This window comes from Paenibacillus sp. A3, from assembly GCF_001399685.1.
GTDB lineage: Bacteria > Bacillota > Bacilli > Paenibacillales > NBRC-103111 > Paenibacillus_G.
This window is the reverse complement of sequence record NZ_JTHN01000006.1, coordinates 57,672-113,697: the sequence shown is the minus strand read 5'-3', so window position 1 is coordinate 113,697 and position 56,026 is coordinate 57,672. Positions and strand designations below refer to the sequence as shown.

The following is a 56,026-nucleotide window of genomic DNA, read 5'->3' as shown; positions in this document are numbered from 1 at the left end:
CGCCGAAAGCGTCGGGCCGCAGTTCGACAGAAAACTCCGGCCCGACGCTTTCGGCGACACGGTACGGTTCTTGGGGCTCAAGCGGCATGAGGAGCTGCGGGACTATATTCAGAGCTTCAGCGTCTGCATCATTCCTTTCCGCATAACGCCCGTGACGGTCGCAGCCAACCCGGTCAAAGCCTACGAATATCTGGGCGCCGGCAAACCGGTGGTATCTACGGCGCTTCCCGAGTGTCAGGGGATGGCTCCGTATGTGGATGCTGCCGCCTCCCGCGAAGCGTTTATTCGGAAGGTCGCGGAACGGCTTGACGAACCGGGGGACGGGGCTGCCCGCATCTCCTACGCCCTGGAGCATACTTGGGAGCGCCGCGCTCGAGAGATCAACGCCCTCCTTCGCTCGCTGCCGGAACGAAAAGAGAGAACCCGATCCCGTAGAGCGATCGAATTCTCTCCTGATTGATACCCGCTGCATCGTTTAGCAAGGGAAAATGCTTATCGTCTGCCTTCCTCCGTTTGATGCCGCTCCTCCGTCCCGATCTCCTCCACCAGCTCCCGGCTCCCCCGGCGAAACTCGCTCAGCGTGGTCCCGACCGCCCGACCGAGCTGCGGCAGCTTGGACGGTCCGAACAAAATGAGCGCCACCAAAAAAATGAGCAAAAATCCCGATAATCCGATACCCGAAAGCATTCGCTCCCCCCCTTTCAAATAACTGTAAATTTTACGCGATCCGCACCGGCGATCCTTCCTGGTCGGCGGATTGCTTTTCCGCTTCCGCAATTCGCAGCGATACGAGCGTATCCTCCGGAGCCGAGCGGTCCAACGGACGGTCGTGTATCACCGCTTCCGCGAAGTATTTAATCTCGCGGTAGTACCCGCTGTCTTGGGACAGCTCCGGCACGAAGCCTTTGCCGTCCTTGGGATTATCCTTCAGCACCCGTTTGTCGTAGACCAGATTGCCGCCCTCGAAGTTGACGCGAAACGCCATTTCGAAGCCGAAATCGCCTTGCAGCGACCGGTCGATTTGCGAATTGACCACTTTGCCGTCGGGATACGTATAGTTCGTCGAAATGATGTCGTACGCGCTTCCCGGCAGAACGCTGCGGGCAATCGTCGCTACGGAGCCTGGGATGCCGAACAGCCAATTCACCATATCGATGTCGTGAATATGAAGGTCGAGCATGCCGCCCCCGCTCGTATTCTCGAGCACCATCCAGTCGTTGTACGTCCATACCGGCGGATTGCCCCCGCGGAAGAAGTAAGCCGAAAGCACCTTGCCGTACCGCCCTCCGGCGACCGTCTCCTTCAAGTATTCGTATTCCGGCCAAAAGCGCAGCACCTGCGCGATCATCAGCTTCTTGCCGCATTCCCGGGCCGCTTCAACCATCGCCTCGCCTTCGCCCGTCGTGAGAGCCATCGGCTTCTCGCATAGGACATGGACGCCTTTGCGCAGCGCCTTAAGCGCCACTTCGGCATGCAGATACGTCGGCAGCGAGATGTCGACCATATCCAGCCGTTCCTCCTCCAGCATCCGATCGACCTCGTTATACAGCCGGTACGGGCTGAAATCAAACTGCGTCGACGGGTTTTGAATGTTGCCCTCGGTAAAAATGCCTTGGAATTTCTTCGCATCAACATCGCATATCGAAGTCAGCCGGAGCGGAAAGCCTTCGCGCTCCAGCCGGAGATATTGGGTCATGTGAGTCCGGCCCATAAAGCCAATTCCGATTAATCCTACGTTCAGCATCCGGTTTCTCTCTCCTCCACAGTGAAATAAGGGCACGTCCGTGCCGCCGGCGACATCCTCCCGTCAGACCGGGAAGCGGACGGCGTTCGGGCGGGTCCAGACCAATTGCTGGACGAACCCTTCGGCGTAAGCGCAGCCTGCTTGAATTCCTCTCGTCTTTCCGAGAGCATCCACAAAATCGACGATATCGACCCCGTCGTGCTCCTTAAGCCAGACAAGTTGGCTCTGGTGCTTCTTGAGCATTTCCAGCTTCGTGGCAAAATGGTCGGTCACATCGACGTAAAACGTCGGCTCGAACCCGAGACCGGACAAGTTGTCCATGTAGTACAGTCCGGGCACCTTGCCCGTTGCCGGGCGGTCCGTGACGAAATGCGGCAGCGTGGCAAAAAATGTCGCGTAAAACACCAAGTGGCTGACGGCGATATGATCCGGCATATAATCGTTCGGAGCGTGCGTGATAACGAGATCCGGGCGCACCTCGCGAATCAGATCGATGAACTTCATCCGGTTCTCCTGATTGTCGGCGATCACTTCGCCGTCGCCGAAGCCGAGCGTCAGTACCCGGCTGCCGATGACGCCTCCCGCTTCCTCCGCTTCTTTGCGACGGATGTCCGTCAGCTCGGACGGCGGGATGTGGTAATGCCCTTTATCCCCTTTGCAGACGTGGCACAGCACGACCTCGTGCCCTGCCTGCTTCAGCTTGGCAAGCGTACCCGCGCACGAAATTTCGATGTCGTCGGGGTGCGCGCCGATGGCAAGTACGATCATGAAGCGCCTCCTCCTTAGTTCAGCTCCGGCTCAAGCGGTCCGGCCAGTTCGCTTAGGAAAAACAGCTTGCCGGGCAGCGTCGGCATATACGTTGACGGAATCCAGGGGTCGGCGCCGTGCTGAAGCGTAACGGCCAGCGACATGGCCTGCCACATCATCCCGCGTCCGAGCGCGCCGTCCGCGCCGCCTATCGCATAATCGGCCTGCAGGAACAGCCCGGGCCCGATCGTATTCGCATAGCATGGCACGCGCGTCGTCCGGCTCTTGAAGCTCGTTATCGCATTTTGCTCGATCGTTAGCGGGTGCAGCTTCGCCCCGATCCGGTGCGTGGCGGCCCGCCATGCCGCTTCGTCCGCGTATTCCCCGGCATATTGCGGCTCCCAGAAGGCGATGTGGCAGACGCGTCCGATTCCATAAATAACCAGCAGCTTCGCGCCATCCTTCTTCAGCATGGCAATGCGTTCAGCATATCTCGGCAAGCTTTCCGCCGTTGCGTAATGCCGCTGCGCCTTCGGCACTGTCCGTTCGCCCAGCAGGTTGTAAAAGCTGTGCTCCATCGCGTATTGGAACGCTCCCGGATCGGACGGCGGCAGCGTGCGTCCTTCCGCGTCGCTCCATTCGTCCATATTGAAGCCGTAAACATGGGAAGCGCTCACATCCCAAGCCTTGAGAAAGTAGACGGCCCACTTGTACATTCCCATCGGTCCTACCGGGAAAATGATCGCAAGCTTCTCCCCGCGGTCCCGCGCCTGTTTGATCGCCAGGGCGATCTCATGGCCCATCAACGCGTTAAATTCCTGCAAATCTTCGCAGGCGACCGGCTCGAACCGGTCATGCCAGTTGCTTCGACGCGCCAGCAGCCGCTCGGGGCCCAGGCTGCAGCAGGCGTCCATTTTCTCCAAATCCCACCCTTGCGGAAAAAAGCTTTCCATCAAGGAGCCCTTCAGCGTCGTGAACAAGTTCATGCGAATTCCTCCCGTCTCCTCCACCGCTCCAGCCGCCCGATCGTCGCCCGTATATCCCGGGCCTGCTCGTCGCCGGATATTTCCCGTTCGATAATCAGCTCGCCGTCGTAGCCAAGCTCCCGCAGCCTGGCTAGCAGCACAGGGAAGTTCACTTTTCCTTCTCCGGCGGGCACTTCCTTGCCGAGACGATCGCCATCGGTCGGATACAATCCGTCCTTCACATGCACGTTGCGCACATAAGGACCGATGACGTCGAGCGCATCGACCGGATTGCCTTTGCCGTACAAAATCAGATTGGCCGGATCCAAATTAATGCCGAGATTGGACGTCCCGACCCGCTCGATCGTCCGAAGCAGAACGACCGGCGTTTCCTGGCCGGTCTCGAACCAGAAACCGAGCCCCTTCGATTCGCAGTACGCGGCGACTTCGCGAATCGCCTCCACCACCGCCGGATAAGCGGGGTCGGTCATATTTTCCGGAATGAAGCCGCAGTGGGTAATGAGCGCCGGGGCGCCGATCCGCTCGGCAAAGTCCGCCCAACGCTTGAGGGTCGCAACCCGCTCGCTGCGGTATTCCTCGGGGATCAGGCCGAGAGTAACCGGACCTTCGGTAAAATTCCACTTCCCTGGACCGGCGACCCAGCCCCAGACCGCGCAGATGCGGACGCCCGCCCGGGCCGCGCATTCTACGACGCGATCGGCCACTTCCGCAGTGGCCAGCTCCGGGTCCCAGCACATCAGCTGACATACCGACAAGCCGAAGTCGCTGACATGCCCGAAGCAATCTCCGCCGTTCCGCAAAATGTTAATGACACCGATTTCCAAAGGTTTCACCCGCTTTCTTGGTCTCTTCCCTGCTAATGATAACCGAAGCTTTTGGCAAAAGCTTTGCCCGTTTCGCCGCACTTTTTGTACTTCGGTTTGTAGGTTGGTACGAAAATTTTGCATTTTCGTCCGTGGCGGGATTATTACAGAGACAGCACGCCGTAATCGCGTAAAGCCTGCTTCAGCTTGTTCACCTCCGACTCAAGCTGCGCCAAGGTGGAGTCGCTCGTATCGCCGATGGCGGACATACGGCCAATCGCGCCGAACGGCTCGAACGAAGGCGCGACGAAGCTGACCGCGCCGGTGACCGGCTGGCCGGAGGCGACCGGTTCGTGGACGCGCAGGACCTTGCCGGAAATAGCGACAATCCTCAGCCGCTGGCTGCCGTTTCCGATGCGAATCCATTGACCTGCGGCAAGCGCAGAAGCGTCATTCACGTTCAGCACCGCCGATCCGGAGCTTCCCGAGGCCGTAACTCCGGTCAAAGCCCCTGCCGTTCCGCCCGAAGTCACCTTGTAGCCGGCCGGCGTCCGGCCCTGTTCCACGGCAGAATCGGTCATGTAGACGAATGCGCCGGCCTCGAACGTGCCCGAGATCGGCGGAAACGCTTGCACAAATCTGGAAACGGCGCCGTCCCGCTCGTCAAAAAGGACGCCCGGACCGAGGTCGAGCCACAGCCCGCCCTGCTTCGAGGCGATGCAGTTGTTTTTCAGGCGAATATTCGAGAACGTGCCGTCCGCCTCGTTAATTCGGATCGAATAGAGTCCCCGGGCCGTGTCGTACGTATCCCGGATGTAATTATCCGTAATGTACGCGTCACTGACCGCGGATTGGAGCAAAATGGCGGACTTGTACTTTTCGTTCGCCGCCGGGTAATGGCCGGCGTTAATGATCAGGTTGTCGCTGATCTGCACCCCGGTTACTTTGCCCAGCTTCTCCGGATTGCCAATGCGGATGCCGGTAAACGGGCAATTTTTGATCACGTTGCCGCTGATGACGATGTTGCTCGCTTCGACCGGCCGCACGAAACCGATCCCGAATGCCCGGTCTTCGAGGATGGAAACCCCGGCCTCGTTCGGGTCGTTCGGATTGCGTCTGACGAACTCTTCCTGAAACTGGATCGTATTGCCGCTGATCGTTATATTGTCGTAGCCGCCAGAGTCCGGCAGCACTCCCGGAAACGAGCCGATGCCCAGCATCATGGAGAAATTGTGGTGCTTGTTGTTGATGCTGATCGTATTGCCTGTGACCGACACGTTCTTAACCGGAAACTCCTTGCGTGGCCACAGCTGAACAGCGAGGCAAGCGTTGCTGAACGTATTCCCCGAAATCGTCATATCGCTGAAATCCAGTGTTTTTCGGAGCTCGGGGTCGTTTGCGATTTCACTGGACTGTATGTGAATGCCTGTAAAATAGCCGTCCGTAATGTTTCCCGACACGACGCTTTGGCCCGCATGCGTTTCCATGAATTCGAAGGAGCAGTTCAAGATCCGGACGTTTTTACAGGCCGGGTTATTGAGCGTGATCGTAGTGACACCGCAGATCGGAGCGAACTGGACATGCTCGATCGTAATATTGTCGAAGTCGAACAGCGCGATGCAAAACTGCCGCCAGTAAAAATCCTTCGTTCCGTTCGTATCCCGGCCGGGATCAATGCTGCATGTTGTATTGTTCAAGACGTTCTGGTCGATCCGCAGATGGCTGATGCGGACGTTCGACACTTTGGGCGAGCCTTGAAAGCCGCCGAAAATCGTCCAGTAATCGCCCGCATCGTTCTTCACCTTAATCACGGAGTTGCTTCCCTCGCCACGCAAATATACGTTGCTTTTCAGAATGATGCGTTTCGTCTGGAGAAGCGGCGATACGATGTACGTGCCGACCGGAAAATAGACGGTGCCGCCCCCCAGAGCCGAGACCGCGTCGATCGCCGCTTGAATGGCCGCCATTCGTCCGCTGCGCCGTCCCCTTTGGCCCCAAACCATTTCACGCTAACCTCATCCCGGTCCACAATCCGCTTAAACCGGTACCCGCTCACCGTCGAAACGAGCACGAGCCCCGTATTGTCCGCCGTCGTGCTGTCGCTCGGATCATAGTAAAAGAACCCTTCCTGCCCCTGATCCCTCACATAGTATAAAAATCCGTCGTTCGCATCTTTGGCCGCCCGTAACGCCGCTATACTGGAAGGTGTACAGAAATCCATGTTCATCAGATCTCTCGGATGGTTGACCCGGCTTCCGTATACAATGTCGGTCACGGTCTGCGATTCCCCGGCGTAAGCGGACCTCAGTCCGCCACCGGTCAGCAGTCCGCCTGCGGCGGCCACGCCGGCCATGCCGAGCGTGGCGATGACCGAACGGCGGCTGAACCGCTTCGGCTCGGGCGGAAAGGATGTCTCTTGCGGTACAGATACGGATACGGACTCGGACTCGGCGGGCTTGAATTCGGACATCGTTCATATCCTCCTCTAGTTACGGCCAGGCTCCTGTCGGCAGGCAGGCTGCGGGCCGTCTGCATGATTTTGGGTTGGGATTGAAAAAAAATAAATTAAACGAGGATCGGCGGGGTAAGAAAATACATTGTGGCTCACTAGACGGTTCTGACAGAAGACGGTGTTTCGTTCGCAGAAAGTGAAAGGGGTCGTTTCTCCTTCTTTTCCAACGAATTTCGGTAGCGGTGTAAGACTTCGTTACACAATCGTTTTTTCGCATAGGCCAGCCGCATATGTTCCCTTTGTCTCCCCTCCTTGACGATGCAGGTAAATGCAGGGTTTATCGATAATCATAGCGTGGAAGACGGAGCAAAATCTTTAGCAGATTAACCGATTTTTTTGCACAATCGTTTGGATTTGCAGTAGCATAGTAGGGCCACAAAAGGGAGCAAACAAAACTGTATCGAAATTTACATTAATTAGATTTTTTTATTTCCGAAATATAGTATTAAAAGGCTTATAGAAAGATTTAACTGTGAAAAGTCAGCGACAAGAGCATAATGGGAACGATTTTTCAACGGTAAAGTTGGGAATCTATTTTAGAAAATAGGGAGATGAGCAAGTTGGAAAAAGCACTGATCATACTACTTTTATTATTAATGCTTTCTTACGCTATTCTTGCAATTATTAAACCAGCAGCGACATGGAAAAGGGAATTTATTTCGAAAAAAGTAAGGAAGCCGAGCGATGCCGATTTACTGCTAATGAGGGTATCGGGTGTTTTCTTGATATTTGTTTGTATTGGACTGGCTTATGTATTTCTAATAAAGTAACAAACTTATAGACCCGATTTTTATCAGCACTACTAGCCACTTCTAAAGCAAAAAAGCGAGGTAATCGCCTCTTGACTAACTCCTTGCTCCTTTTATTTCACGTTGTACATTTTCCCCATTACTTGGCACGTGACATTTCCTGGACCCTTGTTCGAAAAACATATAACAGAACGCCTGCTTTTAATCAATTCATACAATGTGTAAAATTAGGGTTAATTGGCGATATCTACCGAAAGACGAGGAAGTGAACGTATGCGAAAAAAAGCCGGGATGTTACTAATCCTCGGACTGTTGGAAGGTGCGCTGGCAGTCCAACCGTCGGCACCATCCGCTCTAGCCGGCGACTCTCAGAATCTGCCGGAATCAGCCGAAACGTTAACGCTGTTCGAGCCGACGGAGCTCTATGACGACCGTTATCAACAAGTCGGAATGATCGCGCCCCAGAAAGTTCGTGTGCTGCAAACGTCAAGCATAAGAAGAGGACATGGGGAAGGATATCGGGTACCCAGATATTTGATTTCCACCTGGATGGGCAATGCATGGATCGTTCCCGACAACGCACTGAGAGGAAACGAAGAGCCGGTTGACACGTACATCGAGCTATCCTATGAAGAAACTTTGTACAACGATCCCGGGTTATTATCGCCTAAGGGGAAGATCGGCAAACAAACCGTCAAAGCGATTGCCAGTTGGGATAAACGTTACAAGATCGCAACTGCCGAAGGAGAAGGCTGGATCGCGCCAAGCTGGGCGGCGGTTGGCGTAAAGTTAGTTCAGACGGATGTTCAACTGACGGCGCCAACGAAATTGTTTCGTTTTCCGTACGAATATGTTACCGGAGCAAGCGTGAATCCTCAGCTGATGCAGGTTACTGCGGTTTGGCGCGATTGGTACCGGGCCGATTCGTGGCTGGGGCCGGTTTGGTTCCGGCTTCATGAACTGGATGCGGCGGATGCAGATCATCGCATGGAGGCTGGCCTGCGATTTTATTATTTCGACGGGAATCAGACGCGATTTCGGGCCTCGGTGCAGCTCGGGCCGAAGTGGCGGGATACAGGAGAGACGATCCCGGTCAGGTTCACCGTCTTGTTCTACAACGAAAAGGGCGAACGAATCGGTGCCTCCTCAGGAGCGGCAGTTCGACTTAAAGGCGGGGAAGCAACACCGGTCGAGCTGACGGTGGACCGGAACATCCAGACGTTTGCGTATGCCACCGTTCAAGTCGGGATGTTCAATGATCAACCCGTAAGCAAGATTCAACCGGACGACCCGATGGCCATCGCAGATGCTGCACATCCGGAGCTTCGCTTAGGCTCGATTCAAGTGAGGCGGGATGGCGAGTTCAGCATCTTGACCGGTCAATATACCTTCAAGCTTGCCGGGGAGCGTCGTGTGAAGGCGGAGCTGTCGTTCCTGAACGCGGACGGTAAAACGATAGCCAGAGCTCCGCTGGAATTGGCATTTGATGCATCCTATCCGGGGAACGGCTCCCTGCAACCGTTCGAAGCCGTTGTGCCGGAGGATGTATCGAACTATGCATCCGTGGCGCTAAAGGTGTTGGATGTGAGGTAAACGGCGAAACGAGAGCCTGCTTGAACCGTTGCCGGGTGACGGTCGTATTTCAAGCAGCCCTCGTCTGCCCCACTCTTACTCCGCCTGACGCAGACCGGTTCATAGAGAACGCCGCATCCGGGCCAGCGCTTCCGCCGAGGCGACCGCGTCCGGCACGCTGCGCAGCTCCAGCACCCAGGAGCCGGCGAAGCCGTGATCCTGCGCCAGCACCGTCACGGCATCGAGCGGAACCGAGCCCGCGCCGAACGCCCAGTGATCGTCGCGCACGCCTCCGTTGTCGCTCAAATGCAGCCCGACCACGTAAGGCATGACGCGCTTGAGCGACAGCAGGCAGAGTCCCGTGCCGATCAAATGGGCGTGTCCCGCATCGAAAACGATCCGCAGACGCGGCGAATCGACCGAACGGACGATCCGCTCAAGAAATGCCACGTCCGTGCCTAGCAGGTTCGGATACGGCGGCACGTTTTCCAGCCCGATCACGACGCCCGAACCGGCTGTTGCGCGCAGCGCTTCCCGGACAAATTCGGCTACCCGCTCCGCAAGCTCCACTTCCAGCCCGGAATCGGCCTCCAGCCCATCCGCTTCGTCCGCTTCTCCGGGATGCAGCACGACATAAGCGCATTCCAGGCGCTCCGCAATCCGAAGTGTCGTTAACAGGAGCTCCATCGAGACTTTTCTCGCTTCCGCCTCGTACGCAACCGGGTTCAAACCTGTGATCGGAGCATGGACCGTCCAGCGAACGCCATGCTCCTTCCCTAGCTGCCGAAGCCAGTCAAGCTTCTCCTCGGGCCATTCCAGCAGCTCGATGTGCGGTCCTTCGCCCATGATCTCGATTTCCTTCCACCCGTCCCGGATCAAACGAACGACCGCCGCCTCCAAAGACTCCTCCAGCAGCGCATAAGTCGAAACGGCGCATTGACGCAGCGCTTCCATAGCTTCCATCCCCCTCATCTTCGTGTGTCTACTTGATCCCCGACTGAATAAAGCTGTTCATAAACTGGCGTTGGAAAAGCAGAAACCCGGCCAGCAGCGGAGCGATGACCATCAGCGTTGCGGCGCTCACTTCCGTCCACTGCGCGCCGGTCTCGAACGATTGGGCGAAAATGGCGAGCCCTACCGTAAGCGGCCGGTTTTCGACGGAATTGGTAATGATGAGCGGCCACAAAAAGTTGTTCCAATGGTAGCTGACGGACACCAGCCCGAAAGCGATGTAGGACGGGCGGGCCAGCGGAAAATAAATTTTCCACAGCACCTGCCACTTGGAGCAGCCTTCCATGACAGCGGCTTCGTCCAGCTCCGGCGGGATCGTCTTGAACATCTGACGCAGCAGGAAAATGCCGAAGGCCGACGCGAAGTAAGGCAGCATAATGCCGAGCTTCGTATCGAGCAGCGACAATTCCTTCAGGACGTTATAGTTCGGAAAGATCAGCACGTCCGCTGGAATCATAATCTGCACCAAAAACAGCAGAAACACGAGATTTTGGCCGCGAAAACGGACCCGGGCAAAAGCAAACGCCGCCATCGTCGCCGTGACCATCTGCACGGCGAACACGCAGACGACGATCAGCAGCGTATTGACATAGTACTGCGCAAACGGCGCAGCCGCCCAAACGCGGGTGAAGTTGTCCAACGTGAACTCCAGGGACAAGCCCGGCTGCAGCGCAAGCTGCTTCGGACGAAAAGCCGTGCTGGTCACCCAGACGAGCGGAACGAGCCAAACCAATGCAAATATATATATGAACGCATGACTTATTTTCAATTTGTTACGCAGCATGTAACCGCCAACCTTCTTTCACAGGGCATTTCCACATCAATGGTAATGTATTTTTTTATCCAGCCCGAAAAACTGCAATGCCGCCACCAACAGAAGGACGGCGATCATGACGACCGTCAAGGTCGAGGCCATGCCTTGATCCCAGAAGCTGAAAGCCGTTTCGTAAATATAATAAAGCAGCAGATTGCTCGCGTTGTTCGGTCCGCCCTTCGTCATAATGAGCAGATGATCGACGAACTTGAACGCGTTGGTCAACGCCACAATGGCGACAAACAAAGTCGTCGGCATGAGCAGCGGGAACGTAATTTTGCGGAACACGGTCCAGCGCCCGACGCCGTCCACCTCCGCCGACTCGTACAGGTCGCGTGAAATATTTTGCAGCCCGGCAAGGTAAAAAATCATAAAATACCCGGCTTCCTTCCAAATCATCATGACGATCATCGCATACATGACCAACTCCGGCGTGCCAAGCCAGTTGATGTCGCCCTGCCCGATCCATTGGGTCAGCCTGCTCAGCAGCCCGTACTGCGGCGTATAGATGAACAGCCACACGTTGGCGATGGCGATCATCGGGCTCATGGTCGGGTAAAAGAACGCCGTCCGCACAAAGCCTTTGCCGCGAATCGCCTTGTTGGCGAACACCGCCATCAGCAGCGCCAGCGCCATCGATGTCGGCACCGTGCCGAGCGCGAACCACAGATTGTTGGACATGACCTGCCAGAAAATATCGTCCTTCATCAGATGAGCGTAATTGTCCAGGCCGATGAATATCGGCACCGGGCTCGCCAGATCCGCCTGATAAAAGCTGAGCCGGATCGTCTTGGCGATCGGATAAAACGTAAACAGGAACAAGAACACGAGCGAAGGCAAAAGCAAAAGCCATGCGAATGCGTCCGTTTTCCATTGTAAGTTGAAGTTTTTGCCGCCCAAAAGGAAGCCTCCCCGCGATCGTTAAAATAAAACCGTGCCCGCCGGAGCCCCGGGGCGGCTGCCTGGATTAGCGCAAGCCGCCGCCTTCGTATCCGGATTACTTATTGAAAGGAGCGAGCGCTTTGTCCGCTTCCTCCTGCGCTTTCTTCAAGGCGCCCGCCGGCGTCATCGCGCCTGTCAGCGCCGCCTGCACCTGGTCGCTGAGCGCCTTCATCACTTTGCCGTTGTTGTGCGTGGACAGCTCGGCGGCCGCATACTGCAATTGGTCGCGCGCCACGACGGCGGCCGGGAATTCGGCGGCGTATTTTTTCATCCGCTCGGTTTCGTAGGCGGATTTGCGAACGGCGACATAGCCGGTGTCGATGCTCCATTGGGCGGCACGTTCGGATTCGGTCATGAACTTCACGAACTTCCAAGCCGCTTCCTGCTTTTTCTTGTCGATGTCTTTAAAGATGTAGAAGTTGCCGCCGCCCGTCGGGCTGCCGAAGCTCTTTTGTTTCGGCAGGAAGCTGACGCCGAAGTCGAACTTGGCGTTCTTCTTCACGTTGGACAGGTTCCCCGTCGTATGGTACATCATGGCCGTCTTCCCTTCCAGGAAGTCCGAAGGCACGGTGCCCCACTCGGTCACGCCTTCCGGCATCGCCTTTTCCTTTTTCGCCAAATCCACCCAATATTGCAAGCCTTCCACGTTTTCCGGCGTATTGAACATGACCTTTTTGCCGTCCTCGGTCATGATATTTTTGCCGTTTTGCAGCGCGAACGTCTGGAACATCCAGTAGGCGAAGCCGGTGACCGGAATTTCGAGGCCCCACTTGCCGTCTTTGGTCAGCTTCTTGGCGTAGTCCTTCATCTCGTCCCAAGTTTGCGGCGGTTTGTTCGGATCGAGACCGGCCGCTTTGAACAGATCCTTATTGTAATACAGGACGATGGTGCTGCGCTGGAACGGAATGCTGTACGTCTTGCCGCCGGTTTGCGAGTTCGCCAGGAACGCGGGGTAAAAGTCCGACAAATACTTGTCGCCGCCTTCTTTGGCGATGAACTCGTCGAGCGGAACGATGGCGTTCATATCGAGCAGGCTGAACAGCTCGGTCGATTGCAGCACGGCCACATCCGGCGGATTTTTGCCCTGTACGCCCGCTTGCGTTTTGACGGCGGTATCCGCATAGCTGCCCGTATAGACCGGCTTGACGGTAATGTTCGGATTTTGCTTCGTAAATTCCTGAGCCATCCCTTCGATGGTGGCAGTCAGCGGTCCCCCCACTGCAATCGGGAAATAGAACGTGAGCTCGACTTTCTCGTCCTTCGTCTCCGCTTTCGTGTCCGCCTTATTCGAAGCGGAAGAAGCGGCAGGCGATTCGGTTTTGGCGCCGCACCCGGCGAGCATCGAAATACACAGACCCAGACTTACCATTTTTGCAGTTACGGAACGCATCGTTTTCTCTCCTTTGGTGGTTGTATGTAGTACTGTAGCAAACGTGTGTGATGCCCTCATTAGAGCAATGTAATGCAAATGTTAAAAATCGGGACGGAGTGCTTTCAGTAAATCCCCCAGAGAATTCCAGACGTAGTCGGGCCGGATCGGAGACATGTCCAGATCGGACCTCGCCGTCACACCCGTCAGCACCAACGCCGTGCGCATGCCGCTGCCAAGTCCCAGCAGGATGTCCGTATCCAGCCGGTCGCCCACCATCAGGCAGCGCTTCGCCGGAAGACCGCTCCATTCGAGCGCCTTGCGGGCGTAATAATCCGACGGTTTGCCGATGACAACCTGCGTTTCGGCGCAGCTCGCCGCTTCGATCGCTTTGACCATCGCCCACGTGTCGGGGATGACGTCGCCGTCGACCGGACAATACGGGTCGGGATTGGCTGCGATCAACGCCGCACCGCCGCGTACGGCCTTCATCGCTTGATGCAGACGACCGTAGTCGAAATGCATGTCCATCCCGACAAGCACGTGCGTCGCGCGAAGCGGGTCCTCCGTTCGCCGGATGCCCAGCTCGTCCAATTCATGGATCAGCGCCGGCTCCCCAACGGGGTATACCACCGGCTCGTGCAGTTCCGTGAAATATACCGCAGCGGCATAGGCGGCCGTCACCACCTCGTTCACGTGCGCTTCCAACCCGAACGCCTGCAGACGGGCCTGGCAGTCGCTCCTTGTCCGCGTCGTCGTGTTGCTCAGAAACAAAATGCTCTTTCCTTCTTCCCGCAGGACGGAGAACGTTTCGGCAGCCGCCGGAAGCAGCCTTTCCCCGAGCATGATCGTACCGTCCAAATCGAAAAAGAATCCGTCCACTTCCCTCAAATCCGGCAAAATCCTGCGCAGCTCCCTTCGTGATGAAAACACAAAAAAACCCTTTATCCAGCAGAAAGAAGCGGCGCATTTTGGTTAAGGCGCTTCCTGCGGCTGCATAAGGGTTTTCTCCTCGTCTCATACCCTTGAATATGCAATTTAAACTTTCGACTCTTACTCTAACAGCGTTTTGTCATCGGGATGTTAACGGTTTGTGTAGTTTTTGTAAAGGTGCGTTTTCCGGCACGTTGGCTGCCGCCGAACCCGGTCCCCACAGCTTCCGGCTGCCCATCGATACGGCGCTTGCCCCTGCCTGCAGCGCCATGTCGATCTCCGCGTGATCGTGAATCAGCCCGCCTGCGATGATCGGCATGGAGATGCTCCGGCGCAGCTGGGTAATGACCCGGGGAATCAGACCGGGCATAATCTCCACGGCGTCCGGCTCGCTCTGCCCGATATTGTGGATGCCGTGCTCCAGCGCCGACGTATCGATCAAAAACAGCCGCTGGATCGCGGCCAAGCCGTTCTTTTTCGCCTGTTTGACCAAATGGCTCTTCGTCGAAATAATGCCGGTCGGCCGCCAGCGCTCCGCCACGTACTTCATGACGATCGGGTCGCTGCCGAGCCCCGCGATAAAATCGACGTGCAGGAACACGTTTTTGCCTGCTTTGAGCGCCGTCTCGACATACTCCCCTGCCGTGACCAGATCGCCGATCAGCAAAAAGACGACGGGCCACTCGCTGGCGCACGCCGCCTGTAAATCCTCCGCTTTGCGCACCGCGGGAATGATGCGCTTGTCCCCCATGTACTCGTATAATGCCTGCTTCACGTTCTCTGCCCCTTTCCAAGCGTCCGTTCTGCGCCCCATACGCTGACATCTCTGCGCAGTTCGAGTTCATCTTAGCAGACATTTGTCAGGGCAGTGTTAACGGGGCGGGGCGACGGATGGGTAAAGGGGCGATGGATAAGCAGAGGGGATGTGATCGGCAAGACGTGGGGCATGTTTTCTTGCCCGTTGGCTGGATCGTTCAACGAGTAAGCCCTGCACTCGCACTTTCAGAATGTGTTTCAGGGACATGCGATAAAATTAGAGGAACTGACGTTCGCTACTGTGTTCGAATTAGTCCGCCTGAACATAATAGAGGAACTGCGATGACTTAATGCCCTCATCCCAGGGGAAGTGAACATTTTTCGACACGAATAAGTCACCTTGCTTCCTCTATTTTCGGAGGAACGTCTGAAATCTTAGCTTAGCGCATCCTCGTTCCTTTATTTTCAAGTCGAGTCGAGGCTGGCAAACCATCTGTGCTTCCGCCGCCGATTGTGCATTTCCGCCATGGTTCCGCTAGTGCAACTGCAAAAAAACGCGGGACGGTTATGCCCCACGTGAGCTTTTCGATTTTCTTGCCTTGCTTGGTACGCGTCGATCCCGCTTAACGCCCATCATCGGCAAGCAGACGTCTGTCGGTTACCTCAAGTGCTGCACCCTGTTCGTTAACCGTCATCAGCCGGACCGTGAACGTAAATTCGTGCGGCTCCAGCCGGTAAGTCGGGAGCTGTCCCTGCCCGTAGCTTGCGCTTCCGAGACCGTTGACGGGGAATCAGGCCGAACGGGCCGCCTGCTTGCTGTCCGGGTACGATTCCCCGATCGTACCCGACGACGCGATTATAATTACCAGCCAACTCCAACCGCTGCCTATGCGTGGCAACATCCCCGGCTGCTTGCCGAACGGCGCTCCCTTCATAGTGTTAACGGAGCAGGCCGATAAAGGAAACGACCCCGAACAAGACCACAATCGACCCCGAAATTCGGTTGATCCATTTCAGAGCCGGGACATTCAGACGTTCTCTGAACAAACCGACCGTAAAGCAAAGAGCGAACCACCAAAGCGCCGAGCCTAAAAAAACTCCCACGACCAGCGCAATCGCTGAATTGATGTTTTCTCCGGCGCTTCCGATGCCTATGCCTGCGAAGATCCCCAGAAAAGACAGAACGGTCATCGGATTGGCGATCGTCAGTAAAAAAGTGGAAAAATAGGATCCTAAGAGAGTATCCCCGGCCGCATTTGCCGGATCCGAAGCCGGATTGGAGAGAAACGTCCGCACGCCCAAGTAACATAGAAAAAGGCCGCCGATCGCTTGAAGCCAGAGCTTCTGCTCCAGAAGCATGTTCATGATCAGCGTCAAGCCGAAGCCTGCTGCAAAACCGTATAGCGCATCCGCCGTGGCCGCTCCGAGCCCCGACAAAAAGCCGTGCAGCCTGCTTAAGGCTACCGTTCTGCGAATGCACAGTATCCCAATGGGTCCCACCGGTGCGGCAATCGACAAGCCTAAGACGATTCCTTTCCATAAAGCAAAAAGCATCTTCTTTCAAAATCCCTTCACGATATAGTAGGCTGATTATATCACGAGTACGGCCTACGGGGACAATGCTTGTAAAAAACGCGGAACGTTTTCGTCCCGCGTGGGTTGGTTGCAATTATTTATTCACTTATCTTCTCCATATACGTTCCATCTCGAAAAACGCTGGGACTTCCTCCGCTGCTTAACGCACATCTCCGGCACGCAGACATCTGGCCGCTACCTCGAGCGCTGCCCCCTGCTCGTTGACCGTCATCAGCCGGACCGCGAACGTAAATTCATGCTGCTCCAGCCGGTAAGGCGGAAGCTGTCCCTGTCCGCAGCTTGCGCTTCCGAGCCCGTTGTGCCGGTAATCGAGGTGCAAGGTTATAAAATCCCGTTTGACCAAATCGGTCGTATGCTTCGCTTGCTCGATATCTTCCGGTGTATGCCAGTGCGCGCCGAAATCGAACTGCGGCATCCCGGCGGCAAGCAGCCCCGTGCCGCTGCCGCTCAGAAAAGCAGCCCACCGGACATCCGAGCGGTTGCCGTTCTCTTGAGGATACACGTATGGGAACGCCAGCCCGTCGACGGAGCAGTCATATCGGCCGAACCGGGCCGCCTGCTTGCTGTCCGGGTACGACTCCCCCGGCCCCCGGCCGTACCAGACGACACGGTCATAGTCGCCCGGCAGCTCCATCCGCAGCCCGATGCGCGGAAGCATTTCCGGTGGCTTGCCATACGGGGTCCCCTGCACTTGGAGCTCGACAAGACCGCTGCCGTAGACCGTATACGTCCACACGGACTCGTAGCCCCAGTCGTATACGGGCGGAGCCGTGCGTATGCGGCGGGTGCAGCGCACCGTGCCGGAATCAAGCCGCTCCCAGGCGAAAGAACGGGCGTCGTCGCGCGCCAAATGAAGGCACGCCTTGCGCCAATCGGCCACGACATACATGTCGTTGTCGATCGGCGGCCGCCATAGCGTAAGCGCGGGGCTTCGGCGGAGCAGCGGACGGCCCGCGCCGGTCCACGAGCGGATATCGCCGCGCGCGAGGCCGAAGCTGAGCGCGAAGTCCGCGCCGCGCAGGACGAGCTCGCCAGCGCGCTCTTCCGCGAGCAGCGGGTGCGGCGCCGTCGCAGCAGGCTGGGCGCTCAGCCCAGCCGCCGCCCAGCCCGGCAGCTCGAGCTGCGCCCAGGCCACTTCGTGGCCGTATGGTGCCCAGCTTGTGTCCGAGGCGAGCACGAAGCGCAGCTCGAGCCGGTACTCCGCGCCAGGCAGCAGGCGCGCCGGTCTGTGCAGCGGAAGCGTCAGCGGCGCTGTGCCGCCCGGCGGCACGTCCGGCAGCGGCGCGCTGCCGCTCGCAAGCGGTGCGCCGTCCGCCAGGACGGTCCATACGAGCCGCAGATGGCTCAGGTTGAGGAAATCGTACCGATTCCGGATCGTGACCGTCCCTTGCCCGGCATCGAACGCTTCCACCGTTACCGGCTCGATGATCTTTTTGTACTCCAACAGTCCGGGCGAAGGGGTACGGTCCGGCGTGACCAGCCCGTCGATAACAAAGTTGCCGTTGTTCGGCTCGTCGCCGTAATCGCCTCCGTAGGCGTAGTACGTCCGCCCGTCCTCCGTCCTGCGGCTGAGGCCGTGGTCGATCCACTCCCACACAAAGCCGCCGGCAAGCCGGGGATAGTTGCGGAACGCTTCCTCGTATTCGAGCAGTCCGCCGGGGCCGTTGCCCATCGCATGCGCGTATTCGCACAGCACATGAGGTTTTTCCTCGTTTTCGCGCTGCCCGAAGCCGATCATTTTCTCCACGGTCGAATACATCGTGCTGAATACGTCACACACCTTCGCTTCGCGGTCGCCTTCGTAATGAATGAGCCGCGTCGGATCGGCGCTGCGGCACCAAGCGGCCATCGCCTCGTGATTGCAGCCGAAGCCGGATTCGTTGCCGAGCGACCAGAACAGGATGCTCGGATGATTTTTGTCCCGCTCGACCATCCGGCGCAGCCGCTCGACATAAGCTTCCTCCCACGCGGGATCGTTGCTCAGTCGGTCGGCATCTCCTATAAGCTCAAAGCCGTGCGTTTCCAGGTCGGTCTCGTCCATGACGTACAGACCGTACCGGTCGCACAGGTCGTAGAACCGCGGATCGTTCGGGTAATGCGCCGTCCGCACCGCGTTGATGTTGTGCCGTTTCATCAGGACGACGTCCTGCTCCATCGTCTCTACCGTGACCGCCCGGCCGCGCTCCGGATGATGATCGTGACGGTTTACGCCGCGCAGCCGGATCGGCATCCCGTTGACGAGCAGCCTGCTGCCCCGCACTTCCACCCGGCGGAAGCCGACGCGCGTCGGCACGACTTCGAGCGTATCGCCATCCGCCATCTTGAGCGTGAGCAGCAGATCGTACAAAGCCGGCGTTTCCGCCGTCCACGGGCGGACGTCGATCAGCTGCGCCCGGAAGTGCGCCGTCGCTTCATCGCCATCCTCGCTCCAGCCGTCCACCGGACAAACGCCGGAAGCCGCCTCCGTCCCTTGCTCTCCGTCCGTCAGCCGCCACTCCAACACGACGTTTCCCGTCATCGCCCGATCTTTAGCAACCTGCGCCCTTACATGGAGCAATCCGGTGCGGCCGTCTGCGTCCAGATCGGCGACGACCGTGTAATCTTCGAGATACGTCTTCGGCTGAGCAACTAAAGCGACATCGCGAAAAATGCCGCTCAGCCACCACATATCCTGATCCTCCAAATAGCTGCCGTCTGACCATTGGTAGACCTGCACCGCCAGCACGTTCTCGCCCTCGCGCACAAACGGGGCAATGGCGAATTCCGAGGGCAAGCGGCTGCCTTGACTATAGCCGACATAGCTGCCGTTCAGCCAGACGTGAAAAGCGCTGTCCACGCCTTGAAACTGCAAGAAGACGTTCCAGGACAGCCAACTCTCCGGCAGCGTAAACGTCCGCCGGTACGTCCCGGTGGGATTATCCGCGGGCACTTCGGGCGGACAGACGGGGAACGGATAGTACAAATCCGTATAATGCGGCGCGCCGTATCCGTGAAGCTGCCAGTGGCTCGGCACGGCGAGGCGATCCCAGCCGCTGTCGTCGAATTCCGGCATGTAGAACGAGGCCGGAGCCTCCTCGGGACGTCCGGCGTAATGAAACGCCCACTCGCCGTTCAACAGCATGAACCGGTCCGAGCTGCCCCGGTCGTACGTCAGTGCCGCGTCCGCAGCGCCGTACGGAACGAACGAGGCGCGGGCGGGCAGCCGGTTCCGCTCCGGTACGTTCAAATTTTGCCAATCCCGTCTTGCCAGATGGTCGCTCATGATAAACCTCCTAGTATATGCATCCGATTACCCTGTTTTATTGATGTTGTACGGCAAAAAACGGGGTTATTTCCTTTCCTGCCGCATTACCCGCAGCCATCCCGCTATTTAATCCCCGTCTGCGCAATGCCTTCCACGATGTACCGCTGCGCGCCGAAAAATACAAGCAGCGGCGGCAGGCAGATGATCGATGTCACCGCCATAACGGACGTCATATCGACGCCGTGCACCCCTTTGAACTGGGCGAGCCCGAGCGTCAGCGTATATTTGCTGGAGTCGTTCAGGAAAATCAGCGGACCGAGGTAATCGTTCCACGTATCGAGCATGTTGAACACGCTCACGAGAATCAAGGCGGGCAGCATCAGCGGGACGATCACCCGGATGAAAATACCGAAATCGCTCGCTCCGTCGATCTTCGCCGCCTCCTCCAGCTCCGTCGGAATGGTCATAATAAACTGCCGCAGCAGAAAAATATAGAAGGCCGATCCAAACCAGGCCGGAACAATCAAAGGCTTGAGCGTATTGATCCAACCGAGAAAGTTGAATTCCATGTACAGCGGAATCATCGTCACGTCCCACGGGATCATCATCGTCGCCAGCACGATCAGAAACAGCGCGTCGCGTCCCGGAAACCGGTAGCGCGCAAAGCCGTACGCCACCAGCGAGGAAGAAATCAACTGCCCGATATTGCACAGAATCGTCACGGTCAAGGAATTTTGCAAAAAGGTATTAAACGGCTGAATCGTCCACGCTTTGACGAAGTTGCCCCACTGAATCTCCGACGGAATCCATTTGGGCGGGTACATGTAGATTTCGTCCGGCGCTTTCACCGCCGTCGTCACGAGCCAGAAGAACGGCATCAGAAACAGCAGCGAGAACAAAACGAGCAGCGCGTACGTGAGCGTTTTTTTCATCTTCGGTCCCTCTCCTTTCCCCAGTCTTTAAGCTGCCTTCCTCCGCCGCTTGCCCGCACGTTTTGCCTTCACTTCGCCCTCGTAGTACACCCACATACCGGTCGAGCGGAAGACGAGCATCGTCAGCGTCAAGATGATCAGGAACATGATCCACGCATTCGCTGCGGCGTAGCCCATATGAAAATACTTAAAGGCGTTTTCATAAACGTACATCGCGTAAAAATACGTCGAGTTCGACGGCCCCCCGCCGGTCAGCGTCAACGCCAGCGTCAGCTGCTGGAACGCGCCGATGATCGATGTGACGAGGTTGAACAGCAGCGTCGGGCTGAGCATGGGCAGCGTGATCCGGAAAAATCGGGTGAACACGCCGGCGCCGTCGATAGAGGCCGCTTCGTACAGATCGCCCGGGATATTCTTGAGCCCGGCCAAAAAGATCAGCATCATCGAGCCCTGCGCCCATAGGCTCGCGCCTACCATCGCCGCCAGTGCCCAGCCCGGCTCCCGCAGCCAATCCGGTCCGGCAATGCCAATGAGCGACAAAAAGTAATTCAGGATGCCGTACTCGCCGCTGTATACCCACGCCCAGATCATCGCGAGCGCGACCCCGGAGATGACGGACGGCAAATAAAAGATCGTGCGGAATATCCCGCTTCCCCGAACCTTTTGATTCAGCAGCACCGCAAGCAGCAGCGCTACCGATAAATTCAGCGGCACAAAAATCGCGGCGAATTTCAGCGTGACGCCGAGCGATTGCCAGAAAAGCGGGTCGTCCGTGAACATCCGGGTATAATTTTGCAACCCGACAAACGTACGCTCTCCCGCAATCGGCCAGTCGTATAAGCTGATTACCAGCGAGAACAGCAGCGGCCCCAGCGTGAAGGAAACGAAACCAATCATCCAAGGAAGGACGAAGAGGTAAGGCGTGAGCCAGCCTCTTCGTTTCAGTCGGATGCCCGGCCTGGCTGCCTGTCGAACGGCGGTCGTATCCATAGGTCCATCCTTCTTCCGTTTTTCGCCTGCCGGCTTTATTTGAAAAATTTCTCCGAGTCTTTGACGGCCTTATCAAGCGAATCCTTCGCATTCTGGCCGAGCATAATCGTATTGATCGCCGACGTGAGGTTGCGGTTCACTTCGTTCCATTTCGGATTCAGCAGGAACGCCGGCGTGTCGTCGCAAGCCTCCAGCATTTTGTAGAACGATTGGTAGAGCGGGTCTTGGTCGAGCTTTTTCTCGGCCACGACGCTTTTGCGCACCGGCAGGTCGGAGGTCCGCAGCTTGATCGCCTCGTCGGACGCGTAGTATTTGACGAATTCCCAAGCCATTTCTTTGTTCTTGGACGATTTGGAGATTGAGACCGCCGATTCGGCGATGACGCCCTTGAGCTTCTTGCCCGGGAAGGCCGGCATAATGACCGTGCCCACGTCGATTTTGGCTTCTTTGAAGCCGTCCAGCGGCCATACGCCGCTTTCCCACATGGCGATTTTGCCCGCCTTGAACACGTCGTCTCCGGACTGCTGGTTTTTGCCGCCGACAATGACGGCCGTTTTATCCTTGACGAGGCTGCCAAACATTTGCAGCACTTCGGCCGTTTCATTGCCGTTCATGAACCCTTCGATCGACTTGCCGTCCGGGCTGATGAAGCTGCCGCCGTTGCTCCAGATAAAGCCCTGCAGGTCGTACGGATCGTTTTCGGCTCGAACACCGAAGCCGTACTGCTTCTTGGCAGGGTTCGTCAGCTTTTTCGCCGTTTCCTTGAAATCGTCCCACGTCCAGCCCGCTTTCGGATACGGCACGTTCGCTTCGTCGAACAGCTTCTTGTTATAGTACATGACGCGGGTCGTAAACCCGGCCGGCATGCCGTACGTCTTGCCGCCAATCTTCACGTAGTTGAACAGTCCGGGATAAAAATCGTCCGGCTTGACGTCGGCATCGGCGGACATCATCGCATCCAGCGGTTCGAGGTTCTGGGAGTAGGTCGGAAAATCCCACATATACATCACGTCAGGCGCATTGTTCGCTCCGATCGAAGCGGCCAGCTTCTGGTCGAAGCCGTCCCCGTACGCCTCCACCTGCACCTTGACGCCGGGGTGCTTCGCTTCGAATTGGCGCGCGATCGTCTCCTGGATTTTGAGCAGATCGCCCGTATCCCACGTGGCAAAACGCAGCGTCACCTGCTTGCCCGGTGCGGACGATGGCGCCTCAGTTGCGCCGTTTTGCGGCTCGCTTGCCGGCTTGCCGCACCCGGCGGACAATAAAGAAGCGGACAATATCGCTGTCGTAACAAGAAGCATCCTTCGTTTCATCTCGAATTCCCCCTGAACGTCTTTTAGTTAACCGCTTACATGATTATTGTAACGGGAGTAAAGCGCATACAAAACGGAGGGATGTTCGGAAAATCGTGTATCATCGGCTGCACGAACGGCCTCTGCCAGGCAAAGGTGTCTTTTCGTTCGATGATCGCCGTGTTTTTAGATGGCGCTCCTTTCCTCGCGCCGCTCGCTCCGGTATTGGCTCGGCGTTTTGCCGGTGCATCGCTTGAACCATTTGCTGAAATATTTGGCGTCGGGCATGCCGATTTTATCCGCGATCTCTTGAACGGTAATCCCTTGGGCGCCCAGCAGCTCGCAGGCGATTTTCAGCTTCGCCCGGTACGTGAACGAGACGAAGCTTTCGCCGACCGTCTTCTTGAACAGCGTGCTGAAATGGCTGCGGCTCAGCCCCACCTCGTGCGCCACCTCGGATACGGATAGTTGGGTATCCGTATGCCGGACGATCAGTTGCACCGCTTCCGCAATCGGAGCGGGCCACTGCCCGACGCTGATGCGGTACCGCTTCTCCAGCTCCATCTGCCCGCGGGCTTTGCGCACGGCGCCGATCCATGCCTCGCGTCCGGCCAGTGGCGCCAGCCGGGACCAGTGCAGCTCCGGCCGATCGGCCTTGCGCTCGCTCAGGCGGCTGTCCCATTCGCGCTGCCCGGCTTCGGGCACAAACAGCAGCAGGTGCCCTTCCCCGAAGGGCAGCACCTCGCAGGGCTCGCCCGACGCGCAGCCGCGCAGCTCATGCTCCAGCGTCCCACCGCCGCATTTCCCGGGCGCGGAAATCAGATACAGCGCGGTCGGCGCATTCATCCAGCTCCACGCCCCTCGAAGCAGCCGGTCCAGCTCGGCCGGAAACCGGTCGCCGACGCCGTACAGCCATTCGAGCAGAAGTCCGGAGATCGCGGGAACGGCGTGATCGGCGGCGGCGTGCCCCGGAGCCTCGGCGGCGTCTGTGCCGAGCTCTTGACGGAAGGCGGCCAGAAACTCCTCCAGCTCCTCGTCGTTGAACGACGTCTTCAGCAAATAACCGGAAGCGCCCAGCTTAATCCCCTGCTGCGCATAGTCGAAGTCGCGGTGGCAGCTGAGCAGCAATATTTTGGTCCGGGGCTCGCATGCTTTCACTTTTCGGGCGAGCTCGATTCCGTCCATCTCGGGCATCACGATGTCGGTGATAACCACATCCGGGCGGTGCTCCAGAAACGCTTCCCAGCCCCGGCTGCCGTTGGGCACGTCCGCTACGACGGTCATCCCGTACTTGTCCCACGGCACCGTTGAAATCAGTCCCCGGCGGATAATGACCTCGTCGTCGGCAATCAGCACTTTAATCGGTTTGGCATTCATGCGATCCCCTCCTTGGCTTTGATCGGCAATCGGATAACGATGCGGGTCCCCGCTCCCGGCGCGGATTGAACGGTGAGCCCGTAAGCTTCGCCAAAATGCAGCTTGATGCGCTCCTCCACATTGCGCAGGCCGATGCTCCGGCGTTTTTGAACGCCGTCCGGGTGCGGTTGAAGCAGCTGCTGACGCGTGCGCTCGCTCATGCCTTTTCCGTCGTCGATCACGGAGACGAGCGCGTCCGCGCCGTCCGCTTCGATGCGCAGCAAGATCGTCCCCTCTCCGTCTTCGAACGCGTGAAAAAACACGTTCTCCACCAGCGGCTGCAGCGTCATCCGCGGAATGTCCACGGCGGACAGATCGACTCCGGCGGCTTCGATCCGGTAGGCGAACACGCTGCCGTACCGCAGCTCCTGCAAATTCAAATAATGATCGATCACCTCAAGCTCCCGTTCCAGCGTGACGACCTCCCGGTCGACATTCAGGTTGCCGTCCAGCACGTTGGTTAAATGATAAATCATTTTGTTGATGTCGGCGGCGCCTGCCAATCTGGCCTTCCATTGGATGGAAGCGAGCGTGTTGATAAGCAAATGCGGGTTGATCTGATGATGCAGCGCGCGGAGCTCGGCTTCTTTTTTCTGGCATTCGACCTGTTTCACTTCGTGAAATAGCGTCTGTAGCTGCCCGACCATCCGGTTGAAGCTGTGGCCGAGCAGCCCCAGCTCGTCTTCGGACTCCACGTCGATCCGCGTATCGAGCTTCCCAAGGCTGACGCGACGGATCGATTCTTTCATTTTTTTGACCCGCTTGAGCAGCGGAGCCGAGCACATATAGGCCAGCACGAACGCCAGCGCAATCGACAGGCTGACCGCGGAGAACGTAAAGGTGCGGATCAGCAGCGACGGCTTATAAAATTGCTCGTACGGCGTCCGCACCTCAATTGTCCAGTCGGTCTCGTCCGAATGTTTCGTCCAGACGACATCGTCGTCCCGCTTCGCAAACGAGCCCTGCGTCTGGTAAACCGTATTGCCGCCGCCGGTGATTGTCAGCTGCGAGCCGGTATCCTGCTCGAATTCGCGAAACAGCCGCAGCAGCTTATCGGCGTTCGTCTCGATCAAAATGCTGCTGTTCTCCAGCACCCCCACCTGATTGCGGATGCGGAACAGCAGGCCGATGACCTTCTCCCCGGGAATGCGGGCCGTATCGTTGTAATGGTTCGGCTCGTACAGGTCGAAACGGTAGCCATCGGCACCGTCCCGATACCACGGCTCCGCCTGAAGCAGATCGTAGCGGATGATCCGTTCGCCGTAATAATAGCCCGATTTCGTAATCAGGAAAATGCCTTTCATATCCAATGTTTTGTGGGCTTTCAAATACTGTTCAAGCTGTTGCTCCTCCTGAAAGCCCTTGTACGTCGTCGGCACCTCTTCGTGCAGCACCGTAAACTTCGGGTCGAGCAAGTACGACAAAATGTCGCTGACCGTGTACTTCATCTGCCCCAAGGTGGAATCGATCTGAAATTGCAGCTGCGAGGCGGAGTTTTCTCCGTAGCGGCCGAATTGCTCATTGATCGTCCCTGACGATTTGTGATACAGCACGTACCCGAGCGTCAGCAGCGGAATCGCCGCGGCAAGCGCAATAAGCAGCACCAGTTTGGTCTGTAGCGTGCTTCGGAAACCCCGAAGCAGCTTGAAACCGTTTCTAGACATCATGGCCATCCCCCGCAAAGCAGTTGTTTTTACGACCTCGTAAGCGCTTTCCATATTTATTATATCACGCCCCGAAGACCGCCAGCATCAAGCGCAGGACCTGCACCTCCCGGAAACTTTCCCCTTCGCGGGCACGGCTCATGAAGCAAAAAGCCGGACTCCAAGGCGGATTCCGGCTGCTGCTGACATTGTCGGGATCACCCCGGCTTTATTGGATCAAGACTCGACACCGGCCTCAAGCGGGGCGGTCTTTTTGAGATAAGCCCGCCAGGTGATGCACCATTTCGCCGGGTCGTCGAAGCTCGATTCGTCGATCCGGTGCACGGTGCTGTTGTGCGGGGCGCTGCGGACGATGTCCGGCTGCTCGTAGGCTTCTTTGGCGATCTGCTCCAGGGCGTTCACGTATTCATCCAAGTCTTCCTTGGAATACGACTCGGTCGGCTCCAGCGTGAACGGCTGCGGCACAATGTACGGATGGTGGCTGGTCCAGTAATGGAGCCCGAAGTCGCACATGCGGCGCTGCACATCTTCCGTCGTAATGCCGGTTTCCTTGGTCAACTGCTCCCAGCTGTAGCGCACCTGCTCCAGCCGTCCGCCCTCCACATACGGAGCGCTGGCACCCGGAATTTTCAGGATGCGGCTGTACAAATAGTTGTTGTTCAGCACCGCCACCTTCGCCGCGTCCAGCAGCCCTTCCGGCCCGAGCGCGCGAATCCATGCGTACGAGCGGAGCACCGTCTGGGCCACGCCTTGGAACATGCGGACTTTGCCGATGCTTTGGGCAGGCGAATGATTCAGCGTGTAGCGGGTTCCGTCCGTTTCGACGAGCGGGCCGGGCAGGAACGGCGCCAGCCGCTCCGTCACGCCGAGCGCTCCCGTCGCCGGGCCCCCGCACATATGAGGGGCGGCGAACGTTTTGTGCAGGTTGAAAAAGCACATGTCGAAGCCCGCTTCCTTCGCCCGGGTAATGCCGAGCAACCCGTTCGCGTTCGCTTGATCGTAATAGCATATCCCGCCTGCGGCGTTCACGAGGTCGGTAAACTCGCGAATCCGCGGGTTGAAGATGCCCGTGTCCTCCGGGTTGGCTACGACGAAGCCCGCCGTCCGCTCGGAGATTGCCCCCCGCAGCGCTTCCAAATCAGGGAATCCGTCTTTGTCAGGGTAAAGCGTAATGATTTTATACCCCTTCACGGCAGCAGTTGCCGCTTGTGACGGGTGGGAAAATATGGTGGTTATGATTTCGTCCCGCTTGTCGCCTTCACCGTTCGCTTCGTGGTAGGCCCGCACAATCGACGCCATAGCGAACAACGCCTGCGTCCCGCTCCCCGGTTGGAACGTGAACCGGTCCATGCCCGAAATCTCGCGCATCGCGAGGTCCAGGCGGTGGTACACCTCCAGCATCCCCTGCACGGTCGACTCGTCCTGCAGCGGGTGCAGTTCGGTCATTTTCGGATTGCGGATCAGCATTTCGTTGACCCGCGGAATGTATTTCATCGTGCAGGTGCCCTGCCCGATCTCGACGTTGAAATCCGAGCCCAGCGTCTCCTGTGACAGGCGCAGATAATGGCGCAGCACCCGGGCCTGCCCGATCTCCGGCAAAGCCGGAGCTTGGCTGCGCAGCATGCCTTGCGGCACGCAGGCTTCGGCGTCCCCAACGGCCGCTGCCACTTCCTCGCTGACGGACGGCGGGATGACACCCCGTTCGCCCGGCTGATGCAGCTCAAAAATGACGGGTTCATCCCATTTGGCCTGATGAAATTGACGCACGTTCCGGTTTCTAGGTATCCGTTTCATAGGTATTCGCATGGCTCCCTTCTGCCCTTGGGCTTACAGGACCGCCTTCAGAGCGGCCGCAAGCGCGTCGATATCTTCTTTCGTGTGGATTTCGGTGACGCAGTAGAGCGCGCATTGGCCCCAGGCCGGAAATTCGCCGGACAAATCCTTCCCTCCGAAGATGCCGCGCTCCAGCAGCCGCTTGTTGATGTCGCTCACCGTACGCCCCGTCCCATTGAAATCGACGACGAATTCTTTGAACGACGACCCCCGAAACCGGAGCCGCACTCCGTCCAGCTCCGCCAGCCTGCTCGCCGCATAGCGGGCCTGCCGGATAATCGTTTCACCTACCTCGCGCATGCCATGAGGTCCCATTAAGGCGAGGTAGACGCCTGCTGTGATTCCCCACAGCGCCGTTTGGGTCCCGACCGATTCCTTTCCCTTCTCCCGCTTGGCAAAAGAAGTCCGCTCATAAGCGACGTCCCCGAAGCCGTACTCGCCTTCGACCGCGGTCGGAGCAATGCCAAACAAGCGGGACGGATACTCCATGACGAATTGCTCCTCGTCGCGCGTGGCGATAAAGCCCGCTTGACCGCCGCCGTACTGCATGCGGATGCCGAGCGGCTGCAGGTCGCCGCAGACGATGTCCGCGCCGTACCGGGACGGCGGCTCAAGCAGGCCGAGCGAGATCGGATCGACACCGACGACGAAGAGCGCGCCCGCCGCATGCGCGAGCTCGGCGATTTCGCGGCCCTGCTTCTCGATGTGTCCGATGTAGGACGGATTCTCGATATACACGGCGGCCGTGTCGGCCGACAGCTTCGTCTTCAGATCGGCCAAGTCGAGGAGTCCGGTGTCCGGCTCGTAATCGACGAGCACGCAGTCCATCTGCGGCGACAAGTAATTGCGGATGACCATCAGCCGCTCAGGATGCATTGCCGCCGGAAGCAGCGCCGTACGGCGGCCGGTGATGCGGCCCGCCATCCGCAGCGCGGTGGAAGCGGCCTGCGCCCAGTCGAACGTCGGCACGTTCACGACGTCCATGTCGACCAGCTCCGCCAACAGGCTCTGGTACTCGAACAGCACCTGGAAGCGGCCATGGTCCTCGTAAGGCTCGCCCGCATACGCGGTGACGAACTCCGAGCGCTGGTTGATTTCGTCACAAACGGCGGGCACAAAGTGCTGCCAGCAGCCTGCTCCGAGGAAGCTGACCGTTTCCTTCGCGCTCCGGTTGCGCTCCAGCAGCTGGTCGACATGACGCTGCAGCTCATACTCGGACAGCGCGGGCTCCACCTTCAGAGGGCCCGTCAGCCGAAGCTCCTTCGGCACCATCCGGTACAGCTCGTCGATATCGGATATGCCGATTTCGTCAAGCATCGCCTGCTGGACCTCGGGCACGGTGTTCGGGATATACGGATGAGACGTTGTTTTTTTAAGCGTGGCCATGCGTCGCAATTCCTCCTTTTCGTTATGCCAGTCCTCCGCCGTCGACGACAAGCACCGAGCCGGTCACCCACGACGACATATCGCTCGCAAGAAACAGTACGGCGTTGGCAATGTCGTCCGGCGTGCCGATGCGCTTCAAGGGCCGTTCGAGCGCCGACGCCTGCACGAATGACTGCTCCTCCCGCTGGAGCTGCTTCGCTTCGTCCCGCAGCAGTGGCGTATCCGTATCTCCGGGACAGACGCAGTTGACCCGGATCTGCTGTCCGCCGTGGTCGATCGCCATCGCCTTCGTCAGGTTGACGATCCCTGCCTTGGCGGCGCAGTAGGCGGCCGCCCGGTCGCCTCCCTTCAATCCCCAGCCGGACCCGGTGTTGATGATGCTGCCTCCGCCGCTTTCTGCCATGAGCGGAACCGCGTATTTTGAGAGCAAAAAAGCGCCCTTGAGCGAAATATCGACTACGGCGTCCCACTCTTCCTCCGCCATTTCAACGACGGTACGCCTCCGGATAACCCCGGCGTTATTGAATAAAATATCCAACCGGCCGTATTCCCGGCGTATCGCCGCCACCGCCGCTTCGCAATCGGCCGCGGAGGTTACGTTGCAGCCGACGAAGCGGGCCGCAAGCCCTTCACTCCGAAGCTCTTCTGCAGCTTGGCTCCCGGCCTTTTCGTTCACGTCGAGGATGATTACGGACGCTCCGTGCCGGGCCAGCTTCCACACTGTAGCGAGTCCGATCCCCGAAGCGCCTCCGGTGATCGCAGCGACTTTTCCATCCAATGCAAGCAATTGTTCTGTCATTTGCATCTTCCTTGTTCCCCCTTATCCTCGGACAAGCCTAGATTAATCGGCTTACGCCCCGTATTCCCGGGCCAGCAGCAGAAAGACGCTGGACGTCCACGTGAACGCCCGGTCCCGCAGTCCGCGCCCTTCGAGCGCGTCGAAGTTTTCGGCCATGCCTGCGGAAGCCGCCATCCGGCAAAAACGCCTCGCAACGTCGGCAGCGAAGTGCTCCTCGCCCGCCTCCTTTAGCCCTTCCACGAGCAGCAGCATGACCGGGGCCCAGATCGGCCCCCGCCAGTAGCCGTCCGGCGCGTACAGCGGGCTTCGGACGCTTTCGGTGGCGAAGCCGTGCGCCGTCAGAAAGCGCCCTTCCTCTCGCAGCCCTTCGACCAGCTTGTGCAGAATCGGCTCCGGCAGCCGCTTGCCCAATACGACAGGCAAATACGCCATCAAGCTGTCGCCCTCGACGGCTCCGGCATGCGTGCCGGACTGTACGGCTTGGAAGCGGTCGCCGCGCCAAAAATGCTCGATCATCCGCGTCAACAGCTCCTGCGACCGGCGCTCCCACCGCTCCGCTTCCCCGGCGCATCCCAGTTTGGCCGCCACCGTGGCAAGCGCTTCCATCTGCAAAATAAGAAAGGCGCACAAATCGGGACTTTCCACGGGAATCGCGGCCAAAAAGACCGTACTGTTGTCCCACCCGGAGTCGTTGCCGTGATTGTACTGCGGCACGCCGTCGCGGTCGTCATCGCGGTAATCGAACCACCACTGCGTCCAGCGGGCCAGCGGCTCGTAAATTTCCGCAAGCCTCTCTGTCGTGACAGCCTCGGAACGGTTCATCAGCCACCTCAGCGTCCAGCCGTGGATCGGCGGCTTGCAGCAGTTCCACAGCGCATATTTGTCGTTCATGAAATCCGGCAGCATCCCGCTATCGTCCTGCCGGTCAAAGAAGATCGCAAACTGGTCCCAAGCCAAATCGGGATCGGTCGCGGCAAGTGCCATCGCATTGAAGCAGTGGTCCCAGCTCCAGATGTTCGTCATCCAGTTTTTGGACATGTACATCGCCGGCCGGGGCAAATACCCGTCGGCCTGCACGACGCAGGACCAAGTAATATAAGCGGCCAGTTCCTCCGCTTCGGACCAGACCGCGACAACGGCAGGCATCCGGCTGCGCCAAGCGGCGTACTCGCCTTCCACCTGCGCAAGCCCTTGATCGAACGATCCGGGGCGCGGCGGGCGCGGAACGGTGCGGTATTCCTCCAGCGTAAGCTCCAGCTTTCCGTCGCCGCCCGGCACTCCGTCGAACGCAAGCCGCTGCGCCTTCACCCCATCCCAGCAAACGTCCTCGCGAATTGACCCGGCTACAGGGGAAAGCAGAAAGCGGCGCTCCCGCACGAAGCTGTTGAATTCCCAGCCCCGCTCACCAAGCGGAAACGCATAATCGTATACGCCGGGCGCACAGGTTAACCGCACGCCGACACCCTGCGTGCGAACGCGTATTAAATCCGGCTCCGGTATGCACCACTCGGCTGTCCCTTCCTCCGCCTCAAGCCGCAATAACGTTGGAGAAGCGGAGCAAGTAAAAGGAACGGCTTGGCCGTCTGCGAGCAGCTCGATTCGGAACACGGCTCCGATATCGTTATCCCCGCCCCGCACAAGCCTCAAGTACAAACCTGCTTCTCTGTCGGGACGCTCCGGAAGATTCGAAAAGGCAAAATACGAACCGAAACGGCTGAACGGCACGGTATGAAGATCGAACAACATGCGGATTCCGATAGCCCCCTCGTCGTCTGGATAACGGCTCTCTCAAACGAAAAGAGAAAGAGAGCGTTTACATGAATTATAAGTAAAATGCGCTTCCCGCAAAACGGCTTTCTGTTCGCTGCTTCGTGTCTGTTTGCGCGTTTTTCCGCAAGACTGTTCCTGAAGCTCGTCGGGGTGTCATTTTGTTCGCAGCGGATCGTAAGTTTATCCGGTAACGGTCTATTGTCCGATGATCGGCGGCTTCCTCTGATGCTCGGCCTTCGGTCCGCTTTGCCGTTTTGAGCCTTATTTTATAGTGGATGCAATAGATGAGCACGTAAACTTCGTGGAGGCCCTTTGGGGCCCCTTTCATGGGAGAGGAGAAACCGGACAGGGGGCTTAGGGGAAGCATGAAGTGCTGAACAACGCAGCAAAAAAAGCCTGAGCATGGCGATGACCAAGCTCAGGCAATTTATTTTTCCAAGCGTTATTTCCCAAATTCCAGCATCGTCTCCGCAATGATTTCCGCCGCCAACACCACCTGCTCCAGCTCCACCCATTCGTCCTTCGTGTGCGCTTGCTCGATGGAGCCCGGTCCGAACACGACCGCAGGGATGCCTGCCCGGGCCAGCTTGCTTGCATCCGTGCCGTAAGGCACGCCGAGCGTGCGCACTTCGCCGATTTTCCCCGCAGCAGCCGAAGCCACAAGCCTCACAATCTCGCTATCGGGACTCGTATCCATCGCGTAATCCAGCACAAAAGGAGGATGAACGATGACGTTCAGCCCGCTCTCCTCTGCCGCCAGCTGCTCCATCTCCGCCCGGATATCGCGCCATACTTGCTCGCTATCCTCGCCGGGGATCGTTCGGCGGTCGATGCGGATGAGGCATCGCTCGGGAATCGTGTTCGGCGCCACGCCGCCTTGAATTTGCGTCACGGCAAGCGTCGGCGGACCGACAAGCGGGTGCGCGGCAGAACGCAGCAGCCGGGCTTGCATCGCCCCCTCGATATGTGTGATGACCTTCATCATGCCGCTGATCGCGTTGACGCCTTCCTCCGGCTTCGAGGAATGAGCGGAGACGCCGACCGTCTCGATCTCGCAGCGGACGACGCCTTTATGCGCGACAACCGCCTGAAGCCCGGTCGGTTCCCCGACAATGGCGGCGGCATAAGCATGGCCCGCCTCCAGCACGTCCAGCACGCCGAGATAGTTGACCTCCTCGTCGACGGTCGCCGCCAGATGGACCGGCACGGGCGGCTTGACGCCGTTCTCGGCGAACCATTCCATTGCGGCCAGCATCGCCGCTAGCGACGCCTTCGTGTCACAGGCGCCGCGGCCGAAGAGCTTGCCCCCGCGTATTTTCGCGCCGAACGGATCGATGGTCATGTTCGCGGTCTGCACCGTATCCATATGCGCCTCCAGCAGAAGAGCGGGCGCATCGTCGGCAGCCCCGGGCAGGATGCCGATCACATTCGGCCGGTCCGGACGCACTTCCCTGCGTTCGGCCTTCAGCCCGAGACGCGTGAAGAAAGCTTCGACGTAATCGGCCATCTCCCGTTCCGGCACGCCGCCTTCGAAGCCCGGATTAACGCTTGGAATCCGCACCAAATCCTGCAGCAAACGGGCAACGCGCTGCTCGTCTATTTCCACTCTCATCTTGCGGCTTCCCCCGATCCCTCGCGTTAATAATTGCAGCCCCGCGCATCGACCTTAATTTGTTCCGTCACGGCGCCGCTGCGTACGCCGTAAATCGCATCGTTCAAATTCGGAATGACGCACGAATGGTTCGGAATAATGTCGATCCGCTCGCCGATGGACAGGGACACCTTGCCTGGATCGAACCGCAGCATGCCGTGCTCTTCGTTGAGCGCAGCAATCGCAACGCCCGGCTTCCCGACGACGATGCCAAAGCCGTCGCCATGGTGCGCCCGGTCGCTCGTCAGCGCCTTGGTTCCCGCGTCGATCGTCGCCATGCCCGGCAGCGGCAGGCTGACGACGGTAGCCGAGACCCGCAGCGCGCAATCCTCTTCCTCGGCCAAGCCCATCTGTACGGCCGATACGTCGTTGAAAATATAGTTGCCTGCCCGCACCTCCGTCACGCCCACGGCGTGCTCGCACATTTTGGCGGTGGGCGTGGAGCCTGAGCTGATCGTGTTGACTGCGAAGCCCGCTTGGCGCAAATCCGCAACGACCCGGCCAAGTGTCTCCGATTCGGCCTGCACCGCAGCGGCGACCGCCCCCGGGTCCCCGCTCCGGTAGATCAGCCCGAAATAAGCCATCACGCCTTCGATGTCGATGCCCGGCAGCTCACGGAGCCGCAAAGCGAAATCGACAATATCCTTGCCCGGCTGCCGGCCGCCGCGATGCAGTCCGCCGTCCAGCTCGATCAAGACGGGCACCGGCTTGCCAGAGCGGACCCCGACGGTCGAGATACCTACCGCCCCTTCCCAGCTGTCGACGGTAACGGCAACGGCAATCCGGCGGTGCAGCCGTTCCAGCCGTTCGAGGTTGCGCTCTCCGATGACCGGAAAGGCAATCAAAATATCGTCGATGCCCAGGTCCGCGAACGTTTCCGCTTCCGAAAGCTTGGCTACGGTTATGCCGACCGCCCCGGCTGCGAGCTGCATGCCCGCGAAGCGCAACGATTTGTGCGTTTTGATATGAGGCCGGTGCTTGATCCTGTATAGAGCCAGCTTGTCGGACATTCGCCGGATATTCCGCTCGACCGTGTCGAGGTCGACGAACGCATACGGCGTAGCCGGATAAAGCGCTTCAGGTTGTTGTGTCATGACGTTTCACCTCGTAATCCGATTGTGGGGAAGCATACTTGTCCCGGTATTCCTGGGGCGTAAGTCCCGTATGCTTTTTAAATACGTTGATAAACGAATGCGCCCGCTGATAGCCGACGTCCGCTGCAATTTCGTAAATTTTGCCCGGGGTATGGAGCAGCAGACGGGCGGCCTTCTCCATGCGGAGCCGATGGACGTAATCGCTTACGTTTTCGCCGGTTTCCCGTTTGTAAATCTTGGAAATATAGACCGGATGCATATACACATGCTCGGCTATCGCCGTCAAGGAAACGTCCTCCGCCAGCCGCCGCTCGACGAATTGCCGGACATCGGCGATCAGCTTCGCCCGCGACCGCTTCGTTTCGCTTTCGGTTTCGCAGCGCAAGCTGTTCATAAGCGCCACCGACCAGTCCTGAAGATGCCGGACGGAACGGTACGGAACGCCCTGCAGCAATTGGTCGTAGCCCGGCCCGATCAGCTCGGAGAGCGGCCGGCCGTTCTTGTGCGCATAGGAGGACGCCGCCGAGGCGATGGCGAAATATGCTTCGAGCAGCAGCTCCTGAATGCAGCCGCTCATCGTTTGCAGCTCGCCGAAAATACGCTCGATCCGCTGATCCGCCACATCCCATTGGCCGGCCTCAAGCAGCTGCGCGAGCGATGGAAGCTCGTACAGCGATGCGAGGGACCGCAGCTCCGTCCGTTCGGGCAGCCCGTCGGCCGCACTCAGAATCAGGTCCTGCTCGGAGCCGACCCTTCTCCGCAAAGCCGAAAGTGTGCCGTCGTACAGCGCGGACACATCTCCGGGGAACGTTCCTTCCCGGCTGATGACAATCGTCGCTTCGCCTTTCAAATAGGCGTGAATGGCCTCCTGCAATTGCTCGGCCGCACGTTCGAGCGCCTGCTGCCGCTCCTCCTCCCCTTCGCCAGCTTCCGACGATACGGCGAATACCAGATAATCGTACGTGTCTTTGCCGGCCCAAAGCTGAAAGCCCGGCGCAAACAGCTCCCCGGCGATATTGCCCACCGCGTATTCCACGAGCGCAAGGCCGCGCGGATCGTAGCCGTAAAACGGCTTTTCGAGGCGGACGAGCAGCAGCGAAACCGGCTTCCCGAATAAGTCGGGCACGCCGAGCATCTCCATTTTGTCGCGGAGGTCGGCCTCGGAGTAGCGTTTGCCGAGAAGCAGCTCGCCAAGCAGCGTGCTCCGCAGCTGCGGCAAGTTTTCGCGCAGCGTCCGGGCGATCCGCTCCTGCGAGATCACCGCGTTCCATTCCTCCCGAACCGTCTCCAGCACGCCTGAAACCGTGTCCAGCAGCTCTTCGTCGGTTACCGGCTTGAGCAAATAGCTTGCGGTACCGTTGGCAATCGCTTCCTTGGCATATTCGAACTCGGCGTAGCCCGACAGCAGGATGCATTTCGTTTTGGACCATTTGTCCCGGATGTGGCGGGAAAGCTCAAGACCCGACATTCCCGGCATCCGGATATCTGAAATGACGATGTCGATCGCATGCGCATTCAGCAGTTCGAGCGCTTCGTATGCCGAATAGGCCTTATGCACGGCGGCGATGCCGATTCGCTCCCATGGGACGAGCTCGGCGAGACGTTCCACCACGTGGGCCTCGTCATCCACGATCAATAGCTGCGCCATCCTCCGAATCCCTCCCCCATATCAACGTGACGCGCAAACCGCCGAGCGGACTGTGCGAGAGCTTGAGCCCTGCGCCTTCACCGAAGACGTAGCGCAAGCGCTGGTGCACGTTCCACATCCCGAAGCCCGAAGCAGCCTCCTGCGGCAGCGCAAGCTGCTGCTCCATGGCGGCGATCGCCTCGTCCGTCATACCGAGGCCGTTGTCATCCACGACGATTTGACACAAGCCTTCGCACACGCTTCCGGATACCCGGATGACGGCCTTCCCCGGCTTGTTCTCGATGCCGTGGACGATGGCATTCTCCACAATGGGCTGCAGCAGCAAGCGAGGGATGGGCAGCTCCAGCATCGGCTCCGGGATATCGAGCTCGCAGTGAAGCCGTCCGAGCCGCAGGTTATGAATGGTCAAGTAATTGTCCACGAGCTTCATTTCTTCGCCAAGCGCCGCCGTCCGGTTTTCCATACGCGTGGTGTAGCGGTAATATTCGGCGAGATTGTGCGCCATCGCGACGACCGACTTCGTATCCTCCAGCATCGCGGTATTGATGATAAAGAAAAGACTGTTATACAAAAAATGCGGATTGATCTGCGCTTGAAGCTGCTTGAGCGTCGCTTCGTGAAGCCGGATTTTCTCGGCATATACCCGCTGCACCAAGTCTTGAATCTGCTCGGCCATCTCGTTGAACCGGTCGATCAGGAAGTCGAACTCGTTATTCGGCCGGTAACGGATACGTGCGGACAAGTCTCCCTTCTTGAGCAGCCGCACGCCGTTCAACAGCTTGCCGATCGGCTTCTGGACGTTGCGGTAAAGCAAATAGGCGGCCAGAAAGCTCATACCCAGTAGCAGGCCGAGCGCTGAGTAAAACAGCAAATTCGTCTTGCGGATCGGCGCCAAAATGCTGTCGACGGGCACGTAATCGACCAGATACCAGTCCAGCTGTCTGGACTTGACATAGTACACGGCAACCTGCCGTCCGGCGACCGTCGCCACGAAATGACCGCTTTCCTGCAGCGATTGCCCGTCCAGCATACGAACGATGGCCTGCACGGAGCCGTCGTTCATCGTGGCGCCGCCAATCGGGGAAAAACCGCTCCGGTACAGAAACGGATCGCCTTTGCCGCCCGTTTTCACCTGATCGAGCATGGCGGAAATGTTGGCAACCGGAAAGCTTACCTGAATCATCGCTTGAATCGCGGATGGATCGGTTGCCCCTAACGGATCGACGATCTGGCGGGTGAAACGGGCCCCCGGCGTCCGGGCGTCGCCCCGTACGGTCCCGTCGTAAGTCCAACTTTTAAGCGGTGCGAATTTGTCGATGTCCCCGGGGTCATAGGACTTAAATATATTGGAAGATATGACGAGCTGGTCTTTGGGCAAATAGACCGTCAAATCATTCGTCCAGGCGGCGGAGACGCTCTGCAGACTGATTTTCTGCATCAGGCGGGTCTGCTCCTTCAGCTTGTCGTATGGCTTGTCCGATCTGCGGTCGACAAACTCGCGCAAGTACGGATCCGAATTCAAAATAACGGGAAACATCGCAAGCTGTTCGACCGTCGAATCAAACTGCTGCAGGAAAAAGGACAGCCGGTTGAGACTCGAAGACTGAATTTCTTCCCGCACGACGTTCACGCTGACTTGATTTGTGTAAATGTACAAAAAGAGCACAGGCGTAAGCAGCAATGCAATGAGCACTAATACCTTGGTGAAGATCGTTGGCTTTCCCGTCATGATGTCACCGCTCCTTGCGGAATTGTTGTGTGCGCCAGCCATCCGATTCCGAACCATACACGATAAAAGCGCCGGTCGTCCGCTGCAGCCGTTTCCCGCAGGTACTATCCTTTCACCGCCCCCGCCGACAAGCCGCTGACGATATAACGCTGCGCAAGCAGCGCAATAATCAGCACGGGCAGCGTAATGATGCAGGCTGCGGCCATGAGAGCCCCCCAATTGATTTCGGAGTACGACATAAAATTGTAGACGGCGACAGGAAGCGTTTTCGTACGATCGCCGGCCAAAATAATCGAGAACATAAAATTGTTCCATGAGAAAATAAAGGATAGCAGCGAAGAGGTAATAATGCCAGGCCCCGAGATCGGAAGCACGACGCGCCGGAACACTTGGGAACGGGTGCAGCCGTCGATCAGCCCGGCCTCCTCGATTTCGGTCGGAAGCCCCTCAAAGAATGATATCATGATCCAGATGATAAAGGGGAGACCTACCAGCATATGGCTTAAAATGAGCGACGTAAAGCTGTCGACGAGACCCAGCTTCGAAAAAATGATAAACCACGGAATCAAGAACGTAATGCCGGGAATGATCCGTGCGACAAGAATGACCAGACCGAGTCCCTGCAAACGGTAGCGGGCGATCGCATAAGCCGCAGGCAGGCCCAGAAGAAGCGAGCCGATCGTCGAGCCCGCCGCGACGAAAAAGCTGTTCCAGATGAAGATCAGGAAATCGTATTGACCGAATACGCTTGCATAATTTTTGCCGGTAGGCTCGAATACGAAAAATTGGCCCGTCGACATGATCTGCGACTGCGTCTTGAAGGAAGCCAGCAGCATCCAGATGAACGGGAACGAGAACACGAGCACGACGAGCAGCGTCAGCCCCGACAATACGGCGTTGGTGATCTTTTGTTTCTTTTTCTTCATGTCGCTCCCTCCAGACGTTTGCGGAACCAGATCATCAGCAGCGTGAATCCCATCACGAGCGCGAAAAATACGACCAGCAGTGACGAGGCCAGTCCGAGCTTGAAGTACTGAAAGCCGAGCGTATAGCCGTAAATGTTGAGCGTCTCGGATTTCATGTTCGGGCCGCCCTGCGTCGTGGAATAAATGATGTCGAACGTTTTGAGCACATCGATCAGACGCAGCATAAAGGCGACCATAATCGTCGGACGCAGCATCGGCAGCGTGAGATGAACGAATTTTTGCCAGGCCGTCGCCCCGTCCACATCGGCGGCTTCATAAGGCTCGGACGGAAGCGTCGACAGCCCGGCCATCACGATGAGCGCGATCATCGGCGTCCATTCCCAGACGTCGATCACGATAAGCGAAGGAATCGCCTGCGTCGGCGATGCGATCCAGAGCTGCGGCTCCAGGCCGAACGCCTTAAGCACATGGTTGGCGAGGCCGATGGAAGGCTCGTAAATCAGCACCCAGACGAGCCCCATGGCGACGGGCGTTGCCACCATCGGCAGCAGAAACAACGTTTTGACGAAATTTTTGCCGCGAAAATCGCGGTACAGCAGCATGGCGATCGCGACGCCGAGCACCGTTTCCAGAATCAGCGCACCGGCTGAGAACACGAACGTATTTTGCACCGCCTGCCAGAACCGGGAGTCGGAAAGCAGCGTCGTATAATTATCAAGCCCCACCCATTTCGGCGGCGTCGCCGACGACATGCTCCATTCGTAGAAGCTGATTCGGAACGTGTATAAGATTGGAAAAACCATCATCAGCAGGACGAACAAAACGGCGGGCATCGTATAAATCCATTTCAGGTTCCGGTCGAACCAGTTCGTCGGCATGTGCATCATCCTTTCCGCTTCGACTTGTCAAGCAAAAGGATGCGCCCGCCAAATGGGCGCATCCTCCATTCCGCACGCTTATTTTCCTCTCTCCTTGTCGATCAGGGCTTGAAACTCCTTGTTCGCCTGCTCGGCGGCGGCTTTGATGTCTTCGCCGGTAATCGCCTTCTGAACGATGGCCCCGATGATGTCCCGCGCCTCGCTGACCTTGTCGACGGACGGTACGGAATGGTCGACGCCGCCTTTTTGCGTTTCCTTGGTCACTTCGGCAAGCTCTTTCGGGAAAGCGGTGATGCCTTCCGGATTATCCCATACCGACATACGAGCACCCGGATTTCCTTTTTTCTGGGTGGCGGTCACGGTCTCCTTGCTGGTCGCCCATTGGATGAAGGCCCATGCAGCGTCTTTTTTCTTGGATTTGGCATTCATCGCGAGGCTCCAGGAAGTAATGTTGAACGGCTTCGAGCCCTCCTTGCCCGCCGGGAAGCTGGCGAAGCCGACCTTGTCGGCGACCTTCGATTTTTCCGGATCGGTCGTGTTCTTGAAGAGCGAATTCGCGTCCGCGAAGAAAGCGGCCTTGCCCTGCGCGAACACGCCAATGGCTTGAGGCCAAGACATGTTGAGCACTCCGGGAGGACCGAAGTCTTTCAGCAGCGTGGCATAGGTGGTCATGCCTTTGATCGCTTCCGGCGTATTGACGGTCGCCTTGTCGCCGTTCATAAAGTCGCCGCCTTCGGAGTACATGAACGACGAGATTTGCGAGACGAGCGGAGAACGCTGCCCGCGGGCGGCGAAGCCGTACAACTCATTCTTCGGATCGTGAAGCTTTTGGGCGGCGGCAAGCAGCTCGTCCATCGTTTTCGGAACGGGGATGCCCGCTTTTTCTAGCAGATCCTTGCGGTAGTACAATATGTGCTGCTCCGTAATAATCGGTATGCCGTACAGCTTTTCGTTCACCGTATTGGAGCTGACGGACGCTTTGGAGAAGTCGGTGAAGTCGTAGGCGGCGTCCTTCTTCAGGTAATCGTCAAGCGGGGCAATCCAATCGTTCTTGACGAACATCCGCGCTTGCTGGAGCGGGCTCATCATGAATACGTCCGGCGTTTCCGACGCGGCCGTCAGCTGCACGGTCAGCTTCTGCGCCAGTTGGTCTTCGAAAAAGCTCTGCACGTCCACCTTCATCCCGGTGCTCGCTTCGAATTGCGGAAGCAGCTCTTTAATCGCGTCTCCCCAAGGGTGGTTGGCGGTGACGATCGACAGCTTCTGCCCTGCGAAAGGCTTGTCCGCGCTTTGTCCCGGCTTGCTTTCGCCCGGTTTCGGTTCGCCGCCGCAGGCGGCAAGCAGACCCGCCGACAGGACGGAAACGAGTCCGGTTTTCAGCGCGCGATTCATGGTTTGGTTCATGATATTTCGACCTCCCTTATAATGTACATGACGGCGGGATTCGTTCGAAAGCGCTATCATAATAAGTTGTTCCCGCTATAGTTCAAGCCTAAACGATTTCGGACGATGTTGAAATAACGCAGATTAAGCATTCATAACGCAGGTTCAACAAGTTGCCGCAACAAAAATAGAGCAAGCCGGACGCTCGCTCTATTTTCCGCACGATCTTACTTTTAGTCTTCCGCAATAAGAATCTCGATGCCCTTCTCTCTCAGCTGATGAATCCAGTCGGCCGGACATTCCCGGTCGGTAATGATCATCGAAATGTCCTGCAGCGCCGCAATGTTGGCGAATGTCGTTTTTCCGAATTTCGAATGATCGGCCAATACGACCGATTCTTCGGCCCGCTCGATCATTTTGCGCGAGACGCTCGCTTCGTTCAAGTCATAATCCGTAATCCCTTCGACGAGCGAAATGCCGCCGACGGAAATGAACGCTTTGTGCACTTTGAACTGCTGAAGCATCGCTTCGGTCAGCGTCCCCCCCACGGATTGCTGATTCACGTTAACCGCGCCGCCGGCAAAAATAATCCGACCCTTGAACAGCTCCATCGCCAGAAGCAGCACCGGCACGGAATGGGTCACAACGGTCACGTCGGGCCGGTTCTGCAAGTAACGGACGATCTCCATCGTCGTCGTTCCGTTGTCGATCATGATCGTTTCGCCTTCTTTGATCAGCGAAGCCGCCAGCTTGCCGATGGACGTCTTGGCGCCGTTGTTCATTTGCTCCCGCTGGATGAACGGCGGCTCCCAGCTGTCCATGCGCGTTTTGACCGCACCGCCGTACACTTTTTTGAGCAGGCCTTCCTTCTCCAGCCTGTCCAAATCCCGCCGGATCGTTTCCGGCGACACGTTCAACTGCTCGGCCAGCGCATGCACCTGCACTTTTTCGTCCTGCAGCAGCTGCCCCATAATCGTTTTTTTGCGTTCCTCAAACGTTAATGACACCGCCGCCCCGCCCTTCTTTGATTCATGCTTATTGTTGAATGTTTATGTTGTTTATTGTTTTATGGTAACGTGCCGCTGGAGGGATGTCAAACGGTAGGAACGGCCTAACATAACGAACTGCCGCGCAATGGAGCCCGGCGGCCGCTTACTTCTTTGGATTATACATGCGAAGCGTTCTGCGGTAAGCCCGTTTCATCCGATCCAGCTGCCCGGCGAAAAAGGGTTCGGGCTTTGCGAGTGCCTGCCAAATCGGTACAATGCGGCACTTTTTTTCCCTGCCGTTCTTCGCAATACATACCCATGTCGGGACGTACTCGATCCCTGCGAGCCGGACGGAATCGCGGGATGCTTTTCGAATCTTGATGCGGACGATCAACCCCGTCAAGGCGGCATCTTTGCCGTGCAGCCGGGTGGAAATAAAGTTGCCCAGCGAGTAGATCGCGAACCGGTCCCGCGTCCGGCCGTCAATATCTTTCACCGTGCGGCACACGGCCGGTTGAAGAACATGCGGATGCGATCCAAGCACCACATCGGCCCCCTGACGAAACAAAAACTGGACCAGCTCTTTCTGGGGAGCGGCCGGACTTTGGTGATATTCGTAGCCGCAATGCACGTACACAATGATGAAATCCGAGACGGCCCGCAGCCGTTTCAGATCCTTCTTCATACTTGTGCGGACAATCTTCTTGACGCCGGCCGGCTGGCTCTTCGGAACCGGTATCCCGTTCGTATCTCGCGTATAGGATAGAATGCCGATACGAACCCCCTCGACCTCTTGAACGAAGAGCGATCGGGATTCTTGCCGGTTCCGGTACGTTCCGACGTGGGCGATCCCGTTCTTGTCGAGCACTTCGAGCGTCCGTCTGAGCCCGCGGATGCCATAGTCCATACAATGGTTATTTGCCGTAGCAAGCACATTGAAGCCGGCCGCCTTCAGCGCGGAGGCGAAAGCATCCGGACAATTGAACGACGGACAGCCGTTCTTCGGATTGCGCTTCGCCTTCGTGTAGCCGTCGTCCGGTCCCCCGGCGAAGGTGGTCTCGAGATTGCCGATCGTCAGATGCGCATCCTGCAGAAAGTGGGCAACCGGTTCAAACGCCTGCTCGAAATGGTAACGTCCGACTTTATTGCCGGCGGAGTCCTTCGGTTTGTTACCGGTGCGCATCAGCCGAATCAGCAGCGGCTTCATCAAAAGATCGCCGACAGCGGCAATGATAATCTCACGCGACACGTGCAATCGTCCTCACTATAGCTGGGCTGAAAATTCTCCATTCACTATATGCGATGCCGCCAGATTGGTTCAGCCGGGATAGCACGCGATCATTCGCTTTCCGGTTTTTTCGAAGCCAGAAACTCCTCATTCACGATATTGCGCGGCGTTCCGTTTATATATCCGCGAATGTTATCCAGCAATTCCTTCATATTGGCTTCCCGTGCGGTGTCCGTATACCACGCCGTGCCTGGCGTAAACACAACGTTATCGAGCTTATACAAGGGATTGCCGGCAACCTGCACCAGGTCGTCAAGGCCCGCGCCGGCGATTTTTCCGTCCCGAAGCAGGGCGAACAATGCTTCTTCGTCTACCAGACCGCCCCGGCTCGTGTTGATGAACAGGGCCGTCCTTTTCATCGAAGACAGCAGCTCCGAGGTAATCATCCCTTTCGTCCTGGCATGGAACGGAACATGCAGCGAGACAACGTCGCTTCGCCGCATCACCTCATGGATATCCGCCGTTTCTATCCCAGGGACTGCCCTGCCGGACCGGTTCGCGCCGATCACATGCATCCTGAAGCCCCGGGCGATCCGCGCTACCGCCTGCCCGATGCAGCCCGTGCCAATCAGCCCTAACGTTCGGCCTGCGAGCTCGCCCGCAAGGAAAGGGCCGTACACATGGCTCTCCCCCTGCCGGACAAGGCGGTCCGCCCGGATGATGCGCCGGTTGACCGCAAGCAGGAGCGCAAACACATGCTCCGCTACCGCTTGCGCCGAATAGGTCGGGCAGTTCGACACGGAGATTCCTGCGGCTCCTGCAGCCTCGATATCGACCAGATCGTATCCGGTCATAACGAGGGCGATATGTTTCAGCCTCTGCAGCTTCCCGAACGCCATTTCCCGAAGCCGCGTCCACTCCACAATCGCAATGTCTGCCTTTGACAATCGTAGAATGGCAGTCGTTACGTCCGGCCGGTCGTAATAAACTTCAAACTCTCCGAGCTTCTCCATCTCTTGCACAAAATTGTCCGGCAGGTAAGTAGGCTGATCCAGATAAACGATTCTCATGCCGAATCCATCCTGTTCGTCATGAGTGCCGATTGCAAAATTTTGCAGGCCTCGGCGAACATATCCGGGCATCGGGCAAGCGCAATCCGGATATATCGCTCCCCCTGTCCGTGGTCGTGCCAGTAGAAATGGTCCCCCGGCAAAATCCCGAGCCCCAGCCGCTGCAAACGATCCACCATGTCCAAGCTGCGGACGTTGGGGTCGGTTATGCGAAGCCATTCGACGCTGATCGTCGAACCCGGATTGTTCAAGAGAAGCCCGGAGGAGCGAATGGCTTCCCGCAGTGTCCGGCGGTTCCGGTCAATCGTTTCCCATACGACGGACTGCAATCCGTGCCGCGCGGTGTCCTTCAAATATTCGATCAGCAGCTGCAGGATAAACGGCGAAACGTTCAGCAAAATATCGTTGTGAAGCTCAAGCACGTCATCGGCCAAATCTTCGCTCATCGCCAGAATGCTGCATTTCAAATCTTGGGTCGGCCATGTCTTTCCCGTATCCTCCACCATCAAATAGCTGATGTTTGACCTCTCCAGCAGCTCGTACTGATCCCATAAAGGCTTTCTCGAAAAAAATCGGAACGTGCAGTCAACGATAAGCAGCTTGCCGTAATCAGCGCAAAGCGCAACAAGCCTCTCCCATTCTTCCCGCGACAGCTCGAAGCCCGTCGGGTTGTTGGGAAGCGTAACGAACACTGCATCCGCCGCAAGCCCTGCGAACGTCTCTTCCATCCGGTCGAGCCTGAGCTCCTCCTCATGCAGCGGCGTCAAGGCTACGTTTCTTCGCTGCAGCAGCGTCGCCAGATTGTCGAAGCAGGGATGCAGCAGCGCGGTCGTCAACCCCCGCGAAGCCAAAAAAGTAGCGATCAAATCGGTCGATAGCGAAGCCGAGTAACAGAACAGCGTCCGGGTAAGACCGGCGGCGGTCGGCTGTCCGGCCAAGGTGTAGAACAGACGGCGGAACTCGTCTTCCAACTCCGCTTGCCTCGCCGCTTCCGCCTGATCGAACAAGTCGGGCAGTCGCCCGATAATTTGCCGCTGCGCATCGGTTTGCGGCTGATGGGCATGGCCGTCGGCTACGTTAAACAGCTGATTGATGCCGATTGATTCATACCTCGTCAGATTCGACATCCGCATTAATGATTTCACTTGTCTCACTCTCCACTTGCAGATTCGAGGGTTAGTCATCTTACACCATATGGGTGATCCTTGCCGCCGGACTCGTACAAACGCCCATTTTTCCCCATATCCCACTCCATCCGCTAACTCCCGACGTAGTCTAAAGCGTACATTCGCTGTGAAAAGGTGGGATTGACATGCCGGCTCGAAACGTTCCCGTCATCGCCGTCACAGGCAGCGCGGGAAAAACGACCACGAAAGAAATGATCGCTTCCATCCTGCGGAGACGATGGACCATTTTCAAATCGGCGTCGAACTGGAATTTACCCTATAACACCCGCAAGCACGCCAAGCTGCTTCGCGCCTGGCACCGCGCTGCCGTGCTCGAATTCGGGATGCTCCGCAAAGGGCATATTCGCGAGCATTGCCGCTTGCTCAAACCAAGCTACGGCGTGATTACCAATGTTGGAACGGCGCATATCGGCAATGTCGGACACCGGGTCCAAGGCATCGCATCCGCGAAATCGGAGCTGATCCGGCATATGCGGAAGAATGGAACGCTCGTCCTGAATGCGGATAACGCGAATTCCAGGCTGCTGTCCGTCAAAGGATTTCAAGGAAGGCTGCTGAAGGTCGGCATCCGCAACAAAGCCCATTACAAGGCGCGCGGCATCCGGTTCTTGGGCCGGGGAGTTGCCTTCCGGGTTCGGCTGAACGGGAAAGAGGAACGATTTTTCATTCCGTGTCTCGGGGTCCATAATGTGTACAATGCGCTGAATGCGATCGCGATTACGCACAGCTTGGGATTCACGGCGGGCGAAATCCGGAAGGGGTTGGCGAAGTATCCGATTCCGTACCGCCGATTGGTCCGAACGGAGCTGCCGAGGCGAATCACCTTGATCGACGATACGTTCAGCTCCAATCCCGATGCGACCCAGGCCGCCCTCGACACCCTCGCCTCGGTAAACCGAAAGCACAAAATCGCTATCATCGGCTATATGAAGGACATGGGCAAATACGCTGTCCGCGCTCACGATGGGGTTGGAAAATATGCCGCCCGAAAACGACTCACCCGGCTCTACACGGTCGGAAAGCTCGCACGGCACATCGCAGCGGGCGCCAAAAAAGCGGGCTTCCCCGCAACCCGCATCCGCAGCTTCGCATCCCGACCGCAGCTTCATCGAGCGCTTGCCGGAACGATCAAGCCGGATACCGCAATCCTGGTCAAGGGCACCCACTTATTAAAGCTGGAGAAAACCGTTTCCTTCCTGAAACGCAGCTTATCCGGCAAGCGGTCATAAAGACAGCTCCGGCAAGTCCCGGTGCCCGGGACCTTTTTTTTGTAAAATAATCTAATATTTTTTAGAGAGGCGCCGATATTATAATAGATTAAAAACTGAAAACATTTGGAAAGTTTTCTCGACATCAAGGAAAGGTAAAGGACTCTGAAATGAACATTTGGGAATTACTAGGAATTTCTCCGACGCTTGAAGTCAGCGCCATTAAACGCGCCTATGCCAGGAAACTAAAGGTCTACCATCCCGAAGACGATCCGGACGGTTTCCAACGTTTGCGGGAAGCGTACGAACAAGCGCTGAATGAAGCGAAATATCTCAAGGAGGCGCAGCAGCCGTTGCGGTCCGACTCCACGGAACCGGCAAGCGATCCGCAGGACGAACCGGTTCAACCAGATGCACCGAATCGCGAACCCGCTTCATGGGTTGATTGCGATCCGGCAGCTCCCTCTCCCTCCGACTCGTTTGTCGAAGAGACGATGAAGCGGATCGAAGCTTTATACGCCAAGCTGCCGACGCGGATCGACGTAGGCTTATGGAGAGAGCTGATTGCTCAAGAAGAGCTCTGGAATATGAATGTAAAGGCCGCTTTGCACGAACAGCTGTTAGCTTTTCTGGCCGAGCATAACCACCTGCCCAAGCCGGTTTGGGCACTGCTGGACGAGCATTTCTGTTGGACAAGCCAGGAAAGGGAATTAACGAAACGCTACCCGGAAGATTTCGTCGATTATTTGTTGATGGAAGTCACCAAGCCTTGGGAGCTGCGCTACGAGTTTATTCCGGAAACGATTGATTATGACGCGTTTATCGGATACCGGAACGCGGCTCAGCATGCGCTGATGCACAACAATCTGGCGGATGCCGAGCCGTATCTGGCCGCGGCCCGGGATTTGTTCGCGGATGACCCGGACCTGCTCCGGTTGATAGGCAATTTTTATGTTCGCACAGGCGACTTGGAGCATGCGCTCCAGACTTACAGCCGCTTGATCGAACTCCATCCCGCAGATCTGGACGGATTTATCCATCGCGCCGCCCTGTCGCTGGAAGCAGGGAATCTCAGACAGGCGTTCTCCGATTACCAGCATCTTTTGTCGCATATGCCTGACGATCTGCAAGCCCTCAGCGGACTGGCACGCTGTTACGCAGCCTATGACCGGTTGCCCGAAGCCAAAGCGGTTCTGGAGCTCACCGTCGCACAGCATCCGTTCGACCTCGATTCCCGCATCCGGCTGATGGATGTGAACAAGCAGCTTGCAGGCAAAATACACACGGAATTGATCCTTACGCCCGAACAGCCCGAGCTGCAATTTGCGCTGGCCCAAATTTATTTTGATTTGGAACAGTTTGACCCCTGCTGCAAGGTGTTTGACACCATTCAGACTTTGACCGCATTGAACTCCGACATGTATTTGCTGTGGGCTCGTGCATCGTTTAAACGGCGATTGAAGAACAAGGCCTTCGAATTATTCGAAAAAGCATGGACCGCAGCGCAGAGCGAAGGCGTCAACGGCTACGAAATCCTCGTTCATCGAGGTATAGCTTACCTGAAAGCGAAGAACACGAAGCTTGCGGTCCGCGACCTATCTGCGGCGCTGCGGATGAACGAGTATGACGCTGCCGTTCTCGGTCATTTGGCGAGCATCTTCCTGAAGGAGAAGCAGTGGCATGAAGGGATCGGGTTTGCCGATCGCGCCATCGCCATCGATCCGTCCAACTGGCATTATTATTCCGTCAGAGGCCTCTGCCACTATCATTTGAATAACAACAGGGAAGCACTTAACGACCATGCCGTGGTGGTGGAGCATGAATATGATTTTGACGAAGCGTGGTTCCGGAAAGGGATGCTGCATTTGCGTCTGGGCCAATATCCCGAAGCGATTACATGCTTTGAAACCGAGATGGCTTGGAATCATGAGGAGGATTCCTACTATTATGTGGCCGGCGCGTGTTTTCTGAATCGCGATTACAAGGCCGCTCTTGAGGCGATCCGTAAATATAAACGGGCTAATCCCGACGATGCAATCGGCTATATGATCGAGGGCGATATTTACCGCGCCATGGGAGATGAGGCCAAGGCGAAGGAAATCTATTTCGAAGCGGCGGAATTGTTTAAGGACGATTATTATCCGACCCAATTGGCGCTGTACTACCTTCTGAAGGAATGGAAATTGACGACAGGCAAGCAAATGACTGCCTTTATCCGCCGTCTTGCCGCTGGCTGGCCGAACGATACATGGGCGCAGCTTGAACGCCTCAAGTTTATGATCAACACGGATTTATGGGAACATGTCCCCGAACTGGTGAAAACTTATTTTGCGAATTGCAGCGACGACCCTTCTTATGATTCCTTGATTTGGCTATACTCCGGGGTGGCTTATTACCACGAGGGAAAGTATGCGGAAAGCATCGAGAGCTTGAAACGCGCGCATGAGCTTGGAGAAAGAAAAACCGTCAGCATTTACTTAAGCATGGCGCACGTCAAGCTGGAACGGATGGCGGAAGCGTTGTCCTACGCCCTGCAGGCTTGTCAGGAAGATCCGGATAACGAGGAGTACCGGTTGTTTTATAACCGGCTGCAAGAATCGGCGGATAAAAAGTCGCTTTGGGGCCTCTTCGGCATCAAAAAGAAGTTCCGCATTCCTAAGACGCTTTTCCTGAAGCATCAGGATGTGGGCGACGTGCACGCCTTGCATTTTATGCTGGATGAAGATGAGGATGGGGATGAAGAAGATGAATAGGGATAGTCAAAGCGGATCCAACCTGACCGAACTATGGAGTATCTCGTTATGCGCCGTGTTATACAAAATGAACGGGCTCGATCCCGGAGACGACGACGAATGGGAGTCCGCAAAAAATATCGAAATGCATAAGCAGTCTTTTAAACGGGATTGGGGGATCGAGAGCGCGGAAGATTTAATGAGAAATCTTGAGTGGCTGGCCGAAGAGGGGCATCGCGAGTCGTTCAATCAGATCCGGTCCTTTCTGTCCGCATTGTCTGAAGCCGAACAAACGAAATATATCGAATCGATCCCGAAAACGACGGAAGGGTACCGAAAGCATCAAATTGTAAAAGCTTATATGAACCGGCTCCCGGCTGCGGGGATCGCGGCTTGGGACTTGGGCAGATATGCGTATTTGAGCCGAAAAGGCGCTGTCATGGGCTACATCTCGCAGGAGCAATCGCTGGAGCTTGTGAAACCGATCATTGCCGCTGCTCAGCAATCGTATTCCGGCTGGCGCGAATACGGAACCGCCTATTTGGCCGGAAGGCAATTTTGGTGGGCGCAGCCTACGGCGGCAAGCGCGCAGAAAATGACGGGCTATGTCCGCAGCCTGCTCCTGAATGCCGACAGCCTGTGGAACCGGCTGGAGTGGGATGTGCCGCTTGAAGAGACGGCCGGGCAGCCGGCAAGCCCATTGGCCTAATTTTCTACCCGCGAGCCAAGGCCGGGCGCCCTCGTCCGGCTTCTTCGCCACGCATGCAAAAAAACCGCCTTGCCGCAGCAAGCCGGTATCATAAGCGGTAGGTCGAAGGGTAGTCGCGGTCTTCCGTATGCCAGCCGCCATTCATGACAAAATAGAACGTGCCGTGAACGATCAGAATAACCGCGCCGAACAGCAAGCAGAACAGCACGGATTGCCCGTTCAAGCTTTCCCCGAGGAGACTCAAGAGCGCCTTCGCGTCGGTCAGCGCATCCCAGCTGTTCAGCCGGTATTCGCGTCCGAGCAAGATCCCGTAGCCCCCCAGCATGGACAGTGCAACCACGAACAGCCACGAAGCAGCGCTCCCGAACCTTCTCATGACCTGATACTGAACCAAATAGGTTGAGCCGAAGCCAAGCAAAAACCCGTTCCATGAGATCAGCAGCATCGTCAGCAAATCATACCAGTAGCGGAACGTCCACCGGCCGGCCTCGACATACCAAGCTTTCTGAAGCGTGAGATGAATAAGATCCGTAACGATATAGGGCGCATTCGGAAAAAACAGAAGCCAAGCCGCTCCCAGCACAGCCGCGACGGCGGAACGGACCCATCCGGGAGCAAGCCGCTTTCCAAGCTCCGCCACGGCGACGGCAAGCAGCAGCGGAATCCAGGCCAGGAACAAATTCCACAAGAGGAAATCGAAATACGTCTTATTGCGGAACACATAGTAAAGCGCAGTGCAGATCAGAGACAACTGTCCCATGGAGAGAACAAACTTTCCAGAATGCAGTTTTTTCATCCGGCCCTCCTTCACCTTCCATTTTCCTCTTCGGGCAGCATGCCGCGCATGAACAGCTCGATCACTTGAGCGGCCAACTGCTCCGGTCTTCCCGAGCCTTCCGACAAATATGCAAAGGTCAAGCGCTCAATCGTACCTACGAAGCATTGCGCTACGACGTCCATATCGAGGGTCGAACGAAAGTAGCCGGACCGCTGCTCTTCGAGCAGGTTGTCGCGAATCAGAGCGGCCAGCTCCGCTTTAATGCTTCCGGCCTGCGGGGCCTGAAACAATCCGATGCGCGTCAAGTGCGGGTCTTCCGTAAAAAAACGAAAAAGCGTCTCCAGCACGCCGCGTACCCGAGCGTTCACTTCGCCCGGCAGCAGCCCCGATTCCAGGCGGCTCGACGTGACCAGCTCCTGCAACCGGGACCGGAAATGTCCGACCAGCTCCTCGAACACCGCTTCTTTGCTTTCAAAATAAAGGTAAAACGACGGCTGGGTCAGCCCGGCCTGAGCGACAATCGAGCTGATCTTCGTCTCGTAAAAGCCGAGTCCGGCAAACTGCTCCGCCGCCGCAGCCAGCAATCTCGCCCGGCTTTCTTGCCCTTTGGCTCTTTTGTTTCGCGCCATTCCGCCCGAACTCCTTATAGTGTATAAAGTAATGTATTGCATTTTTCAAAATCCTTATTTCGTATTATGTCCCAGTCATGCTTCACCGTCAAATCGCTGCGTTTCTATACCCGGTGCCGAAGCTCTGCGTAGGCTTCCTTCAGCCACGGATGCACGACCTTCAAGGTATGCTTTCGCTCCCACAGGTAATTGATGTAAGCGAACGCCCCATGAATAAGCGAGCGGTTCAACTGCTCCTGCAGCTCGCGGATATACGGCGGTGTACCGGGCTGATCCCATGCGACTTTATCCGCTACGAACAGCACTTGATCGAGCAAGGTGGAGCCCGCCCGCAATGTCGTGTGGCAGCCGACCGCATCCAGAATCGCCGCATCGGTTACGCCAAATAGCTGCTCCGCCATGACCACCGACAGCTTCTGATGAATGATCATCGGGAACGCTTCTTCTTCCGGCAGCACCTCAATGCCAAGCTCCCGCGACACCGCAATTCGATCCCCGTTCGGGATGACCGCGCTGATGTCGTGCAGCCAACCGGCCGTTTCCGCCGCCTCGGGATCGGCTCCGAACCGCAGCGCGATACGCCGCGCCTCCGTCCCGACGTCCATACAGTGCTCCGCCGTCTTCTCGCATCCGTTCGAGCTTAGAAAGCCCCGGATATCGTCCCGAAGCCGATTCGTCCAGGGAAACGGTTTCGTACGTTCAGCCAAAACAGGATGCATGCTTCTTTCCTCCGTTCACTGTTGCTTCATACCGGGCAGCCGCCGACCGTCCGCTACGGTGCAGAGAACGAGGGCTTGTGCTCCGGACATTGTTTGAGCGTAGCTTCGTGGGTCAAATATTTACGGATCAAATTGCAGTAGTGCGGCGTCTCGTCCCGCCCCGTGTTCGGTCTGAAATGAACACAGCCCAGGCAGGGCTCCGCCACGACAAGGTGGCCGCCGCGTTGAAGCGCGGATAGAACCGCTCCGAGTCCCGTTTCCAATGAAGCCAGCGCTTCCTCCGGCAAGCTTTGGACGGTTTCCTCCAAGGCCTCCCCCCATCGGTCAAGCTTGGATACGGCTTCTTGTCCTTGCGAAGTCAATTGAAGCAGCGTGATCCGGCGATCCTCGGGCTTCGCGTACTTGGCGATCAACCCCTTGGTCACCAGGCCGTTGACGATTTTGACTGCCGTCACGTGGGTGGTTCCGAGATGATCGGCAAGGCTTCCGATCGATGCCACATCGCCGCGCGTATGCGCCGTAAACAATAACGACTGGATTTGCACGGGAGACAGTCCGGTATCATCGCTCTCCATCTGGCCGATTTTCTTGACCGCCTGGGCCATTCGAAAAAGCGCCATGCTGACTCGGGCAGCCCGATTCTCCTTCCGATGTTGAGGATCGTAGCGCATTGGATTCTTCCTTCCATTCCTTTCTAGCCTTATCCTCCATTGTAACCGCTCGTCCCGCGAATATAAAGCTTACGCAAAAAGTGCGGGACGCCTATTCCGCACCCCGCACTTTTAATTCATCCTTTTTTCACGTCTTCAAGACTCGCGCCGAAGTTAATGTGGAACACGTTCCCGTCAATCACCAGCGCCGGTACCGACTGGATGCCCGCTCCTTCCGCTTCCGCAATGCGGTCCCTCTTCTCGCCCAGATGTACGATCTCGACAGCCGCCTTGGATGGGTCGAGATAGTCCAGCACCATCTGCTCCGCATTTACACAAACCTTGCAACCTGCATGATAAAATACCGCTTTTGCCATTTCAATCAGCTCCTCTTTTTTTATGTAGCATTGCTACATATTTAGTATAGAAACTGCCGCTGGCAGTATCAATTGCGATTTTTCTATCGTTTGCATAGGAAGAAACTATCGTCAGCGCGCATGATGCGATAAAACTTTTTCCAGGTGCACTTCCTCTTCGTCTCTTTGAACTTCCACGTAGCCGTTGGCTTTATAAAATTGAACGGCGTCGAGCCAAGCCGCCGTCGTTTCCAGCACGAGCTTCGCATAGCCCTTCTGCCTCGCCCTCCGCTCCAGCTCCTGCAGCATGCAGCGCGCGATGCCTCTTCTCCGGTACGGCTTCCACACGGACATTCTGGCGATTCTTCCGACGTCGCGCCCCTCCCGGATAAGCGCTCCCGTACAGACCATTTGCCCTTCCAGTGCACCCGTCAAGAAGAGATGTCCCTGACCGGCATACCAACTCACGATATCGTCCAGGTCCTTGTTGTAGGACGGGTCCAATTCCCCGAACCTTTCCTCCAGCCCCGCGCAAACGATCCGTCTTGCCTGCTCCTGCGTCTCTTCGGTCACTTCCGTCAAGGTCAGCCTAATATTCATCCGTATATCCAATTCCGAACCTCCGAAATATGCTCGATTCTCGCGATCGGCCTAACCCCTTTATCCATCATCGCTTCCATGCTCGTCCTGTAGCTGATAAACGGAATGCCGGCCCCGGCGGACGCTTTGCCGTCGATCCAGGAATCACCCACCGATATCCATTCGTCTGCCGCAATGTTGCGGAATTGATTCAAAACATAGGTAAATCCGGAAGGGGACGGCTTCAACGCCTCCATCTGCTCTCTTCCTATAATCGCGTCGAAATAGGACTTGATTCTCGTCACTTCGAGCGCCTTCAAGGCGGCGGAAAGCGAGTTGTTCGTGACCACGACCAATACGAACTGGCCGTGCAACGATTCGATCAGCTCCGGCACGCCTTTTTCCAGCCCCGCGCCTTCCATCCCGCGCACTTCATGCTTTTCCGCAAGGTTCATACAGGAGAGGTATAAGGTGTCGTCCATACCCGCTTGCTTGGCCTGTTCGAGCATGGTGGATGTCGTGTGCTCATGGAGCGGGAACCGCTCCGTCAACATGCCGTGCCCGATCAAGTGCTGGAAAATGTCTTCCTTCATCGCCGCAAAATCGATGCGGGATTGCAGCAGCGTATTGTCCATATCGAAAATAATGCCTTTACATTTGCGGCCGTCGCGCATGGAAGTTCCCCGCTTCCCGTTTTAGTTTAAGTTATTTTAGGCAAGCACCCGCAGCACATCGTCAATCTTCCTGCCGTGAGAGATGACGCCGTAGTTCATCCAAGTGAAAAAATCGACCTCGTACACGCACCGGTTACGTACCGCCGGAAGCGCCAGCCATACCGGATCGTCCCGGCTGCTTGCCCCAATTCGGATGATACCATTGTACGACCGGCTTCACGCCTAACGCCGTCACATAGTCCTCCAAGTAAAGAGCCGCTACCCGCTGCGGCTTCACCGGAATCTCCACTTCGCCGAAGTGATCCTTCACCTTCCGGGTCTTGCCCGCTTGCTCCTTTGCGCCTTTGCCGCCAGCAGTAGCCTTGTCCGCTTGCTCCGCATTCGGCTTGGCATTCTCTTGCTTTTCCTTCGGCAGCGGTTCTCCGCCGTCCCCCCTTGTCCAGCTCCGCATCCGGCTAAAGCGGTCAGCAGGACCAGCCATATGGCCATCCATGCAGCGGCAGCGCGACATTGCCTTATCATGATTCCGATCCTCTCCCAAATAAGCTGCAATGTAACGAATACAAGCTTCGAATAAATAATGATTCTCATTCTCAATTCGTTCCCGTCCATTGTATCTCCCGCCGTTTGCTTCTGACAATGCACATCCCGGCCTCGTTTTTTATACAAACGTTTTCTTTGCCGGACTATATTCACTTGTGTTTTCGAAGCGCTGAGCTAATTCTTCCTTAAACCGGCTGTACCTTGCAACCTCTTCGGGATGTATTGTGACCCCTTTACTATCCGTTGTACCATGCTCTTATGCTTCAAAATGATACTCCATCTCCCCAGCCATTGCGGCTGGCGTATCGCCCGTCTTCCGAAAGTCATGGGCGTACAAGAGTTGAAATTCCCCAAAATCCACTTGTTTATAGAACTCGAAGCAAGGAAACCCGTCATGACTGCCCTTCACCTGCACGGTGCCATCCTTATACGCGGTAATTTGCAGAGAGTAGTCTACCGTCGGCGCATCAAGACGAAGCGGATTGCTTGCGCTCGCTTGCATGGTTAACGATACCGTATCCCCGTTCCACACTTCGTCTTTAACGCGAATACCGTCTGTAGACGCTTTTCCTTGTTTGTACTCGACGGAACCGTCCGGAGCAGTCAATTTGAGCACGGTGATACCCGTATTGGCAAAAGATGTAATTCGTTGCTTAACAAAGTCGATGACCACTTCCTGCTCCACACGGCAACGCCCGGTGTTTACCGCGTACGGAGTAAATTCCCTGGCATCCGCCTGATATTCATAGATCATGCCTGTAGACGGATCTTGAATTGGGGGCAGATAGAGCATACCGCCGATAAAC

Annotated in this window: 49 protein-coding genes and 3 pseudogenes (1 of these 52 running past the window's edge); 6 read left to right on the top strand and 46 right to left on the bottom strand. The window is 57.2% G+C overall.

Features of this window, described 5'->3' with window-relative positions; translation table 11 throughout:
• Window positions 1-460, top strand: a 460-nt coding sequence (locus QJ48_RS00850; protein ID WP_157261455.1) for a glycosyltransferase, incomplete at its 5' end; no start/stop codon positions are given.
• A gap of 32 nt (window positions 461-492) precedes the next feature.
• Here the strand turns inward: QJ48_RS00850 and QJ48_RS00845 are convergent.
• The 7 genes from QJ48_RS00845 to QJ48_RS37265 all read right to left on the bottom strand — a co-directional run bounded on the left by QJ48_RS00845 (window position 493) and on the right by QJ48_RS37265 (window position 6,750).
• Window positions 493-687, bottom strand: coding sequence for a twin-arginine translocase TatA/TatE family subunit (locus QJ48_RS00845; protein ID WP_054971776.1), 195 nt, complete (start codon window positions 685-687; stop codon window positions 493-495).
• A gap of 31 nt (window positions 688-718) precedes the next feature.
• The gene (locus QJ48_RS00840) at window positions 719-1,744 is read right to left on the bottom strand and encodes a Gfo/Idh/MocA family protein (protein WP_054971775.1); all 1,026 of its coding nucleotides are present in this window, start codon (window positions 1,742-1,744) and stop codon (window positions 719-721) included.
• A 63-nt stretch (window positions 1,745-1,807) separates the two neighbouring features.
• Complete coding sequence (locus tag QJ48_RS00835) at window positions 1,808-2,512, bottom strand: PIG-L deacetylase family protein (protein WP_054971774.1); 705 nt, start codon at window positions 2,510-2,512, stop codon at window positions 1,808-1,810.
• 14 nt (window positions 2,513-2,526) lie between these two features.
• A complete protein-coding gene (locus QJ48_RS00830; protein WP_054971773.1) occupies window positions 2,527-3,477 on the bottom strand; it encodes a 6-phosphogluconolactonase in 951 nt (316 codons plus the stop codon).
• Window positions 3,474-4,310, bottom strand: a complete 837-nt coding sequence (locus QJ48_RS00825; RefSeq protein WP_054971772.1) for a sugar phosphate isomerase/epimerase — start codon at window positions 4,308-4,310, stop codon at window positions 3,474-3,476. The genes QJ48_RS00830 and QJ48_RS00825 overlap by 4 nt, the downstream gene beginning before the upstream one ends.
• A gap of 134 nt (window positions 4,311-4,444) precedes the next feature.
• Window positions 4,445-6,247 (bottom strand): glycosyl hydrolase family 28-related protein, encoded by a 1,803-nt coding sequence (locus QJ48_RS00820; protein ID WP_054971771.1) that lies wholly within the window; start codon window positions 6,245-6,247, stop codon window positions 4,445-4,447.
• A complete protein-coding gene (locus QJ48_RS37265; RefSeq protein WP_162238412.1) occupies window positions 6,130-6,750 on the bottom strand; it encodes a hypothetical protein in 621 nt (206 codons plus the stop codon). The genes QJ48_RS00820 and QJ48_RS37265 overlap by 118 nt, the downstream gene beginning before the upstream one ends.
• Window positions 6,751-7,352: 602 nt before the next feature.
• Here QJ48_RS37265 and QJ48_RS00815 point away from each other — a divergent pair.
• Entirely contained in the window at window positions 7,353-7,562 is a 210-nt protein-coding gene (locus QJ48_RS00815; protein ID WP_054971770.1) for a DUF6199 family natural product biosynthesis protein, read from the top strand.
• 252 nt (window positions 7,563-7,814) lie between these two features.
• Window positions 7,815-9,134 (top strand): hypothetical protein, encoded by a 1,320-nt coding sequence (locus QJ48_RS00810; RefSeq protein WP_054971769.1) that lies wholly within the window; start codon window positions 7,815-7,817, stop codon window positions 9,132-9,134.
• A 99-nt stretch (window positions 9,135-9,233) separates the two neighbouring features.
• Here the strand turns inward: QJ48_RS00810 and QJ48_RS00805 are convergent, their stop codons facing one another.
• The 28 genes from QJ48_RS00805 to QJ48_RS00665 all read right to left on the bottom strand — a co-directional run bounded on the left by QJ48_RS00805 (window position 9,234) and on the right by QJ48_RS00665 (window position 45,601).
• On the bottom strand, window positions 9,234-10,067 hold the full coding sequence (locus QJ48_RS00805) for a sugar phosphate isomerase/epimerase family protein (RefSeq protein ID WP_054971768.1): 834 nt from the start codon (window positions 10,065-10,067) through the stop codon (window positions 9,234-9,236).
• Between the two features lie 28 nt (window positions 10,068-10,095).
• Entirely contained in the window at window positions 10,096-10,908 is an 813-nt protein-coding gene (locus QJ48_RS00800) for a carbohydrate ABC transporter permease (protein ID WP_054971767.1), read from the bottom strand.
• A 36-nt stretch (window positions 10,909-10,944) separates the two neighbouring features.
• Window positions 10,945-11,838, bottom strand: coding sequence for a carbohydrate ABC transporter permease (locus QJ48_RS00795; RefSeq protein ID WP_054971766.1), 894 nt, complete (start codon window positions 11,836-11,838; stop codon window positions 10,945-10,947).
• 97 nt (window positions 11,839-11,935) lie between these two features.
• Window positions 11,936-13,270, bottom strand: a complete 1,335-nt coding sequence (locus QJ48_RS00790) for an ABC transporter substrate-binding protein (protein WP_054971765.1) — start codon at window positions 13,268-13,270, stop codon at window positions 11,936-11,938.
• 81 nt (window positions 13,271-13,351) lie between these two features.
• Window positions 13,352-14,149 (bottom strand): HAD-IIA family hydrolase, encoded by a 798-nt coding sequence (locus QJ48_RS00785; RefSeq protein WP_082420273.1) that lies wholly within the window; start codon window positions 14,147-14,149, stop codon window positions 13,352-13,354.
• Window positions 14,150-14,321: 172 nt separating this feature from the next.
• Entirely contained in the window at window positions 14,322-14,996 is a 675-nt protein-coding gene (locus QJ48_RS00780) for a glycerol-3-phosphate responsive antiterminator (RefSeq protein ID WP_237762766.1), read from the bottom strand.
• 881 nt (window positions 14,997-15,877) lie between these two features.
• The gene (locus tag QJ48_RS00775) at window positions 15,878-16,492 is read right to left on the bottom strand and encodes a LysE/ArgO family amino acid transporter (protein WP_054971764.1); all 615 of its coding nucleotides are present in this window, start codon (window positions 16,490-16,492) and stop codon (window positions 15,878-15,880) included.
• Between the two features lie 181 nt (window positions 16,493-16,673).
• Window positions 16,674-19,796: a glycoside hydrolase family 2 TIM barrel-domain containing protein gene (locus QJ48_RS00770; RefSeq protein WP_054971763.1), complete on the bottom strand. Its 3,123-nt coding sequence runs from the start codon at window positions 19,794-19,796 to the stop codon at window positions 16,674-16,676.
• Between the two features lie 104 nt (window positions 19,797-19,900).
• Complete coding sequence (locus QJ48_RS00765; RefSeq protein ID WP_054971762.1) at window positions 19,901-20,710, bottom strand: carbohydrate ABC transporter permease; 810 nt, start codon at window positions 20,708-20,710, stop codon at window positions 19,901-19,903.
• Between the two features lie 27 nt (window positions 20,711-20,737).
• Window positions 20,738-21,700: a carbohydrate ABC transporter permease gene (locus QJ48_RS00760; RefSeq protein WP_054971761.1), complete on the bottom strand. Its 963-nt coding sequence runs from the start codon at window positions 21,698-21,700 to the stop codon at window positions 20,738-20,740.
• Window positions 21,701-21,735: 35 nt separating this feature from the next.
• Window positions 21,736-23,013 carry a sugar ABC transporter substrate-binding protein gene (locus QJ48_RS00755; protein ID WP_054971760.1) on the bottom strand — a complete coding sequence of 426 codons (1,278 nt, stop codon included), beginning with the start codon at window positions 23,011-23,013 and terminating at the stop codon, window positions 21,736-21,738.
• Between the two features lie 165 nt (window positions 23,014-23,178).
• Window positions 23,179-24,369 carry a response regulator gene (locus QJ48_RS00750; protein ID WP_054971759.1) on the bottom strand — a complete coding sequence of 397 codons (1,191 nt, stop codon included), beginning with the start codon at window positions 24,367-24,369 and terminating at the stop codon, window positions 23,179-23,181.
• Window positions 24,366-26,075: a sensor histidine kinase gene (locus QJ48_RS00745; protein WP_063857987.1), complete on the bottom strand. Its 1,710-nt coding sequence runs from the start codon at window positions 26,073-26,075 to the stop codon at window positions 24,366-24,368. Before QJ48_RS00745 ends, QJ48_RS00750 begins: the two co-directional genes overlap by 4 nt.
• Window positions 26,076-26,288: 213 nt before the next feature.
• Entirely contained in the window at window positions 26,289-27,866 is a 1,578-nt protein-coding gene (gcvPB, locus tag QJ48_RS00740) for an aminomethyl-transferring glycine dehydrogenase subunit GcvPB (RefSeq protein WP_054971757.1), read from the bottom strand.
• A 33-nt stretch (window positions 27,867-27,899) separates the two neighbouring features.
• Complete coding sequence (gene gcvPA / locus QJ48_RS00735) at window positions 27,900-29,291, bottom strand: aminomethyl-transferring glycine dehydrogenase subunit GcvPA (protein WP_054971756.1); 1,392 nt, start codon at window positions 29,289-29,291, stop codon at window positions 27,900-27,902.
• Window positions 29,292-29,313: 22 nt separating this feature from the next.
• Window positions 29,314-30,096 (bottom strand): SDR family NAD(P)-dependent oxidoreductase, encoded by a 783-nt coding sequence (locus QJ48_RS00730; RefSeq protein ID WP_054971755.1) that lies wholly within the window; start codon window positions 30,094-30,096, stop codon window positions 29,314-29,316.
• A 45-nt stretch (window positions 30,097-30,141) separates the two neighbouring features.
• Window positions 30,142-31,836, bottom strand: coding sequence for an amylo-alpha-1,6-glucosidase (locus tag QJ48_RS00725; protein ID WP_054971754.1), 1,695 nt, complete (start codon window positions 31,834-31,836; stop codon window positions 30,142-30,144).
• A gap of 466 nt (window positions 31,837-32,302) precedes the next feature.
• Window positions 32,303-33,472 (bottom strand): M20 family metallopeptidase, encoded by a 1,170-nt coding sequence (locus QJ48_RS00715; RefSeq protein WP_054971752.1) that lies wholly within the window; start codon window positions 33,470-33,472, stop codon window positions 32,303-32,305.
• A gap of 26 nt (window positions 33,473-33,498) precedes the next feature.
• Window positions 33,499-34,605 carry an alanine racemase gene (locus QJ48_RS00710; RefSeq protein WP_054971751.1) on the bottom strand — a complete coding sequence of 369 codons (1,107 nt, stop codon included), beginning with the start codon at window positions 34,603-34,605 and terminating at the stop codon, window positions 33,499-33,501.
• Window positions 34,589-36,253 carry a response regulator gene (locus tag QJ48_RS00705; protein ID WP_054971750.1) on the bottom strand — a complete coding sequence of 555 codons (1,665 nt, stop codon included), beginning with the start codon at window positions 36,251-36,253 and terminating at the stop codon, window positions 34,589-34,591. The genes QJ48_RS00710 and QJ48_RS00705 overlap by 17 nt, the downstream gene beginning before the upstream one ends.
• Window positions 36,228-37,982, bottom strand: a complete 1,755-nt coding sequence (locus tag QJ48_RS00700) for a histidine kinase (RefSeq protein WP_054971749.1) — start codon at window positions 37,980-37,982, stop codon at window positions 36,228-36,230. The genes QJ48_RS00705 and QJ48_RS00700 overlap by 26 nt, the downstream gene beginning before the upstream one ends.
• Window positions 37,983-38,086: 104 nt before the next feature.
• The gene (locus tag QJ48_RS00695; RefSeq protein ID WP_054971748.1) at window positions 38,087-38,908 is read right to left on the bottom strand and encodes a carbohydrate ABC transporter permease; all 822 of its coding nucleotides are present in this window, start codon (window positions 38,906-38,908) and stop codon (window positions 38,087-38,089) included.
• Window positions 38,905-39,786: a carbohydrate ABC transporter permease gene (locus QJ48_RS00690; RefSeq protein WP_054971747.1), complete on the bottom strand. Its 882-nt coding sequence runs from the start codon at window positions 39,784-39,786 to the stop codon at window positions 38,905-38,907. The genes QJ48_RS00695 and QJ48_RS00690 overlap by 4 nt, the downstream gene beginning before the upstream one ends.
• 78 nt (window positions 39,787-39,864) lie before the next feature.
• Complete coding sequence (locus tag QJ48_RS00685) at window positions 39,865-41,190, bottom strand: sugar ABC transporter substrate-binding protein (RefSeq protein WP_054971746.1); 1,326 nt, start codon at window positions 41,188-41,190, stop codon at window positions 39,865-39,867.
• Between the two features lie 212 nt (window positions 41,191-41,402).
• Window positions 41,403-42,176 (bottom strand): DeoR/GlpR family DNA-binding transcription regulator, encoded by a 774-nt coding sequence (locus QJ48_RS00680; RefSeq protein WP_054971745.1) that lies wholly within the window; start codon window positions 42,174-42,176, stop codon window positions 41,403-41,405.
• Window positions 42,177-42,321: 145 nt separating this feature from the next.
• Window positions 42,322-43,407: a CapA family protein gene (locus QJ48_RS00675; RefSeq protein WP_054971744.1), complete on the bottom strand. Its 1,086-nt coding sequence runs from the start codon at window positions 43,405-43,407 to the stop codon at window positions 42,322-42,324.
• Between the two features lie 89 nt (window positions 43,408-43,496).
• Window positions 43,497-44,456 carry an NAD(P)-dependent oxidoreductase gene (locus QJ48_RS00670; RefSeq protein ID WP_054971743.1) on the bottom strand — a complete coding sequence of 320 codons (960 nt, stop codon included), beginning with the start codon at window positions 44,454-44,456 and terminating at the stop codon, window positions 43,497-43,499.
• Window positions 44,453-45,601 carry a pyridoxal phosphate-dependent aminotransferase gene (locus QJ48_RS00665; RefSeq protein WP_162238411.1) on the bottom strand — a complete coding sequence of 383 codons (1,149 nt, stop codon included), beginning with the start codon at window positions 45,599-45,601 and terminating at the stop codon, window positions 44,453-44,455. The genes QJ48_RS00670 and QJ48_RS00665 overlap by 4 nt, the downstream gene beginning before the upstream one ends.
• Window positions 45,602-45,768: 167 nt before the next feature.
• On the opposite strand from QJ48_RS00665, the gene murF reads away from it, so the two are divergent.
• From murF to QJ48_RS00650, 3 genes are all read left to right on the top strand, one after another.
• Window positions 45,769-46,872: a UDP-N-acetylmuramoyl-tripeptide--D-alanyl-D-alanine ligase gene (gene murF, locus QJ48_RS00660; protein WP_054971741.1), complete on the top strand. Its 1,104-nt coding sequence runs from the start codon at window positions 45,769-45,771 to the stop codon at window positions 46,870-46,872.
• A 149-nt stretch (window positions 46,873-47,021) separates the two neighbouring features.
• On the top strand, window positions 47,022-49,604 hold the full coding sequence (locus tag QJ48_RS00655) for a J domain-containing protein (protein ID WP_054971740.1): 2,583 nt from the start codon (window positions 47,022-47,024) through the stop codon (window positions 49,602-49,604).
• On the top strand, window positions 49,597-50,292 hold the full coding sequence (locus QJ48_RS00650) for a DUF1266 domain-containing protein (RefSeq protein ID WP_054971781.1): 696 nt from the start codon (window positions 49,597-49,599) through the stop codon (window positions 50,290-50,292). Before QJ48_RS00655 ends, QJ48_RS00650 begins: the two co-directional genes overlap by 8 nt.
• Before the next feature lie 88 nt (window positions 50,293-50,380).
• On the opposite strand, the gene QJ48_RS00645 is transcribed toward QJ48_RS00650, so the two are convergent.
• The 11 genes and pseudogenes from QJ48_RS00645 to QJ48_RS00605 form a co-directional block, all read right to left on the bottom strand.
• A complete protein-coding gene (locus QJ48_RS00645; protein ID WP_054971780.1) occupies window positions 50,381-51,088 on the bottom strand; it encodes a DUF1361 domain-containing protein in 708 nt (235 codons plus the stop codon).
• Window positions 51,089-51,099: 11 nt separating this feature from the next.
• Window positions 51,100-51,699, bottom strand: coding sequence for a TetR/AcrR family transcriptional regulator (locus QJ48_RS00640; protein WP_054971739.1), 600 nt, complete (start codon window positions 51,697-51,699; stop codon window positions 51,100-51,102).
• Between the two features lie 104 nt (window positions 51,700-51,803).
• Complete coding sequence (gene yqeK / locus QJ48_RS00635; protein WP_054971738.1) at window positions 51,804-52,418, bottom strand: bis(5'-nucleosyl)-tetraphosphatase (symmetrical) YqeK; 615 nt, start codon at window positions 52,416-52,418, stop codon at window positions 51,804-51,806.
• Between the two features lie 53 nt (window positions 52,419-52,471).
• Complete coding sequence (locus QJ48_RS00630; RefSeq protein WP_054971737.1) at window positions 52,472-53,089, bottom strand: MarR family winged helix-turn-helix transcriptional regulator; 618 nt, start codon at window positions 53,087-53,089, stop codon at window positions 52,472-52,474.
• A gap of 116 nt (window positions 53,090-53,205) precedes the next feature.
• Window positions 53,206-53,445: a thioredoxin family protein gene (locus QJ48_RS00625; protein WP_054971736.1), complete on the bottom strand. Its 240-nt coding sequence runs from the start codon at window positions 53,443-53,445 to the stop codon at window positions 53,206-53,208.
• A 111-nt stretch (window positions 53,446-53,556) separates the two neighbouring features.
• Entirely contained in the window at window positions 53,557-54,036 is a 480-nt protein-coding gene (locus QJ48_RS00620) for a GNAT family N-acetyltransferase (protein WP_054971735.1), read from the bottom strand.
• Window positions 54,021-54,677 (bottom strand): HAD family hydrolase, encoded by a 657-nt coding sequence (locus QJ48_RS00615; RefSeq protein ID WP_054971734.1) that lies wholly within the window; start codon window positions 54,675-54,677, stop codon window positions 54,021-54,023. Before QJ48_RS00615 ends, QJ48_RS00620 begins: the two co-directional genes overlap by 16 nt.
• A 36-nt stretch (window positions 54,678-54,713) precedes the next feature.
• Window positions 54,714-54,839, bottom strand: a pseudogene (locus QJ48_RS38415) (transcriptional regulator); the annotation flags it as partial.
• Between the two features lie 13 nt (window positions 54,840-54,852).
• Window positions 54,853-55,092 (bottom strand): annotated as a pseudogene (locus QJ48_RS36545) (ABC transporter substrate-binding protein); the annotation flags it as partial.
• 246 nt (window positions 55,093-55,338) lie between these two features.
• Window positions 55,339-55,440 (bottom strand): annotated as a pseudogene (locus tag QJ48_RS36540) (GrpB family protein); the annotation flags it as partial.
• A 36-nt stretch (window positions 55,441-55,476) separates the two neighbouring features.
• On the bottom strand, window positions 55,477-56,026 hold the 3' portion of the coding sequence (locus tag QJ48_RS00605; protein ID WP_054971732.1) for a DUF3238 domain-containing protein. The gene runs 32 nt beyond the window's last position; only the last 550 of its 582 coding nucleotides appear in the window; the start codon falls outside the window, past its right edge; its stop codon occupies window positions 55,477-55,479.

Coding starts and splice junctions, on each gene's coding strand:
- QJ48_RS00745 (WP_063857987.1), bottom strand. CDS start 26,075: ATGATGTCTAGAAACGGTTTCAAGCTGCTTCGGGGTTTCCGAAGCACG.
- QJ48_RS00765 (WP_054971762.1), bottom strand. CDS start 20,710: ATGAAAAAAACGCTCACGTACGCGCTGCTCGTTTTGTTCTCGCTGCTG.
- QJ48_RS00655 (WP_054971740.1), top strand. CDS start 47,022: ATGAACATTTGGGAATTACTAGGAATTTCTCCGACGCTTGAAGTCAGC.
- QJ48_RS00730 (WP_054971755.1), bottom strand. CDS start 30,096: ATGCAAATGACAGAACAATTGCTTGCATTGGATGGAAAAGTCGCTGCG.
- QJ48_RS00715 (WP_054971752.1), bottom strand. CDS start 33,472: ATGAGAGTGGAAATAGACGAGCAGCGCGTTGCCCGTTTGCTGCAGGAT.
- QJ48_RS00800 (WP_054971767.1), bottom strand. CDS start 10,908: ATGCTGCGTAACAAATTGAAAATAAGTCATGCGTTCATATATATATTT.
- QJ48_RS00830 (WP_054971773.1), bottom strand. CDS start 3,477: ATGAACTTGTTCACGACGCTGAAGGGCTCCTTGATGGAAAGCTTTTTT.
- yqeK (WP_054971738.1), bottom strand. CDS start 52,418: ATGCATCCTGTTTTGGCTGAACGTACGAAACCGTTTCCCTGGACGAAT.
- QJ48_RS00845 (WP_054971776.1), bottom strand. CDS start 687: ATGCTTTCGGGTATCGGATTATCGGGATTTTTGCTCATTTTTTTGGTG.
- QJ48_RS00650 (WP_054971781.1), top strand. CDS start 49,597: ATGAATAGGGATAGTCAAAGCGGATCCAACCTGACCGAACTATGGAGT.
- QJ48_RS00700 (WP_054971749.1), bottom strand. CDS start 37,982: ATGACGGGAAAGCCAACGATCTTCACCAAGGTATTAGTGCTCATTGCA.
- QJ48_RS00710 (WP_054971751.1), bottom strand. CDS start 34,605: ATGACACAACAACCTGAAGCGCTTTATCCGGCTACGCCGTATGCGTTC.
- QJ48_RS00755 (WP_054971760.1), bottom strand. CDS start 23,013: ATGAAACGAAGGATGCTTCTTGTTACGACAGCGATATTGTCCGCTTCT.
- QJ48_RS00640 (WP_054971739.1), bottom strand. CDS start 51,699: ATGGCGCGAAACAAAAGAGCCAAAGGGCAAGAAAGCCGGGCGAGATTG.
- QJ48_RS00690 (WP_054971747.1), bottom strand. CDS start 39,786: ATGCCGACGAACTGGTTCGACCGGAACCTGAAATGGATTTATACGATG.
- QJ48_RS00790 (WP_054971765.1), bottom strand. CDS start 13,270: ATGCGTTCCGTAACTGCAAAAATGGTAAGTCTGGGTCTGTGTATTTCG.
- QJ48_RS00630 (WP_054971737.1), bottom strand. CDS start 53,089: ATGCGCTACGATCCTCAACATCGGAAGGAGAATCGGGCTGCCCGAGTC.
- QJ48_RS00835 (WP_054971774.1), bottom strand. CDS start 2,512: ATGATCGTACTTGCCATCGGCGCGCACCCCGACGACATCGAAATTTCG.
- QJ48_RS00775 (WP_054971764.1), bottom strand. CDS start 16,492: ATGCTTTTTGCTTTATGGAAAGGAATCGTCTTAGGCTTGTCGATTGCC.
- gcvPB (WP_054971757.1), bottom strand. CDS start 27,866: ATGAAACGGATACCTAGAAACCGGAACGTGCGTCAATTTCATCAGGCC.
- QJ48_RS00685 (WP_054971746.1), bottom strand. CDS start 41,190: ATGAACCAAACCATGAATCGCGCGCTGAAAACCGGACTCGTTTCCGTC.
- QJ48_RS00625 (WP_054971736.1), bottom strand. CDS start 53,445: ATGGCAAAAGCGGTATTTTATCATGCAGGTTGCAAGGTTTGTGTAAAT.
- QJ48_RS00750 (WP_054971759.1), bottom strand. CDS start 24,369: ATGAATGCCAAACCGATTAAAGTGCTGATTGCCGACGACGAGGTCATT.
- QJ48_RS00805 (WP_054971768.1), bottom strand. CDS start 10,067: ATGGAAGCGCTGCGTCAATGCGCCGTTTCGACTTATGCGCTGCTGGAG.
- QJ48_RS00645 (WP_054971780.1), bottom strand. CDS start 51,088: ATGAAAAAACTGCATTCTGGAAAGTTTGTTCTCTCCATGGGACAGTTG.
- QJ48_RS00670 (WP_054971743.1), bottom strand. CDS start 44,456: ATGAGAATCGTTTATCTGGATCAGCCTACTTACCTGCCGGACAATTTT.
- QJ48_RS00725 (WP_054971754.1), bottom strand. CDS start 31,836: ATGTTGTTCGATCTTCATACCGTGCCGTTCAGCCGTTTCGGTTCGTAT.
- QJ48_RS00810 (WP_054971769.1), top strand. CDS start 7,815: ATGCGAAAAAAAGCCGGGATGTTACTAATCCTCGGACTGTTGGAAGGT.
- murF (WP_054971741.1), top strand. CDS start 45,769: ATGCCGGCTCGAAACGTTCCCGTCATCGCCGTCACAGGCAGCGCGGGA.
- QJ48_RS00760 (WP_054971761.1), bottom strand. CDS start 21,700: ATGGATACGACCGCCGTTCGACAGGCAGCCAGGCCGGGCATCCGACTG.
- QJ48_RS37265 (WP_162238412.1), bottom strand. CDS start 6,750: ATGTCCGAATTCAAGCCCGCCGAGTCCGAGTCCGTATCCGTATCTGTA.
- QJ48_RS00695 (WP_054971748.1), bottom strand. CDS start 38,908: ATGAAGAAAAAGAAACAAAAGATCACCAACGCCGTATTGTCGGGGCTG.
- QJ48_RS00840 (WP_054971775.1), bottom strand. CDS start 1,744: ATGCTGAACGTAGGATTAATCGGAATTGGCTTTATGGGCCGGACTCAC.
- QJ48_RS00820 (WP_054971771.1), bottom strand. CDS start 6,247: ATGGCGGCCATTCAAGCGGCGATCGACGCGGTCTCGGCTCTGGGGGGC.
- QJ48_RS00780 (WP_237762766.1), bottom strand. CDS start 14,996: ATGGGGCGCAGAACGGACGCTTGGAAAGGGGCAGAGAACGTGAAGCAG.
- QJ48_RS00615 (WP_054971734.1), bottom strand. CDS start 54,677: ATGCGCGACGGCCGCAAATGTAAAGGCATTATTTTCGATATGGACAAT.
- QJ48_RS00705 (WP_054971750.1), bottom strand. CDS start 36,253: ATGGCGCAGCTATTGATCGTGGATGACGAGGCCCACGTGGTGGAACGT.
- QJ48_RS00770 (WP_054971763.1), bottom strand. CDS start 19,796: ATGAGCGACCATCTGGCAAGACGGGATTGGCAAAATTTGAACGTACCG.
- gcvPA (WP_054971756.1), bottom strand. CDS start 29,291: ATGGCCACGCTTAAAAAAACAACGTCTCATCCGTATATCCCGAACACC.